General features: G+C 72.8%; 52 protein-coding genes, 2 tRNA genes and 3 pseudogenes (1 of these 57 only partly in view). 9 read left to right on the forward strand and 48 right to left on the reverse strand.

Translation table 11 applies throughout. The features are described 5' to 3' along the window. The 5 genes from NBM05_RS03095 to dapB all read right to left on the reverse strand — a co-directional run. On the reverse strand, window positions 1-1179 hold a 1179-nt coding region (locus NBM05_RS03095; protein WP_254165044.1), incomplete at its 3' end, for a DNA translocase FtsK 4TM domain-containing protein. 94 nt (window positions 1180-1273) lie between these two features. Beyond that, on the reverse strand, window positions 1274-2980 hold the full coding sequence (locus NBM05_RS03100; RefSeq protein WP_254165046.1) for a ribonuclease J: 1707 nt from the start codon (window positions 2978-2980) through the stop codon (window positions 1274-1276). Between the two features lie 60 nt (window positions 2981-3040). Next, window positions 3041-3970, reverse strand: a complete 930-nt coding sequence (gene dapA, locus NBM05_RS03105; protein ID WP_254165048.1) for a 4-hydroxy-tetrahydrodipicolinate synthase — start codon at window positions 3968-3970, stop codon at window positions 3041-3043. Window positions 3971-3994: 24 nt separating this feature from the next. Then, window positions 3995-4609 (reverse strand): hypothetical protein, encoded by a 615-nt coding sequence (locus tag NBM05_RS03110; RefSeq protein WP_254165050.1) that lies wholly within the window; start codon window positions 4607-4609, stop codon window positions 3995-3997. A 3-nt stretch (window positions 4610-4612) separates the two neighbouring features. After that, on the reverse strand, window positions 4613-5368 hold the full coding sequence (dapB, locus tag NBM05_RS03115; RefSeq protein WP_254165052.1) for a 4-hydroxy-tetrahydrodipicolinate reductase: 756 nt from the start codon (window positions 5366-5368) through the stop codon (window positions 4613-4615). Window positions 5369-5573: 205 nt separating this feature from the next. Here dapB and NBM05_RS03120 point away from each other — a divergent pair, with 205 nt between their 5' ends. Then, complete coding sequence (locus tag NBM05_RS03120) at window positions 5574-6878, forward strand: acyltransferase family protein (RefSeq protein WP_254165054.1); 1305 nt, start codon at window positions 5574-5576, stop codon at window positions 6876-6878. A 127-nt stretch (window positions 6879-7005) separates the two neighbouring features. Next, complete coding sequence (locus tag NBM05_RS03125; protein WP_254165056.1) at window positions 7006-7572, forward strand: SGNH/GDSL hydrolase family protein; 567 nt, start codon at window positions 7006-7008, stop codon at window positions 7570-7572. 45 nt (window positions 7573-7617) lie between these two features. On the opposite strand, the gene NBM05_RS03130 is transcribed toward NBM05_RS03125, so the two are convergent. From NBM05_RS03130 to rpsO, 3 genes are all read right to left on the reverse strand, one after another. Next, window positions 7618-8952 (reverse strand): M16 family metallopeptidase, encoded by a 1335-nt coding sequence (locus NBM05_RS03130; protein ID WP_254165058.1) that lies wholly within the window; start codon window positions 8950-8952, stop codon window positions 7618-7620. A gap of 202 nt (window positions 8953-9154) precedes the next feature. After that, window positions 9155-11395 carry a polyribonucleotide nucleotidyltransferase gene (locus NBM05_RS03135; protein ID WP_254165059.1) on the reverse strand — a complete coding sequence of 747 codons (2241 nt, stop codon included), beginning with the start codon at window positions 11393-11395 and terminating at the stop codon, window positions 9155-9157. 246 nt (window positions 11396-11641) lie between these two features. Further along, window positions 11642-11911 (reverse strand): 30S ribosomal protein S15, encoded by a 270-nt coding sequence (gene rpsO / locus NBM05_RS03140; protein WP_254165060.1) that lies wholly within the window; start codon window positions 11909-11911, stop codon window positions 11642-11644. Between the two features lie 247 nt (window positions 11912-12158). On the opposite strand from rpsO, the gene NBM05_RS03145 reads away from it, so the two are divergent. After that, window positions 12159-12749: a DNA-3-methyladenine glycosylase gene (locus NBM05_RS03145; protein ID WP_254165061.1), complete on the forward strand. Its 591-nt coding sequence runs from the start codon at window positions 12159-12161 to the stop codon at window positions 12747-12749. A 64-nt stretch (window positions 12750-12813) separates the two neighbouring features. Here the strand turns inward: NBM05_RS03145 and NBM05_RS15335 are convergent, their stop codons facing one another. Together NBM05_RS15335 and NBM05_RS03155 are read right to left on the reverse strand one after the other, a co-directional pair. Then, on the reverse strand, window positions 12814-13632 hold the full coding sequence (locus tag NBM05_RS15335; RefSeq protein WP_309248106.1) for a methyltransferase domain-containing protein: 819 nt from the start codon (window positions 13630-13632) through the stop codon (window positions 12814-12816). 27 nt (window positions 13633-13659) lie between these two features. Continuing rightward, window positions 13660-13965 carry a hypothetical protein gene (locus tag NBM05_RS03155; RefSeq protein ID WP_254165062.1) on the reverse strand — a complete coding sequence of 102 codons (306 nt, stop codon included), beginning with the start codon at window positions 13963-13965 and terminating at the stop codon, window positions 13660-13662. Between the two features lie 135 nt (window positions 13966-14100). Here NBM05_RS03155 and NBM05_RS03160 point away from each other — a divergent pair, with 135 nt between their 5' ends. From NBM05_RS03160 to NBM05_RS03170, 3 genes are all read left to right on the forward strand, one after another. Then, entirely contained in the window at window positions 14101-14559 is a 459-nt protein-coding gene (locus tag NBM05_RS03160; RefSeq protein WP_254165063.1) for an S-ribosylhomocysteine lyase, read from the forward strand. After that, window positions 14556-15302: a 5'-methylthioadenosine/S-adenosylhomocysteine nucleosidase gene (gene mtnN, locus NBM05_RS03165; protein ID WP_254165064.1), complete on the forward strand. Its 747-nt coding sequence runs from the start codon at window positions 14556-14558 to the stop codon at window positions 15300-15302. Before NBM05_RS03160 ends, mtnN begins: the two co-directional genes overlap by 4 nt. A gap of 97 nt (window positions 15303-15399) precedes the next feature. Then, a complete protein-coding gene (locus NBM05_RS03170; RefSeq protein ID WP_254165066.1) occupies window positions 15400-16227 on the forward strand; it encodes an aldo/keto reductase in 828 nt (275 codons plus the stop codon). A gap of 59 nt (window positions 16228-16286) precedes the next feature. Here the strand turns inward: NBM05_RS03170 and NBM05_RS03175 are convergent, their stop codons facing one another. The 4 genes from NBM05_RS03175 to NBM05_RS03190 all read right to left on the reverse strand — a co-directional run bounded on the left by NBM05_RS03175 (window position 16287) and on the right by NBM05_RS03190 (window position 19136). Continuing rightward, window positions 16287-17297 carry a bifunctional riboflavin kinase/FAD synthetase gene (locus NBM05_RS03175; RefSeq protein ID WP_254165068.1) on the reverse strand — a complete coding sequence of 337 codons (1011 nt, stop codon included), beginning with the start codon at window positions 17295-17297 and terminating at the stop codon, window positions 16287-16289. Window positions 17298-17377: 80 nt separating this feature from the next. After that, window positions 17378-18172, reverse strand: a complete 795-nt coding sequence (locus NBM05_RS03180) for a DUF4345 domain-containing protein (RefSeq protein ID WP_254165070.1) — start codon at window positions 18170-18172, stop codon at window positions 17378-17380. 75 nt (window positions 18173-18247) lie between these two features. Next, complete coding sequence (locus NBM05_RS03185) at window positions 18248-18712, reverse strand: hypothetical protein (protein WP_254165072.1); 465 nt, start codon at window positions 18710-18712, stop codon at window positions 18248-18250. A gap of 52 nt (window positions 18713-18764) precedes the next feature. Beyond that, complete coding sequence (locus tag NBM05_RS03190; protein ID WP_254165163.1) at window positions 18765-19136, reverse strand: hypothetical protein; 372 nt, start codon at window positions 19134-19136, stop codon at window positions 18765-18767. 47 nt (window positions 19137-19183) lie between these two features. On the opposite strand from NBM05_RS03190, the gene NBM05_RS03195 reads away from it, so the two are divergent. After that, window positions 19184-19417 (forward strand): hypothetical protein, encoded by a 234-nt coding sequence (locus NBM05_RS03195; RefSeq protein ID WP_254165171.1) that lies wholly within the window; start codon window positions 19184-19186, stop codon window positions 19415-19417. Between the two features lie 11 nt (window positions 19418-19428). On the opposite strand, the gene truB is transcribed toward NBM05_RS03195, so the two are convergent. The 6 genes and pseudogenes from truB to rimP all read right to left on the reverse strand — a co-directional run bounded on the left by truB (window position 19429) and on the right by rimP (window position 26315). Continuing rightward, window positions 19429-20286, reverse strand: a complete 858-nt coding sequence (truB, locus tag NBM05_RS03200) for a tRNA pseudouridine(55) synthase TruB (protein ID WP_373689268.1) — start codon at window positions 20284-20286, stop codon at window positions 19429-19431. 102 nt (window positions 20287-20388) lie between these two features. Continuing rightward, window positions 20389-20910, reverse strand: a pseudogene (rbfA, locus tag NBM05_RS03205) (30S ribosome-binding factor RbfA); the annotation flags it as partial. Between the two features lie 146 nt (window positions 20911-21056). After that, window positions 21057-23955: pseudogene (gene infB / locus NBM05_RS03210) on the reverse strand (translation initiation factor IF-2). Window positions 23956-24117: 162 nt separating this feature from the next. After that, window positions 24118-24516 carry a YlxR family protein gene (locus NBM05_RS03215; RefSeq protein ID WP_309248102.1) on the reverse strand — a complete coding sequence of 133 codons (399 nt, stop codon included), beginning with the start codon at window positions 24514-24516 and terminating at the stop codon, window positions 24118-24120. A 72-nt stretch (window positions 24517-24588) separates the two neighbouring features. Then, complete coding sequence (nusA, locus tag NBM05_RS03220) at window positions 24589-25575, reverse strand: transcription termination factor NusA (protein WP_254165076.1); 987 nt, start codon at window positions 25573-25575, stop codon at window positions 24589-24591. A 128-nt stretch (window positions 25576-25703) separates the two neighbouring features. Further along, the gene (gene rimP, locus NBM05_RS03225; protein ID WP_254165078.1) at window positions 25704-26315 is read right to left on the reverse strand and encodes a ribosome maturation factor RimP; all 612 of its coding nucleotides are present in this window, start codon (window positions 26313-26315) and stop codon (window positions 25704-25706) included. A 121-nt stretch (window positions 26316-26436) separates the two neighbouring features. Between rimP and NBM05_RS03230 the strand changes: the two genes are divergently transcribed. Next, the gene (locus NBM05_RS03230; protein WP_254165080.1) at window positions 26437-27423 is read left to right on the forward strand and encodes a hypothetical protein; all 987 of its coding nucleotides are present in this window, start codon (window positions 26437-26439) and stop codon (window positions 27421-27423) included. 125 nt (window positions 27424-27548) lie between these two features. Here the strand turns inward: NBM05_RS03230 and NBM05_RS03235 are convergent, their stop codons facing one another. From NBM05_RS03235 to rpsB, 15 genes are all read right to left on the reverse strand, one after another. Then, the gene (locus NBM05_RS03235) at window positions 27549-28343 is read right to left on the reverse strand and encodes a TSUP family transporter (RefSeq protein WP_254165082.1); all 795 of its coding nucleotides are present in this window, start codon (window positions 28341-28343) and stop codon (window positions 27549-27551) included. 30 nt (window positions 28344-28373) lie between these two features. Further along, window positions 28374-30176, reverse strand: coding sequence for a proline--tRNA ligase (locus tag NBM05_RS03240; protein ID WP_254165083.1), 1803 nt, complete (start codon window positions 30174-30176; stop codon window positions 28374-28376). Window positions 30177-30256: 80 nt separating this feature from the next. Then, window positions 30257-31189, reverse strand: a complete 933-nt coding sequence (locus NBM05_RS03245) for a GNAT family N-acetyltransferase (protein ID WP_254165084.1) — start codon at window positions 31187-31189, stop codon at window positions 30257-30259. An 11-nt stretch (window positions 31190-31200) separates the two neighbouring features. Then, on the reverse strand, window positions 31201-32361 hold the full coding sequence (ispG, locus tag NBM05_RS03250) for a flavodoxin-dependent (E)-4-hydroxy-3-methylbut-2-enyl-diphosphate synthase (RefSeq protein WP_254165085.1): 1161 nt from the start codon (window positions 32359-32361) through the stop codon (window positions 31201-31203). A 142-nt stretch (window positions 32362-32503) separates the two neighbouring features. Continuing rightward, window positions 32504-33862: a M50 family metallopeptidase gene (locus NBM05_RS03255; RefSeq protein ID WP_254165086.1), complete on the reverse strand. Its 1359-nt coding sequence runs from the start codon at window positions 33860-33862 to the stop codon at window positions 32504-32506. Beyond that, on the reverse strand, window positions 33862-35169 hold the full coding sequence (gene dxr, locus NBM05_RS03260) for a 1-deoxy-D-xylulose-5-phosphate reductoisomerase (protein WP_254165087.1): 1308 nt from the start codon (window positions 35167-35169) through the stop codon (window positions 33862-33864). The genes NBM05_RS03255 and dxr overlap by 1 nt, the downstream gene beginning before the upstream one ends. A 194-nt stretch (window positions 35170-35363) precedes the next feature. Next, window positions 35364-35630 (reverse strand): GlsB/YeaQ/YmgE family stress response membrane protein, encoded by a 267-nt coding sequence (locus NBM05_RS03265; RefSeq protein ID WP_254165088.1) that lies wholly within the window; start codon window positions 35628-35630, stop codon window positions 35364-35366. Window positions 35631-35851: 221 nt separating this feature from the next. Next, on the reverse strand, window positions 35852-37486 hold the full coding sequence (locus NBM05_RS03270) for a monocarboxylic acid transporter (RefSeq protein ID WP_254165090.1): 1635 nt from the start codon (window positions 37484-37486) through the stop codon (window positions 35852-35854). Next, window positions 37483-37887 carry a DUF485 domain-containing protein gene (locus NBM05_RS03275; protein ID WP_254165092.1) on the reverse strand — a complete coding sequence of 135 codons (405 nt, stop codon included), beginning with the start codon at window positions 37885-37887 and terminating at the stop codon, window positions 37483-37485. Before NBM05_RS03275 ends, NBM05_RS03270 begins: the two co-directional genes overlap by 4 nt. A gap of 85 nt (window positions 37888-37972) precedes the next feature. Further along, window positions 37973-38329, reverse strand: coding sequence for a hypothetical protein (locus tag NBM05_RS03280; protein ID WP_254165094.1), 357 nt, complete (start codon window positions 38327-38329; stop codon window positions 37973-37975). A 390-nt stretch (window positions 38330-38719) separates the two neighbouring features. Then, window positions 38720-39577 carry a phosphatidate cytidylyltransferase gene (locus NBM05_RS03285; protein ID WP_254165096.1) on the reverse strand — a complete coding sequence of 286 codons (858 nt, stop codon included), beginning with the start codon at window positions 39575-39577 and terminating at the stop codon, window positions 38720-38722. Window positions 39578-39580: 3 nt separating this feature from the next. Next, on the reverse strand, window positions 39581-40138 hold the full coding sequence (gene frr, locus NBM05_RS03290; protein ID WP_254165097.1) for a ribosome recycling factor: 558 nt from the start codon (window positions 40136-40138) through the stop codon (window positions 39581-39583). Window positions 40139-40306: 168 nt separating this feature from the next. Further along, entirely contained in the window at window positions 40307-41044 is a 738-nt protein-coding gene (pyrH, locus tag NBM05_RS03295; protein WP_254165098.1) for a UMP kinase, read from the reverse strand. Window positions 41045-41192: 148 nt separating this feature from the next. Further along, entirely contained in the window at window positions 41193-42023 is an 831-nt protein-coding gene (tsf, locus tag NBM05_RS03300; protein ID WP_254165099.1) for a translation elongation factor Ts, read from the reverse strand. A gap of 111 nt (window positions 42024-42134) precedes the next feature. Further along, window positions 42135-43055, reverse strand: a complete 921-nt coding sequence (rpsB, locus tag NBM05_RS03305; protein ID WP_254165100.1) for a 30S ribosomal protein S2 — start codon at window positions 43053-43055, stop codon at window positions 42135-42137. Between the two features lie 614 nt (window positions 43056-43669). Here rpsB and NBM05_RS03310 point away from each other — a divergent pair. After that, window positions 43670-44047 (forward strand): annotated as a pseudogene (locus tag NBM05_RS03310) (M23 family metallopeptidase); the annotation flags it as partial. A gap of 113 nt (window positions 44048-44160) precedes the next feature. Here NBM05_RS03310 and NBM05_RS03315 read toward each other — a convergent pair. The 13 genes from NBM05_RS03315 to NBM05_RS03375 form a co-directional block, all read right to left on the reverse strand. Next, the gene (locus NBM05_RS03315) at window positions 44161-44754 is read right to left on the reverse strand and encodes a TetR/AcrR family transcriptional regulator (RefSeq protein WP_254165101.1); all 594 of its coding nucleotides are present in this window, start codon (window positions 44752-44754) and stop codon (window positions 44161-44163) included. Between the two features lie 407 nt (window positions 44755-45161). Continuing rightward, window positions 45162-45235 (reverse strand) — tRNA-Met (locus NBM05_RS03320). A gap of 113 nt (window positions 45236-45348) precedes the next feature. Next, entirely contained in the window at window positions 45349-46548 is a 1200-nt protein-coding gene (locus tag NBM05_RS03325) for a glycosyltransferase (RefSeq protein ID WP_373689269.1), read from the reverse strand. Between the two features lie 147 nt (window positions 46549-46695). Then, window positions 46696-47568, reverse strand: coding sequence for a phage holin family protein (locus NBM05_RS03330; RefSeq protein ID WP_254165104.1), 873 nt, complete (start codon window positions 47566-47568; stop codon window positions 46696-46698). A 345-nt stretch (window positions 47569-47913) separates the two neighbouring features. Beyond that, window positions 47914-47989: transfer RNA gene (locus NBM05_RS03335), tRNA-Asn, on the reverse strand. A 119-nt stretch (window positions 47990-48108) separates the two neighbouring features. Then, on the reverse strand, window positions 48109-49983 hold the full coding sequence (gene dnaG, locus NBM05_RS03340; RefSeq protein WP_254165106.1) for a DNA primase: 1875 nt from the start codon (window positions 49981-49983) through the stop codon (window positions 48109-48111). 40 nt (window positions 49984-50023) lie between these two features. After that, window positions 50024-51328: a deoxyguanosinetriphosphate triphosphohydrolase gene (locus NBM05_RS03345; protein WP_254165108.1), complete on the reverse strand. Its 1305-nt coding sequence runs from the start codon at window positions 51326-51328 to the stop codon at window positions 50024-50026. A gap of 133 nt (window positions 51329-51461) precedes the next feature. Further along, complete coding sequence (gene dusB, locus NBM05_RS03350; RefSeq protein WP_254165110.1) at window positions 51462-52634, reverse strand: tRNA dihydrouridine synthase DusB; 1173 nt, start codon at window positions 52632-52634, stop codon at window positions 51462-51464. 73 nt (window positions 52635-52707) lie between these two features. Continuing rightward, window positions 52708-53136: an MGMT family protein gene (locus tag NBM05_RS03355; RefSeq protein WP_302183655.1), complete on the reverse strand. Its 429-nt coding sequence runs from the start codon at window positions 53134-53136 to the stop codon at window positions 52708-52710. A gap of 29 nt (window positions 53137-53165) precedes the next feature. Further along, complete coding sequence (locus NBM05_RS03360) at window positions 53166-54230, reverse strand: zinc-binding dehydrogenase (protein ID WP_373689270.1); 1065 nt, start codon at window positions 54228-54230, stop codon at window positions 53166-53168. Further along, on the reverse strand, window positions 54220-54984 hold the full coding sequence (locus tag NBM05_RS03365; RefSeq protein ID WP_254165114.1) for a glucose 1-dehydrogenase: 765 nt from the start codon (window positions 54982-54984) through the stop codon (window positions 54220-54222). The genes NBM05_RS03360 and NBM05_RS03365 overlap by 11 nt, the downstream gene beginning before the upstream one ends. A 19-nt stretch (window positions 54985-55003) precedes the next feature. Beyond that, a complete protein-coding gene (locus NBM05_RS03370; protein ID WP_254165116.1) occupies window positions 55004-56410 on the reverse strand; it encodes an MFS transporter in 1407 nt (468 codons plus the stop codon). Window positions 56411-56554: 144 nt separating this feature from the next. Beyond that, window positions 56555-56586, reverse strand: partial view of an IclR family transcriptional regulator gene (locus NBM05_RS03375; protein ID WP_254165118.1) — the 3' end only. The gene runs 724 nt beyond the window's last position; the window shows 32 of its 756 coding nt (coding positions 725-756); the start codon falls outside the window, past its right edge; its stop codon occupies window positions 56555-56557.

A 56586-nucleotide genomic window follows, 5' to 3' on the forward strand; every position in this document is an offset into this window, starting at 1 on the left:
CCCGCCGGAGTGGGCGGCGCCCTCGTGGGCGGCGCCGGCCCCGCCGGGCTGCTCGCGCGCGGCGTCGTCGGCGCCCTTGACGCCACGGGCCCGGTTGAACTTGCCGAGGTCGAACAGCTCGGACTTCCGGCGCTTCTGCCGGGGCTCCTCCGGGCCGGAGGTCTGGTCGAAGAGCCGGGTGCGGGCATCGGCGTCGTCGCCGGCCGGGCGGCGGCCCGCGGCGGGCGCATCGATCGGCCCGGTCTCGGCGTCGAGCAGGGCCTGGGTGAACGCCTCGTCGCCGCTGTAGCCGTCGAGGGACCGGTCCTGCCTGTCGCGCTTGCGGCGCCCGAACAGGCCGCGTTTGCGGGAGGCCTGGGGCGCGGCGTCGGAGGAGAAGGACTCCTGGAGGTAGCTGCGGTCGTGACCGCGCTCCTCGCCGGGCCGGGCCGGCGGCTTCTCCCCCATGAGCCGGGCGAGGCCGCCGCGGATCCGCGGGACGATCTGCCGCACGGGCGTGGCCGTGACGATCAGGACGGAGACCAGCAGGAGGAGGACGTGCAGGGCCATGGCGCCCGGGCCGGAGATCAGCTTGGCCAGCGTCCCCCCGGCGAGCAGGCCGACGATGCCGCCGCCCCCGCGGATGGCCTCGAGGCCCTCCCCGATGCCCGGGGAGCCGGCGGCCAGGTCGAACAGCGAGGACCCGGCGATGGTCATGAGCAGCAGCCCGATGGCGATCCGGTTGTTGGCCCCCATCTCGGTGGGGTGCCGGAAGGCGCGCACGGCGAAGCCGCCCAGCAGCACGGGGGCCGCGAGCGCCATGAGCCCGAAGGTCCCGGCGGCCACGGCGTGCCACGCGAGCGCGGGCCAGGCGGCGGCCTGGGCGCCGATCGCGGCGAAGTTCCACCACTCGACGGCGGCGGTGATCAGCGCGAGGACCAGCATGAGCAGCGCCCCGCCGTCGCGCCGCTCCTCGGGGCCGACCTCGGTGCGCAGCGTGCCCATGCGGCGGATCGCGCCGCCGACCACGTGGGCGACGCTCAGCCAGGCGCCGACGACGACCCGCACCAGCCAGGGAGGCTGCTCGGGTGAACGCGCGGGCGCCTTGGCGGGCCGCCGGGTGGACTTCGTGGATCCTCCCGACTTCCGGCCCTTCGAGGAGGCGCCCTTCTGGGGGGTGGGGGAAGTTCGAGTCGCCATATCACTCAAGGGTACTGGATACGACGACGGGCCCGGGAGACGGCGACGGTGAAGTGCGCCATCCCCCGGGCCCGCTGCGCGAGCGGCCGGCGGCCTACTTCTCGCGCTTGGACTCCACGACCACGGGGATGATCAGCGGCTTCCGGCGCAGCTTGCGCCCGACCCACTGGCCCACGGTGCGGCGCACGACCTGCTGCAGCTGGTGCGTGCTGGGCTTCTTGCCCGACGAGTCCGCCAGGGCCTCCTCCACCGCGGAGGAGATCTTGGGGATGATCGAGGAGAAGACCGAGTCAGACTCGGCGACGCCGCGGGTGTGGATGTCCGGCCCGGCGATCACGCGCTTGGACTGGCGGTCGATGACCGTGACGATCGAGACGAAGCCCTCCTCGCCCAGGGTGCGGCGGTCGCGCAGGTCGGTGTCGGTGATCTCGCCGACCGACTTGCCGTCCACGTAGATGTAGCCGCACTCGATCGCGCCGACGATCTTGGCCTCGTGGTCCTTCATGTCCACCACGATGCCGCTCTCGCCCAGCAGCACGTTCTCCTCGGGCACGCCCGTCTCGATCGCGAGCTTGCCGTTGGCGAGCAGGTGCCGGACCTCGCCGTGCACCGGCATGACGTAGCCGGGCTCGAGGATGTTGTAGCAGTACAGCAGCTCGCCCGCGGCCGCGTGGCCGGAGACGTGCACCTTGGCGTTGCCCTTGTGGACCACGTTGGCACCGAGCTTGAGCAGCCCGTTGATGATGCGGAAGACGCTGTTCTCGTTGCCGGGGATCAGGGACGAGGCGAGGATGATCGTGTCGTCCTGCTCGATCTGAATCTGGTGGTCGCCGGTGGACATCCGGGACAGGGCGGCCATCGGCTCGCCCTGCGAGCCGGTGCACATCAGCACGACCTGGTCGTCGCGGTAGTCGCCGACCTTCTTGAGGTCGATCAGGATGTCATTGGGTACGTGCAGGTAGCCCAGCTTCTCCGCGATGGACATGTTGCGGACCATCGAGCGGCCCACCAGGGCGACCTTGCGGCCGTGCTCCGCGGCGGCGTCGATGACCTGCTGCACGCGGTGCACGTGCGAGGAGAACGAGGCCACGATGATCCGCTTGGGCGAGTCGCGCATGACGCTGGAGAGCACCCCGCCGATGTTCTTCTCGGTGGGGGTGAAGCCGGGGACCTCCGCGTTGGTGGAGTCGGGCAGGAACAGGTCCACGCCCTCCTCGCCCAGGCGGGAGAAGTGCCGCAGGTCGGTCAGGCGGCCGTCCAGCGGCAGCTGGTCCATCTTGAAGTCGCCGGTGTGCAGCACGGTGCCGGCCTGGGTGCGGATGAACACGGCCAGCGCGTCGGGGATCGAGTGGTTCACGGCGATGAACTCGCACTCGAAGGGCTTGAGGTCCTCGACGTCGCCCTCGACCACGGCGAGGCTGCGGCTGCGGATCTTGTGCTCCTGCAGCTTGGCCTCGACCAGGGCGAGCGTGAGCTGCGAGCCGATGAGGGGGATGTCGGGGCGCCGCTTGAGCAGGTAGGGCACCGCGCCGATGTGGTCCTCGTGGCCGTGGGTCAGCACCATGCCCACGACGTCGTCCAGGCGGTCCAGGACGTAGTTGAGGTCCGGAAGGATCAGGTCCACGCCGGGCTGGGTCTCCTCGGGGAAGAGCACCCCGCAGTCGACGATCAGCAGCTTGCCGTTGAGCTCGTAGACCGTCATGTTGCGGCCCACCTCGCCCAGCCCGCCGAGCGGGATGACCCGGAGGGTGTTGCGCCCGAGCTTGGGAGGCTTGGGCAGGTCGTACTGGATATGGGTCACGGGACCCCTTTCTGTGTGAGGGCCCGGCCGCCTCACTGGCGGCCGGGCCCGGATGTCTCTCTAGCTGATGGTCGAGGCGACCACGGAGCCCTCCAGATCGGAGCGGATCAGCGCCAGCTCCTGATCCGTGGGGCTCACGTGGGGCAGGCGCACCGCGTCGGATGCGAGCCTTCCCTGCCACTTGAGGATCGTCTTGGCGGCCACGGCGCCGGGGGCGCGGGTCATGGTCGCCTTGGCCACCGGGTGCAGCTCGCGGTGGATGCGGCGGGCCTCCTCGAGGTCCCCGGCCACGGCGGCGTCGATCATCTTCCGGAAGCGCTCCGGGTCCACGTGGGTGGTCACGCCGACCAGCCCGACCGCGCCGACCGAGAGCCAGGGCAGCGTGAGCCCGTCGTCGCCGGAGTAGTACTGCAGGTCCGTCCGGGACATGACGTCGGTGCCGGCCGCGAGGTCCGCCTTGGCGTCCTTCACGGCCACGATGTTGGGGTGCTCCGCGAGCTCCACGATGGTCTCGGGGTCGATCGCGATGCCGGCGCGGCCCGGGATGTCGTAGAGCATCACGGGGGTGTCCGCGGCGTCGGCGACCGTGCGGAAGTGGGCCAGCAGGCCCGCCTGAGTGGGCTTGTTGTAGTACGGCGTGACGACCAGCAGGCCGTCCACCTTGGCCTTCTCGGCCAGCTCGGTCAGGTGCAGCGTGTGCGCCGTGTCGTTGGAGCCGACGCCGGCCACGATCTTGGCGCGGTCGCCCACGGCGTCCTTGACCACCTGGAAGACCCGGGCGTTCTCCTCGTCGGTCATGGTCGAGTACTCGCCCGTGGTGCCGCAGACGACGAGGCCGTCGTTCCCGCGGTCCACGAGCTCGGCCGCGAGGCTCGCGGTCGCCTCCTCGTCCACCGACCCGTCCGCTGCGAACGGGGTGACCATGGCCGTCAGCAGACGACCGAAGAGGGGCTCTGTGGCGGGCTGGTTTCCGAACGTAGTCTCAGACATAGTGCCCAGGGTACCGCACATCCGTCACTTCTCCCCGTCATAGAGGGCGTGCGGAGGACGGCCCCGCCAGATGCCGACGGCGTCGCGCATCGAGCGGCGGGCGCGCTTGCGGTCACCGGAGGCGTCGTAGGCCAGGGAGAGCCGGAACCAGCGCCGCCAGTCCCCCGGGTCCTCCTCGACCGCGCCCCGGTAGGCCGCGAACTCGGCGTCGGCCGCGTCCCGGTCCACGCGGCCCGAGTCGGTCCGCGGGAGCGTGTCCTCCGGCAGCCCGCCCTCCTCGGCCAGGCGCCCGGCGAGCTGCTGCACGCGCACGCCGAAGAGCACCTCGCGGACCAGCGCCCACGCGCCGACCACCGGGAGGATGACCATGCCGAGGCCCAGCAGCGTCGGGGCCCAGCCGCCCGCGAGCAGCAGCAGGACGCCGCGCTGCGCCGTCGCGCCCAGGTAGAGGGCCAGCAGGGCGATCGTGATGGCGGCGAAGGTCTTGCCCTTGCGCGTCGAGTCGACGAAGACGAAGACGGCGCTGAAGGCGAGGACGACGAGGATGAACAGGCGCGTGCCCGGGGGCAGGGGCAGCAGCCAGACGGTGGCCGCCGCCAGCACGGCGGCGCCGGCCACGAAGTAGCGCAGCGATCCCACGCCCTAGTCCAGCTCCAGGTATCCGTCGAGGCCGTGGGTCAGCCCGGGGGCCGAGCCGACCCGCCGCACGCCCAGCAGCACGCCGGGCATGAAGGAGACGCGGTCGAAGGAGTCGTGGCGGATGGACAGCTGCTGGCCCGTGTCCCCGAGCAGGATCTCCTCGTGGGCCACGAGGCCGCGCAGGCGCACCGCGTGCACGTGCACGTCCTCGATCACGGCCCCGCGGGAGCCCTCGGGATCCGACTCGGTGGCGTCCGGGCTGGGGGCGACGCCGGCCTCGCGCCGGGCCTCGGCGATCAGCTGCGCGGTGTGCCGCGCGGTGCCCGAGGGCGCGTCCAGCTTGTTGGGGTGGTGCAGCTCGATGACCTCGACCGACTCGAAGTACCGCGACGCCGCGGCCGCGAACTTCCCCGCCAGCACGGCGCCGATCGCGAAGTTCGGCGCGATGAGCACGCCGGTCTCCGGGTGCTCGTCCAGCAGGTCCCGCAGGCGCTGCAGCTTCTCCTCGTCCCAGCCGGTGGTGCCCACCACGGCGTGCATCCCGTGCTCGACGGCGTAGCGGACGTTCGCCTCGCTGACGGAGGGGACGGTGAGGTCGACGACGATGTCGGCCCCGGTCCCCTCCAGCGACTCGAGGGGGTCCCCCGACCCCAGGGCCGCGACGAGCTCCAGGTCCGCGGCGGAGTTGATGGCTTTGACGGCCTCCGAGCCCATGCGGCCGGCGGCGCCCAGGACGGCTACCTTGATCACGTCAGTCATCCCTCCACCTTAGCGGGTGCCCGCGACACAACCGGCCGGCACGGGGTCATCGAGACGCTCGCCACGCTCCCGCTCGCTACGATGGAGTCCGGCGCGCGGCCCGGCCTCCCGAGCCGCCACGCCCTGTCGCCACGCTTTGTCGCCGCGCCCGGTGCACTCCGCGCGCGACGCCGCCCGCCCCGCCTCCCGAGGAACCAGCCCGCCCATGCCCACCGCGCCCGCCGCCACGCCCTTCGGCACGGCCGTCTCGCCCCGCGACGGCGACCGGCGGTTCGTGCTGCGCGGCCTGGACGGGCTGCGCGCCCTGGCGGTGGCCGGCGTCGTCGTCTTCCACCTCTGGCCGGGGCTGCTGCCCGGCGGGCTGATCGGCGTCGACGTCTTCTTCGTGATCTCCGGGTACCTCATCACCGCGCTGCTGCTGCGCGAGGCCGCCTACACCGACCGGATGCGGCTGCCGCAGTTCTGGATGCGGCGGCTGCGGCGGCTCGTGCCGGCGATGCTCGTGTGCGTCGCGACCTGCGCGGGCCTGGCCGCGCTGATCGGCGGCGATGTGCTGGCGGGCATGCCCCGCCAGCTCCTCTCCGCGCTGACCTACACGACCAACTGGGCGGGCATCGCCGCCGAGCACGACTACTTCCAGCAGACCTCCCCGGAGCTGTTCACCAACTTCTGGTCGATCGCGGTGGAGGAGCAGTTCTACCTCCTGTGGCCCGTGCTCCTGGTGCTCGCCTGCATGCTGCTGGCCACCTGGCGCGCGCGGCGCCGGGTCCCGCTGGCCCTGGGCGGGCTCTCGGTCCTCGCGATGGCCGGGGTCCTCTGGGCCACGGGGGACGCGACCCGCGTCTACTACGGGCTGGACACCCACGCGTTCGGGCTCATGGCGGGCGCCGCGCTCGCCCTGGCCGTCCCCTGGAGCATGTACCCGCGGCGCGACGCGGGCGGCGAGCGGTCCCCGGGCGTCCCGCGGCGCTCCGGGGCGCTGAACGCCGCGCGGATCGTGCTGGGCTGGGTCAGCCTCGCGATGCTGCTGCCCACGGCCCTGCTGCTCACGGAGGCCCAGCCCCGGGTGCTGTTCCCGGGGGGCCTGCTCGCGGCGTCGCTGCTGGCCCTCGGCGTCGTCCAGTGCCTGCTGCCCGACGTGCGCGGGACCGGGGCCGAGGGGCTGCGGCGGCTGCTGTCCCTCCGCCCGCTCGCCTGGGTCGGGGCGCGCTCCTACGGCATCTACCTGTGGCACTGGCCCCTGTGGGTCCTCGCCCACTACGCCGCACCGGGCGCGGACGCGGGCGTGCGCGGCGGCGTCGTGCTGGCGCTGACCGTGGGGGTCGCGGCGGCCTCGTACCGGTGGGTCGAGAACCCCGTGCGCCGGCTGGGGTTCGGCGGGGCGGTGGGGGCCCTGCTGGGCGGGCTGTTCCGGCCGGGGCGGCCCGCGCGGCCGCGGCCGCCGCCCTGGCCGCCGCGGTGGCCGGGGTCCTCGGCGTCGGCGCCGCGTGGGTCGGCGCGCCGGAGATGACCGAGGCACAGCGGGTGGTCGCGGAGGGGGCGGAGTCCGTGGCGAGCGAGCCCGCTCCCCGCCGCCCGCGCCGGAGGAGCCCGCCGCGAGCGAGGGCCCGGAGGAGCCGCGGCCCGCGGGCGAGGGCGTGACGGTGATCGGGGACTCGGTGACGCTCGCGGCGGCGCCGGCGCTGAGCGAGGCGCTGCCCGGGCTGACGGTCGACGCCGCGGTCTCCCGCGACGTCGAGGACGGGATCGCCGCGCTCCGGGAGCGGCTCGACGCCGGCACCCTCGGCGGGATCGTGGTCGTCTCGCTGTCGACCAACTCCGAGATGACCCGGGAGAAGATCGACCGGGTCGTGGAGATCGCGCGGACCGGGGAGCCGCGGAGGGTCGTGCTCGTCACCGGGCAGGCTCCCCCGGAGCTGACCTGGGTCGAGGCCTCGAACGCGGCGGTGCGGGAGGCCTCCGGCCCCGGTGGGCCCGCCGTGCTGGCCGACTGGGCGGCCGCCAGCGCGGGCCGCCCGGAGCTGCTGGTCTCCGACGGCGTCCACCCGCAGCCCGAGGGCCAGCGGCTCTACGCGCGCACGATCGCCGACGCCGTCGACCGGGCCCGCGCGGAGCCCGCGCCCGGCGGGCCGGGCCCGGTGCGTGAGACCCGACGCGCGAGTCGAAGGCGCCTGCACCGGCGGCGCGCGCTCCCGGCCGCCTGAACCGGCGGCGCCCGGGACCCGCCGCGCGAGGCCCGGGCGCCCGGCTCAGGCCCCGACGACCGTCAGGACCGTCTCGCGGGAGGCCAGCTCGGCCGCCAGCTCCCGCACCTCCGCCGCGGTCACGGCGCGCAGGGAGGCGAGCAGCTCGTCGAGGTCGGTGAAGTGCCCGGTGTCCAGCTCGGAGCGGCCCAGGCGGGACATGCGGGAGCCGACGTCCTCGCTGCCCATCACGGTGGACCCGCCCAGCTGCCCGGTCACCTTGGCGAGCTCGGTGGGGAGCATCTCCTCCGCGGCCATGCGGTCCAGCTCGGCCCGCATCAGGTCGGTCACCAGGGCGACCTTCTCCGGGGTGCAGCCGGCGTACATGCCGAAGTACCCGGCGTCGGAGTACGAGCCCGCGAAGGAGAAGGTGTTGTAGGCCAGGCCGCGGCGCTCGCGGATCTCCTGGAACAGCCGGGAGGACATCCCGCCGCCCAGGGCCGCGTTGAGCACCGACATCGCGAAGCGGCGCTCGTGGCCCGCGATCAGCCCGGTGGTGCCGAGGATGACGTTGGCCTGCTCGAAGGTGCGGTCCACCCGGTGCTCGCCGAACTCGGGGGCGAGCGGGGACGGACGGCGCACGCGGCGGGGGCGCGGCGTGACGCCCTCGGTGAGGTCCCAGCCCGCGCGCTCCAGCGCCTCCAGGACCAGCTCGACCAGCTCGTGGTGCTCCAGGCCGCCCGCGGCCGAGATGACCAGCCGGTCCGGGGTGTAGTGGCGGCGGTAGTGCTCCCACACGGCGTCGCGCTCCACGGCGGTGATCTCCGCGGGGGTCCCGCCGATCGGGCGGCCCAGGGGGTGGCGGCCCATGATCTGGGCGGTGAACTCCTCGAAGGCGACGTCGGTCGGGTCGTCGAGGTCCATCGCGATCTCCTCGAGGATCACCCCGCGCTCCTGCTCGAGCTCGGCGGGCTCCAGGACCGCGGAGGTCACCATGTCCGCGATGACGCTCACCGCCATCGGCACGTCCTCGGAGAGCACGCGCGCGTAGTAGCAGGTGTGCTCCTTGGCGGTCAGGGCGTTGGACTCGCCGCCGACGGCGTCGAAGGCCTCGGCGATGTCCAGCGCGGTCCGGTTCGCCGTGCCCTTGAACAGCAGGTGCTCGAGGAAGTGCGTGGAGCCGAGCATCCCGGGCTCCTCGTCGCGCGAGCCGACGCCGACCCAGAAGCCGAGCGCGACGCTGCGCTGGCTGGGCATCCGCTCGGTGACCACGCGGACGCCGCCGGGCAGCACCGAGCGGCGGACGTCGTTGCCGCCCTCGCCGGAGTAGACCAGGCGGCCGGTGCGGTAGTCGAGCTCCTCGGTCAGGCGCTGCGGGTCGAGGGAGAGGTCGTAGGGCATGAGGGGTGTGTCAGCTTTCGGTGGGTCGGGGTGGGGCGAGGGGTCGGGGAGGGCCCCGGACGAGGGGGCCGGGAGGAAGGCCCGAACGAGGGGGCCGGGGAAGGGCCCGGACGCCGACGACGCCGCCCGTCCCGGTCCCCGGGGCACCCGGGGGTGCTGCGGGAACGGGCCGGACGGCGTCGTCGTGCGTGGGCGGGGACGCTTAGGCCTCCGCGTCCTCCAGGGCCTCGGACTCCTCGGAGTCCTCGGTCACGGGGGCCAGGGACAGCTTGCCGCGGTCGTCGATCTTGGTGATCTCGACCTGGACCTTCTGCCCCACGCCGAGGACGTCCTCGACGTCGTTGACGCGCTTGCCCTCGTTGAGCTTGCGCAGCTCCGAGATGTGCAGCAGGCCGTCCTTGCCCGGGGTCAGCGAGACGAACGCGCCGAACGTGGTGGTCTTGACGACCGTGCCCAGGTAGCGCTCCCCCACCTCGGGGACCTGCGGGTTGGCGATCGCGTTGATCGCCGAGCGCGCGGCCTCGGCCGAGGGGCCGTCCACGGCGCCGATGAACACGGTGCCGTCGTCCTCGATCGAGATGTCGGCGCCGGTGTCCTCCTGGATCTGGTTGATCATCTTGCCCTTGGGCCCGATGACCTCGCCGATCTTGGAGACCGGGACGTTGACGGTGATGATCCGCGGGGCGAACTCGCTCATCTCGTCCGGGGCGTCGATCGCGGAGGTCAGCACCTCGAGGATGTGCAGGCGGGCCTCGCGGGCCTGCTTCAGCGCGGCGCCCAGCACCGAGGCGGGGATGCCGTCGAGCTTGGTGTCGAGCTGGATCGCGGTCACGAACTCGGAGGTGCCAGCGACCTTGAAGTCCATGTCGCCCAGCGCGTCCTCCGCGCCCAGGATGTCGGTCAGCGCGGCGTAGCGGGTCTCGCCGTCGACCTCGTCGGAGACCAGGCCCATCGCGATGCCGGCGACCGGGGCCCGCAGGGGCACGCCGGCGTTGAGCAGCGAGAGGGTCGAGGCGCAGACGGAGCCCATCGACGTCGAGCCGTTGGAGCCCAGCGCCTCGGAGACCTGGCGGATCGCGTAGGGGAACTCCTCGCGCGAGGGCAGGACCGGGGTGATCGCGCGCTCGGCGAGCGCGCCGTGGCCGATCTCGCGGCGCTTGGGCGAGCCCACGCGGCCGGTCTCGCCGGTGGAGTAGGGCGGGAAGTTGTAGTGGTGGATGTACCGCTTGGACTTCACCGGGGACAGCGAGTCGATCTGCTGCTCGAGCTTGAGCATGTTCAGCGTGGTGACGCCCATGATCTGGGTCTCGCCGCGCTCGAAGATCGCGGAGCCGTGCACGCGGGGCAGGACCTCGACCTCGGCGGTCAGCTGGCGGATGTCGGTGAGCCCGCGGCCGTCGATCCGGACCTGGTCGGTCAGGATGCGCTGGCGCACGGTCTGCTTGCTGATCGCGTTGAACGCGCCGTTGACCTCGTCCGCGCGGTCGGCGAACTCGGCGCCCTCGCCGGCCAGGGCCTCGAAGACCTCCTGCTGGAGCTCGGCCGAGGCGGTCTCGCGCTCCTGCTTGCCGGCGATCGAGTAGACGTCCTTGACCTTCTGGCCGAAGCGGGACTCCACGGCCTGGGCGACGTCGTCGCCGTAGCCGCCGAAGCGGGGCAGCTCCATCTGGGGCTTGCCGGCGCGCGCGGCCAGGTCGGCCTGCGCCTGGCACAGGGCCTTGAGGAACGGCTTCGCGGCCTCGAGGCCCTCGGCGACGACGTCCTCGGTGGGCGCCTGGGCGCCGCCCTGGATGAGGTTCCAGGACTGGTCGGTGGCCTCGGCCTCGACCATCATGATCGCGACGTCCTCGGTGCCGTCCGCCTTGGTCACGATGCGGCCCGCGACGGCCATGTCGAACACGGCGTTCTCGAGCTGCGAGTGCTTGGGGAAGGCGACCCACTGGCCGTCGATCAGGGCGATGCGCACGCCGCCGACCGGGCCCTGGAAGGGCAGACCGGACAGGACGGTGGACATCGACGCGGCGTTGATCGCCACGGTGTTGTAGATCTCGTCCGGGTCGATGGTCAGGACGGTCACGACGACCTGGACCTCGTTGCGGATGCCCTTGGTGAAGGCGGGGCGCAGCGGGCGGTCGATGAGCCGGCAGGCCAGGATCGCGTCGGTGGACGGGCGGCCCTCGCGGCGGAAGAACGAGCCGGGGATGCGGCCCGCGGCGTACATGCGCTCCTCGACGTCGACCGTCAGCGGGAAGAAGTCGAAGCCCTCGCGGGGGTTCTTGCCCACGGCCGTGGCCGAGAGCATGCTGGTGTCCTCGTCGATGGAGACGAGGGTGGCGCCGGCGGCCTGCTGGGCGAGGCGGCCGGTCTCGAAGCGCACGGTGCGCTTGCCGAATGCGCCGTTGTCGATGACGGCTTCTGCGTACTGAATCTCGGGACCCTCCACGGGTCACCTCCGTTTCTCGTTGGTGCGCGGCGCCGCGCGTTACGAGACTCGGTCTTCGATCGAGGCCCACGGAATCCGCTGGGGACTCCGGAGGCCACTACCGAGGACCGCACGTCGCGCGGGCCGCGCCGGTATGGTCTGCGCGCCGACCGGCTCCTGCCGGGCGGGCGCCCCCGTCATGCGATGCGGGCGGCGCCCTCCGATCAACCGATGGATCGGGAGGCGCCGCCCCCTCGCTGCGACGTCCTAGCGGCGGATGCCGAGGCGCTGGATCAGCGCACGGTACCGCTCGATGTCGACGCGGCGCAGGTAACCGAGCAGGTTACGGCGGCGGCCGACGAGGATCATCAGACCACGACGGGAGTGGTGGTCGTGCTTGTGGAACTTGAGGTGCTCCGTCAGATCGGAGATCCGGCGGGTCAGGACCGCGGCCTGGACCTCGGGCGAACCGGTGTCGCCCTCGACGGTCGCGTACTCCTTGATGATTTCCTGCTTGACAGCGGGATCGAGTGCCACTGAGTTAACTCCTAGAGTCAGTGCCGTGAACGGCCCCGGTGCGACGTCTGCCGCCGGGGACCCGCCCGGGTCCGCTTCCCGGCGCCGGCGCGCGGGCCGGCCGCCGGATGCGGGGTGGGAGGGGCGCCCGGCAACCACGGACTGCAGCCAGACGCGTCCCCGAGTCTATCGGATCGCGGGGGCGGGTGAAAGGCATGTGACCGGGGCGTCACCCGCGCGCCGCCCCGGCTCGTGCCAGGATGGACGGATGATCGACTTCACCGACACGGCCGACGTCGTGGCCCCGCAGCTGCTCGGCGCGGTGATCCACCGGGGCGACGTCGCGATCCGGCTCACCGAGGTGGAGGCCTACCTCGGCACCGGCGACCCCGCGTCCCACTCCTACAAGGGCCCGACGCCGCGCTGCGCCACGATGTTCGGCCCGCCCTCGCGCCTGTACGTCTACGCCTCCTACGGCATCCACCGCGCGGGCAACCTGGTCTGCTCGCCGGAGGGCATCGGCTCGGGGGTGCTGCTGCGCGCCGGGGAGGTGCTGTCCGGCTGGGACGAGGTCCGCTCGCGCCGCGGCGAGCGCGCGGAGGACGCCGGCCTGGCCCGCGGGCCGGGCAACCTCGGCTCGGCGCTGGGCTTGAGCCTCGAGGACGACGGCGCCCCGCTCGGCCAGTTCGGCCCCGGCCGCAGCGCTGAGTTCTTCCTGGAGCCGCCGCTCCGCCGGGTCGAGTCGGTGCGCGGCCGGCGCATCGGCATCTCGCGCAACGTCGACGCGCCCCTGCGGTTCTGGATCCCCGGGGACCCGACGGTCTCGAGCCCGCGGACGCGGCGGACCGCGCCGGCCTGAGGGCGCGCCCCGCACGCCGGCCGCCGCGGCCCGGGCCGTGCCCCCTCGGCTCCGTCGCGTCGCCTCAGTCGCGCGTGGCCACCGCGAACACGCGCCGGAACGGCAGCACCGTCCCCGCCTCCCCCGCCGGGTAGGCCCGGCGCAGCGCCGGGTAGGCCCGGCGCAGCGCCGCCCGGTACTCCCGGGCGAAGCGCTCGCGCTCGGCGTCGGGCAGGGACTCCAGGACCGGGCGCGCCCCCGTCCCCGAGATCCACTCGAAGACGGGGTCCGGGCCCTGCAGGACGTGCAGGTAGGTGGTCTCCCACGCGTCGACCCGCCAGCCCGGGCGGGCGAGCGCGCGCAGGTACTCCTCGGCGCGCACCGAGGTGTCCCGCAGGCGCGCCGTGACGTGGCGGGCGTACTCCGGGCGGGCCGCCAGCTCGCGCAGCAGCACGTGGGAGGGCGCGTCGAAGTTGGCCGGGACCTGCAGCGCGAGGCTGCCGCCCGGAGCCACCAGGTCGGCCAGCTCCGGGATCATCCCCAGGTGGTCCTCGACCCACTGGAACATCGCGTTGGAGACGATCGCGCGCGGCGCCTCCCCCGGCGCGTCCCGGCGCGCGGCCAGCCAGGCGCGGACGTCGGCCAGGACGTACTCGACGTCGTCCCCGGGCGCGGCGGCCCGGGCGGCGTCGACCATCTCGGGGCTGGCGTCCACCGCCTCGAGGCGGGCGCCGGGGAAGAAGGGGCGCAGGATCGGGGTGTCGGTGCCGGGCCCGCAGCCGAGGTCGACGACGAGCGGGCGGGCCGGGCCCCGTCCCCGGGCGCGGGAGGCACCCGGGCGAGGAGGTCCGCGAAGGGGCGGCTCCGCTCGTCGCCGAAGCGCAGGTAGCGGGCCGGGTCCCAGCGGGGTCCCTCGGCCACGGCCGCGCCCCTACTTCTTCCGGGGGCCGCCGAGGGCCAGCGAGGCCAGCCCGGTCGCGGCGGTCACGGCCGCGACGCTGGGCCACGCGCCCATCTTCTTGGCCAGCGGGTGGGAGGCGCCGAAGGCCGCGAGGTAGACCGCGGTCAGCACGGTCGCGCGGCCGGCCCCGGCGTTCTTCTTCCACCCCGCGAACGCCGCGGCGCCGCCGGCCGCGAGCGCCGCCCCGCCGAGCGGGCGGATCCCGGTGGCGCGGGCGACCTTGTACCCGCCGAGCAGGCCGGCGGTCGAGAAGGCGGTGGGGAGCAGAGCTGACATGGGTGGGTCCTTTCCACGGACGGTCGGATTCATCGGTCTCACCCTCCGGTATATCGGACGAAGCTGGGGGAAGTCAGCACGCCGTGCCGGGCCCGCCGCCTGACATCCGTGCCGCGCGTGCGAAAGAATGGGGGCATGCAGAAGATGAACGTCGAATCCTTCAACCTCGACCACACCAAGGTGGCGGCCCCCTACGTGCGCATCGCGGACCGGAAGGAGCTGCCCGGCGGGGACACCCTGATCAAGTACGACGTGCGGTTCGCCCAGCCCAACCGCGGCCACCTCGAGATGCCCACGGTGCACTCGATCGAGCACCTGACCGCGGAGCACATGCGCAACCACACCGAGGCGCTGATCGACTTCTCGCCGATGGGCTGCCAGACCGGCTTCTACGCCCTGACCCTGGGGCTGGAGCCCGAGGCCTTCCTCCCCGTGCTGGAGGCGACCTTCCGGGACATCCTGGAGGCCGGCGAGGTCCCGGCCGCCAACGAGACCCAGTGCGGCTGGGGGGCCAACCACACCCTGGAGGGCGCGCAGGCCGCCGTCCGCGAGTTCCTCGACGCCCGCGAGGCGTGGGAGGTCGTGTACGCGTGAGCATCCCCTACGCCCCGGTGCTCCCGGCCGCGACGCGGGAGCGCCTCCTGGGCGGCGTCGTGGTCCAGTGCGCCATGGACGAGGAGGTCGCGCCGTTCCTCGAGCGCACCGAGGCCCTCGGCGAGCCCTTCGACTTCGGCCGGGCCCGCTTCCACCCCCGCGTCCACGAGGGGCGCGCCCTGCTGGTGGTGCGCAGCGGGATCGGGCTGGTCAACGCGGCCGGGGCGGCGACGTCGGCCCTCGCCGCCGCGGAGCCGCGGGCGCTGATCTCGGCGGGCTCGGCCGGCGGGCTGCGGGCCGACGTCGAGGTGGGCGACCTCGCGATCGGCGAGTCCTACACCTACACCGACGCCGACGCCACGGCCTTCGGCTACGAGCGCGGCCAGGTCCCCGGCATGCCCGAGCGGTACCGCGCCGCCCCGGCCCTGCTCGAGGCCGCCCGCGCGCTGGAGCCGGAGGGCGGCCGGCACCTGGTGGGCCAGATGCTCGCGGGCGGCTCCTTCGTCACGGCCGCCAACGTCAAGGACACCCGCGAGGCCTTCCCCGACGCCGTGTCCACCGACATGGAGACCACCGCGATCGCGCAGGTCGCGGACAGCACCGGCGTCGACTTCCTCTCGCTGCGCGGGATCTCCGACCTGTGCGGGCCGCGGGCGGACCAGGACTTCCACATGGCGGTCGAGGTGGTCGCGGCACGCTCCGCGGCGGCCGCGCTGGCCGTGATCGCCGCCTCCCGCGCGTAAGATCGACAGCAATCCGTCCGACGCCGGGCCGCCCGGTCCGGCGTCGGACCCCGGCCCGCACGCGCCGGGACCGACGCCGACCACCGAGGAGACCCCGATGCACGAGCACACGATGAGGGACGGCCACCGGATCCCGGCCCTGGGCTTCGGCACCTACCCCATGTCCGACGCCGAGGCGGAGGTCAACGTCGCCGAGGCGATCATGCGCGGCTACCGGCTGATCGACACCGCGGCGCAGTACGGCAACGAGCGGGGCGTGGGGCGCGGGCTGGCCAACGGCGGCGTCGACCGCGAAGAGCTGTTCCTCACCACCAAGCTCGCCGGCAAGGACCACGGCTACGAGGCGACCATCGCGGCCGCCGAGGCCTCGCTGCGGCGCCTCGGGACCGACTACCTCGACCTCTACCTCATCCACTGGCCCAATCCGGGCGTCAACCTGTACGTGGAGTCGTGGCGGGCGCTGATCGCGCTCAAGGAGCGCGGGCTGGTGCGCTCGATCGGCACCTCGAACTTCCTCCCGGCGCACCTCGACCGGCTCCGGGAGGAGACCGGCGAGGTGCCGGCCGTGAACCAGATCGAGGTCCAGGTCCAGGCCCAGCAGGAGGCCGCCCGGGCCTACCACGAGGAGAACCGGATCATCACCGAGAGCTGGTCGCCGCTCGGCCGGATGAGCACCCTGGAGGACATCCCCCAGATCGGCAACATCGCCGAGGAGCTGGACGTGACGCCCGCGCAGGTGGCCCTGCGGTGGCACGTGCAGAGCAAGCTGGTGCCGATCCCCAAGACCTCGGACGTGGGCCGCATGGAGCAGAACCTCAACATCTTCGACTGGGAGCTCAGCCCCGAGCAGATGGAGGAGATCGAGCTGCTGAACACGGGGATCACCCGCAGCGGCTACGACCCCCGCACCCACGAGGAGTTCTAGGCGGCGGGGGCGCCACGCCGTCCTCGGGAGGGGCCCGGGCCGCGGCGCGAGGAGGGCCCCTAGGACGCCTCGCGCGGGGCGTAGGCCTCGGCCCGGGCCAGCGCCTCCTGGGCGTCCTCGACGTCGCGGGCCATCTGCTCGATGAGCGCCTCCAGGCCGCGGTAGGCCACCATGGGGCGCAGGTGTGCGACGAACTCCAGCAGGACCTGCTGGCCGTAGAGGTCGAAGTCCTCGACCTGCTCCTGCGGGCGCCCCATCACGTGCGCCTCGACCTGGCGGGAGACGCCCTCGAAGGTGGGGTTGGAGCCCACGGAGATCGCGACCGGCCAGCGCGTCCCCGCCCGGTCGTGGAGCCAGCCGGCGTAGACGCCGTCGGCCGGGATCAGGCCGTCAGAGTCGGCGGCCATGTTGGCGGTGGGGAAGCCGAGCTCGCGCCCGCGGGCCGCGCCGTGCACGACCTCGCCGCGCATCCGGTGGTGCCGGCCGAGCAGCAGGCCGGCCGCCTCGACGTCGCCCTGGGCCAGCAGCTCCCGGATCCAGGTCGAGGAGCAGCGGCGGTGGGGGTTCTCCGCGCCGAGGTCCCCGAGCTCGTCGTCGACCCCGAGGTCCTCGACCACGACGACGTCGAACCCGTATCTCTCCCCCAGCTCCTGCATGGTCGACAGGTCCCCGGCGTTGCCCTGGCCGAAGCGGACGTCGGCCCCGATCACCACGCGCTGGGCGCCCAGGCCCTCGACGAAGGTCTCGCGGATGAACTCCTCGGGCGACTTCCGCGCGAACTCCAGCGAGTACGGGAGCAGCGCGAGGGCGTCGAGCCCCAGCCCGGCCAGCAGCTGCGAGCTGTCCCGCTGGCCCATGATCGGGAAGTGGGGCTCGTCGGGCCGGTGGACGAGGGCGGGGTGCGGGTCGAAGCTGATCGCCACCGACCGCAGACCGCTCCGGCGGGCCTCCTCCACGAGGGTGCTGATCACGCGGGCGTGGCCGCGGTGCACGCCGTCGAAGTTCCCGATGGTCACCGCCGTGGGGCCGTACCCGGCGGGGACCTGCTCGAGGCTGGTGAAGCAGTCCACGTCTCTCCTTCGTGCGCACGTGGGCCCGCCGGGCGGCGGGCCGAGACCAGTGTAGTCGCTGCGGCCGGGGCCGGACCGGCTCAGGCGCGCCCGGCGCCCGACGCCGGGGTGCGGCCGGTGGCCATCTCCCGCCGGATGGAGTTGGCCTTGCGGATCCAGCCGTACCAGACCAGCAGGCAGGGCGGGATGACCAGGTCCAGCACCATCAGCACGATCATGCTCCAGTGCGGCAGGCCGAAGAAGGCCCAGGCCAGGATGCGGCCGATGCCGCCCAGGAAGATCGTGAAGCACACGAAGCTCAGCATGTTGGCCCACTTGAACTTCACGGCGATGGCGATCAGCGCCGCGCCGACCCCGCAGAGCACCGCGGCCAGGCCCGCGTAGGAGGAGGCCACCGTGGCTCCGCTGGCCGCGGCGTCGCCGGGCAGCGAGCCGGTCCCGGCGAAGACCTGCCAGACGCCGTAGGCGACGATGAGCGCGCCGTAGAGGGCGATGACGACCCGGAATAGCGTCCAGTCGTGGGGCGTGCCGTCCTCGGCGCCGCGCCGCTTCCGCCCGTCCTTCGCCGCCGGCCGCTTGCCGGCGGTGGTCTTCGCACCGGAGGCCTTCGCGGCGGCCGAGCCCTTGCGGCCGGCGTCCGCTGGCCGCCCGGCGTCCGACGCCCGGCCGGGGTCCGACGCCCGGCCGGGGTCCGACGCCGGCCGGGCGGGATTCGTCTCGGGGAACGCGGCGGTCTCGGGCACCGCGGCGCGGTCGGGACCCGGGGCTCCGGCGCCCGAGGATCCCGGTGCTCCGGCGCGAGCGGCGTCGGGAGCCTGACCGCGTCGCGGATCGGACGGGGTGCCGCCGGGTTCGGGAGTGGGACGAGTGCTCATCTGGATCACCTTCCGGGCTGTCGAGCGAGGTTCGCTGATTCCAGATTACGTGCATCCGCCCTCGCCGCGGACGGTTCAGCGCGCAGCGATCCGTCCGGGTCGGTTCCGGTACAGCCAGAGCAGCCCGACCACGGGCAGCACGAGCGGGACGTACCCGTACCCGGAGCCGAAGTGGGACCAGACCGAGGCCAGCGGGAACAGCTCGGGCCGCAGGAACGAGAAGGTCCCCACCCCCAGCACGCCGAGGAGCTCGACGCCGATCGTGGCCACCGCCGCCCAGTAGGCCCGCATCCCGCGCGTCGCCAGCGCGACCGTGGCCGCGACGTAGACGACCGCCGCGATCGCGGAGAGCACGAAGGACAGGGGGGCCTCGTCGAACTTGGTCGCGATCTGGTACGCGGCACGGGCGCCGGCCGAGAGGGAGAACAGGCCGTAGACGGCCACGATGATCATCCCGGGCCCCCGGGACTTCTGCTGGGGGCCGCCGTGCGCCGACGCCGCGTCCCGGTCTCCGGCGCCCGCCGAACGGGTCGAGCTCATCCGTGCCTCGCTCTCTGCGGAGGCCGCCGCGGCGGCCTCGCTGGTGTGGACTCTAGTAGTAGTACCAGAGCATGTTCATGCGCTGGATCATGACCACGATGATCGGCCCGGCCACCGCCAGCATCAGCGTGGACCATCGCGTGCGCTCGGTGAGCGACCACACGAAGGTCCCGGCCGGGATGATCATCGCGGTCAGCAGGTAGCCGTAGTACTCCCAGGCGTCCCCGGCCGGGCCGTCGGTCGCGAACTGCATGACGATCGAGCCGACCAGGTAGACCACCAGGAAGGCCTCGAGCAGCAGCACCGAGCCCTGCGAGAGGTCGTCCGGCGCCTTGCCGCGCAGGAACTGGACCAGGCAGACGATCGCGGAGGCCCCGCCCAGCAGGAGCGAGATCCAGAACCACAGGTCGTATCCCGCGATCACGACGCCGCCCCCTCCCGGTCGAAGCGCTGCCCCGACTCGAAGACCAGGTGCGGCACCGCGACGTCGCGGCCCCGGCGATGCTGGTCCTGCGCGAGGGCGACGAGGCGGCCATCGGGGGCGAAGCACGCCGTCAGCAGGCGGGCGGGGACGACGGCGTCGCTCCGGCCCGGTGCCTCCGGCGCGGGGGCGTCTCCGGGCCGTGTGGCCGCGACGTCTCCGCCCGGCTCCGCGCCGCCGCCGGCCGGCAGCGCCGTCGCCCGCCGGGGCGGCGTCGGCCGTGACGGCGCCAGCCTCAGGTTCCGCCGGTGCCGAGGGGGCGATCCAGCGGCCGTTGGAGAGGTCCGATGGCCTCCTCGGCCGTGAGCTCCCGGACCGCGAACAGGCGGCGGGCCGCCTCCTCGAGCGGCAGCAGCGGCAGGCCGCGGCCGGACTCGGCGGCGGCCGCCAGCTCCTCGAGGGTCGCGGCGTCGTCGAGCACGACGTCGCCCACCCGCGTCCGCCGCAGCGCGGTCAGGTGGCCGCCCACGCCGAGCGCGCGCCCAAGATCCCGGGCCAGCGCCCGGATGTAGGTCCCGGAGGTGCAGGAGACGACGACGTCGAGGTCGATCGCCCCGGCGGGCGCCTCCCCCGCGCCGTCGGCCGCCGCGTCCCGACGGACCGTGGTCAGCTCGAACTCGTGGATCGTCACCGGGCGGGCGGCGAGCTCGACGTCCTGCCCCGAGCGCACCCGGGCGTAGGAGCGGACCCCGTCCACCTTGATCGCGGACACCGAGGACGGCACCTGCCGGATCTCGCCCGTGAGCTCGCGGATGCCGGCGCGGATGGACTCCTCGGTCACGGCCGCCAGCGCCTCCGGGGAGGCGGTCTCGAGCGGGTCGCCCTCGGCGTCGTCCGTGACCGTGGAGACGCCCAGGCGGATGGTCGCCGCGTACGTCTTCGACGCGCCGCTGACCCAGGTCAGCAGCTTGGTGGCCTTGTTGACCCCGATCACGAGCACGCCGGTGGCCATGGGGTCCAGCGTGCCGCCGTGGCCGACCCGGCGGGTCCCCGCGACGCGGCGCATGCGGGCCACGACGTCATGGCTCGTGAAGCCGGCCGGCTTGTCCAGGACGATCAGCCCGGACGGCCCGCTCCCCTGCTTCCGGGCCACCTACTCGGCGTCTCCGGTCCGGCGGGCGGAGCCCTCGGCGTCGCGCTCCTCGGCGGACGACGCAGTGTCCTCCCCCTCCTCGACCTCCTCGGCCGTGACGGGCGAGCCGGAGTCCGGGTCGGCGGGCTCCTGGTCGGCGTCGCCGGACAGGTCCTCCTCGACGGGGTCGTAGGCGGTCATGAGGTCTTCCTCTCCCTCGGTCTCCTCGTCCTCCCGCTTGTACGGGTCGGACTCGCCCGCGTAGGCCGCACCCTCGGCGGCCTCGGCGAGCTCGGCGTCCCGGGCGCGGGCCTGGCGCAGGATGTCCTCGATGTGGCTCGCGTTCTCGGGCACCTCGTCGGGCACGAACGTCAGCGTCGGGGTCAGCCGGGCTGTGATGTTCTTGCCGACCTCCGAGCGCAGCACGCCCTTGGCCGACTCGAGGGCGGCGCGGGTCCCGGCCGTCTCCTCCTCGGTGCCGTACACGGTGTAGTACACGGTCGCGTGCTGCAGGTCGTTGGTCACGCGGGCGTCGGTCACGGTCACGAACCCGAGCCGCGGGTCCTTGATCCGCCGCTCCAGGGCGCGGGCCACGATGACCTTGATGCGATCGGCCATTCGGGCCGCGCGGGCTGCATCAGCCATGCTCTCTCCTTGCTCTCGCGGCCCCGGCACGGGGCGCGCTCTCGGTCAGCCGCGACGGGCCGGCCCCCGGGGTCTCCCCCGGTGAGCCGGCCCGTCGTGCGCGCCGCCCCGGCAGGGGGCGGCGCTCCTCATCGGTGCGGCGCGTGCTAGACGCGGGGCTTCTCCCGAAGCTCCCAGGTCTCGATGATGTCGCCTTCCTTGATGTCGTTGAAGGAGCCGAGCCCGATGCCGCACTCGTATCCCTCGCGCACCTCGGTGGCGTCGTCCTTGAACCGGCGCAGCGACTCGATGGTGAGGTTGTCCCCCACCACGTTGCCGTCGCGGACCAGGCGGGCCTTGGCGTTGCGGCGCATGATGCCGCCGCGCACGATCGAGCCGGCGATGTTGCCCCACTTGGAGGAGCGGAAGACCTCGCGGACCTCCGCCGAGCCGAGCTCGACCTCCTCGTACTCCGGCTTGAGCATGCCCTTGAGGGCCTGCTCGACCTCGTCGATGGCCTGGTAGATGACGGTGTAGAACTTCATCTCCACGCCCTCGCGCTCGGCGAGGTCCGTGACGCGCTCGGCCGGGCGGACGTTGAACCCGATGATGATGGCGTTGTCCACCGTCGCCAGGTTGACGTCGTTCTGGGTGATCGCGCCGACGCCGCGGTGGATGACCCGCAGCTGCACCTCGTCGCCGTTGCCGACCTCGATCTTGTAGAGCGAGTCCTCCAGCGCCTCGACGGCACCGGAGACGTCGCCCTTGATGATGAGGTTGAGCGTGTCCATCTTGCCCTCGGCCACGGCCTCGTCGAAGGACTCCAGCGTGACGCGCTTGCGGCGCTTGGCCAGCTGGGCGTTGCGGTCCGCCGCCTCGCGCTTCTCGGCGATCTGGCGGGCGGTGCGCTCCTCCTGCGTGGACAGGAAGGTGTCGCCCGCTCGCGGCACCGTGTTCAGGCCGAGGACCTGGACCGGACGCGAGGGCTCGGCCTCGGTCACGGCCTGGCCGTTCTCGTCGAACATCGCGCGCACGCGGCCGTGGGCCACGCCCGCCACGATGCTGTTGCCGACGCGCAGCGTGCCGGACTGGACCAGGACGGTCGAGACCGCGCCGCGGCCCTTGTCGAGGTTGGCCTCGATCGCGACGCCGCGGGCGTCCTTGTCCGGGTTGGCCAGCAGCTCCAGCGCACCGTCCGCGGTGAGGCACACGGCCTCGAGCAGCGAGTCGATGTGCTGGTTCTGGCGCGCGGAGACGTCGACGAACATGGTGTCGCCGCCGTACTCCTCGGGGACCAGGCCGTACTCGGAGAGCTGGCCGCGGATCTTGTCCGGGTTGGCGCCCTCCTTGTCGATCTTGTTCACCGCGACCACGATCGGCACGCCGGCCGCCTGGGCGTGGTTCAGCGCCTCGACGGTCTGCGGCATGACGCCGTCGTCGGCGGCCACCACGAGCACCGCGATGTCGGTGACCTTGGCACCGCGGGCACGCATGGCGGTGAACGCCTCGTGGCCCGGGGTGTCGATGAAGGTCAGCTTGCGGTCCTGGCCGTCGACCTCGGTGGTGATCTGGTACGCGCCGATGTGCTGGGTGATGCCGCCGGCCTCGCCCTCGATCACGTTGGTGTTGCGGATCGCGTCGAGCAGACGCGTCTTGCCGTGGTCGACGTGGCCCATGACCGTGACGACCGGGGGACGCGCCTCCAGCTGCTCCTCGGTCTCGGCCTCGCGCTCGCCCTCCAGGTCGATGTCGAAGGACTCGAAGAGCTCGCGCTCCTCGTCCTCCGGTGAGACGATCTGGACCTGGTAGCCCAGCTCCTCACCCAGCAGGGCGAAGGTCTCCTCGTCCAGGGACTGGGTCTGCGTGGCCATCTCACCGAGGTGGATGAGCACCGTCACCAGCGCGGCGGGGTTCGCGTTGATCTTCTCGGCGAAGTCCATGAGCGAGGCGCCGCGGCGCATGCGGATCACGGTCTCGCCGTTGCCGCGGGGGACGACGACGCCGCCCACCGCGGGAGCCTGCATCTGCTCCAGCTCGTGCCGCTTCGCCTGCTTCGACTTGCGCTGCTTGCGCTTGGAGCCGCCGCGGCCGAACGCGCCCTGCGCGTTGCCGCGACCGCGGCCGGGACCGCCGCCGCGGGCGGGGCCGCCGCCACCGGGGCCGCCGCGGCGCGGGCCGCTGCCGGCACCCGCGCCGGCACCCGGGCGTCCTCCGACGCCGGGGCCCATCTGGCGGGCATCATGTTCGGGCTGGGCGCGCGCCGCCGCTGGCCGCGGGCGCGGGGCGCCGGGACGACCCGCACCGGCCGCCTGGCCGGGACGCGGGCGCCCTGGCCCTGGGCGGGACGCGGGGCACCGGGGCGGGGACCGCCGCGGCGCTCGCCGCCCTGACCCTGTCCCTGGCCGGCCTGGCCGGGACGCGGCGCGCCGGGGCGCGGGCCGCCGCGGCGCTCGCCGCCGCCCTGGCCGCGGCCGCGCATGCCCTGCTGAGAGGCGAAGGGGTTGTTGCCCGGACGCGGCGCGCCCGGCTTGGGGCGTTCGGGCGCGCGGCCGAGGGCCGCGGACCGGGGTCGGCGCGTCGGAGGGGCGTCGCTCGCGCGCATGCCCTGCTGCGAGGCGAAGGGGTTGTTGCCGGGACGGTGCCCGGCTTCGGCGCGGGCTTGGCGGCCTGCGGGGCCTCCTGGGCGGGGCGCTCCTCGCGGGCCGGGGCGGCCTGCTCCGGGGCGGGCTTGGCCTGCGGGCCCGGCTTGGGCGCGGAGGACTGCGGACCGGGCGTGGGCGCGGTCCGGCCGGCGGTGGCGGGGGTCGCGCCCGAGGGCTTCGGGGCGGCGCCGGGCTTGGCGGCGTCGTTCCCGGGCTTGGGCGCGGAGGTCTGCGCGGACTGCTGGCCGGGCCGCGGGGACTTCCCCCGGCCGGCGAAGGCGGTGCGCAGCTTCTTCTCCACGGGGGGCTCCACCGTGGAGGATGCACCTCGGACGTACTCGCCGAGCTCTTGCAGCTTGGCGACGGCTTCCTTCGAGGTGACGTTGAGCTCCTTGGCGAGCTCGTGAACGCGGGGCTTAGCCACATTTCTCCTGTCTCGGTCTGCGCCGAAACAGGCCCAGACCGTTTAGTTCCGGATAAGGTCCCCGGCGACCGGATCGGTCGCGGGAACGCCGTTGGCAGAGCACGGTGAGGTACTCATTGCGCGGCACTCATCGGGTTTCCATCGGTTTTCTGGCTCGCTTTCTCAGGACACGTCGGTGCCCGTTGACTTAGGTTGGCGTGACCCCCGGTCGGATCCGGGTCCTGCCGGACCCTCCGCCCACCGGCGGAGGAGCTCCTCCGTGGCGACGGCCCGGCGGAAGGACCTCGCGAAGGACTTCGCGCGGACCGCCCGCTCGAGGCACGTGCGGTCGGGATGCAGCCAGGCGCCGCGGCCGTGGGCGGATCGCTCGGGATCCGGCACGACGACGTCGGGAGACTGCCCCTCCGAGGGCCTCAGGGTCACACGTACTAGTGCGGTCTGGTCATCGATCGCGCGGCACCCGATGCAGGTACGTCGCCCGGGAGGAGAAGACATGAGGTGCCCTCGCTCTCGGATGACGGGCGCCACGGGACGCCGCACGGTCTGATCACCGGAGACCATTCTAGACCCTGTGCGCGCAATCCCCCAATGCCTGAGGCCCAGCCCACACCGCCGGGCGGCGCGGGGGCCTTCTCAGAGGCCCTCCTGCCCCCTGGCCTTGGACTCGGCGATGATGTCGATGCGCCAGTTGGTCAGCTTGGCGGCCAGGCGGGCGTTCTGCCCCTCCTTGCCGATGGCCAGGGACAGCTGGTCGTCCGGCACGATGGCGCGGGCCTGGTAGCGCCCGGTCGTGTCGACCTCGACCCGGGCGACCCGCGCGGGGCTCAGGGCCCCCGCGATGAAGGCGGCGGGGTCCTCGGAGTAGCTGACGATGTCGATCTTCTCGTTGTTCAGCTCGGAAGTCACGGCGCGCACGCGCGAGCCCATCTCGCCGATGCAGGAGCCCTTCGCGTTGATCCCCGGACGGGTGGCGCGGACCGCGATCTTGGTGCGGTGGCCGGCCTCGCGGGCCACGGCCATGATCTCGACCGAGCCGTCCTGGATCTCCGGGACCTCGTGCTCGAAGAGCCGGCGGACCAGGTCGGGGTGCGAGCGGGAGAGCGTGATGGAGGGCCCCTTGAACCCGCGCCGGGCCTCGACCACGTAGGTGCGGATGCGCCCGCCGTGCTCGTAGCGCTCGCCGGGCACCTGCTCGTGCGGGGGCAGGACGCCCTCGACCGTGCCCAGGTCGATCTGGACCATGTTGTTCCGGCCGCCCTGCTGGATCTGGCCGGAGACCAGCTGGCCCTCTCGACCGCGGAAGTCGCCCAGGATCTGGTCGTCCTCGGCCTCGCGGAGGCGCTGGAAGATCACCTGCCGGGCGGTCGAGGCGGCGATGCGGCCGAAGTTGCGCGGGGTGTCGTCGAACTCCCCCACCACGGTCCCGTCCTCGTCCACCTCGGGGGCGATGATGCTCACCCGGCCGGTGGTCCGGTCCACCACGGCGCGCGCGTCGTGGATGGCGCCCGGGTTCTTCTGGTACGCGAGCAACAGGGCCGACTCGATCATGGAGATGAGCGCCTCCACCGGGATGTCGCGCTCCTTCTCCAGCAGCCGGAGGTTGCTCATGTCGATGTCCATTGCTGAACCTTTCTCGCGTGCGCTACCGAAACGCCGGAACGCGGGTGCGTTCCGGCGCCGGTCGCGCGGCTCCCCGCGGGGAGCCGCGCCAATCGATTAGTCTCGCGTCCAGTCTAGCGAGCCGGGGCTCACTGGTTGAACTCGACCTCCACGTGGGCCTTCTGGACGTCGCCGAGGTCCAGTCGCTCGGACTCCTCGTACTTCTCCGGGACCCCCTTGGGGGTGTCCCTCTTCCGCCGGATCGTGGCGGTCGAGCCGTCGGTCTCCTCCAGCCGGGCCAGGAAGTTCGCCCGGGCCGTGACGATCCGCACGAGGCGGCCGCGGGAGCGCTTCCAGTGCCGGGGCTCGGTGAGCTTGCGCGTCGCGCCGGGCGAGGAGACCTCCAGCAGGTACTCGCTTTCCGGCTCGTCGTCGGCCTCGTCCAGGGCGGCCGAGAGCGCGCGGGAGACCTCCGCGATCGTGTCCAGCGCCACGGAGCCCTCCTTGTCCTCGGCGAGGTCCACGACCACCGAGAGGGTCTGGCCGTTCCCCGCGCCCCGGGCGGTGATGTCCTCCAGGACGAGGTCGAACTGCTCGACCACGGGCTCCAGGCGGCCCCGGATGCGCTCGAGGTCGACGCTGTCCGCGAGCGCGCTGCGCGGGTGGGCCCGGTCGGAGTAGCCGGCATTGGCCTTCTCCCGCGCGACCTTCCGGCGCGACCTCGACGTCGACGACGTCTTCTTCTGCTGACCGTTCGACATGGTTCCTCCTCGTGGAGTCGTGGATCGTTGCTTCGCCCCAGCCTAGCGCCGCCGGCGGGGAGCCCCGTGCCATGATGGGACCGAAGGACCCCGTTCGGCTGCCCGCGGAAAGGACACGACCATGAGGATCCCCCTGCCCCAGCGCATCTCCGCCCTCGTCCTGTCGATCCTGCTGGTGCTGCTCCTGGCGCTCGCGGGGGTCCTGTGGTGGAGGGTCTCCGCCGCCTCCCCCGCGCTCGAGGCGCAGACCCGGGCCGCCGAGGAGCTGCTGGGCGTGCGGGCCGCGGTGGCGGACGGCGTCGTGGAGGATCCCGACGGCGTCCTGGAGCGGCGGATCGACGAGCAGCTGGCCGTGCTCGCCCCCGCCGCCCGGGAGAAGGCCGGCGAGCCCGCCGCCCCCGAGCCCGGGGAATCCCCGGCGCGGATCTTCGACGACTCCGCGCAGCGGCTGTACGAGCTCTCCGGGAGCCAGGACCTCGAGCCCCGCCAGGCGGCGCTGCTGGGCTCCATCGCCGTCAGCCACTGGCTCACCGCCCGCGGCCTCGAGGGCACCCTCCAGGAGGTCCCCTCGCTCGAGGGGCGGACCGCGGACTCGCTCGACGCCCTGCTGGGCGCCTCGCCCGCCGACGCCGCCCTGTCCGCCGGCCTGTGCCCCGACGGCGCGGCCGACGACGCCCGCAGCCGCGCGGTGGGCGAGGCCCTCTCGGAGCTCTACGCCACGACCTGGTCCGACGACGTCCTGGTCGCCCGCACCGAGGCCGACGCCCGGGAGCCGGTGACCGAGCAGAGCATCCGCGACGTCGCCCGGGTCCATGCGGGCCAGCTCGGCGAGCTGCGCCGCTCGGTCCCGCCGGGGTGCCAGGGCATCCCCCAGCCCGCCGCGGCCTACGCGATGCCCGACGCCGACCCGGCCCAGCTCCGCGCGCAGCAGTCAACGGCCCTGTCCGAGCGCACCTTCGCGATCCTCGCGGCCGAGGGCGGGCGCTCCTCCGCCGAGACGTGGCGGTCCTGGTCCCTCCGGTGGCTCGCGGTCAACACCGCGCTGGGCTCCTCGCCGGCCTCGGTCCCGGCCCTGCCCGGCACGCCCGCGGGGGCCGGCACGGACTGACCGGCCGGTGGCGGGCCGGCACGGATTGACCGGCCGGTGGCGGCCGGCACGGATTGACCGGCCGGTGGCGTGCGGCGCTCGGCGGCCCGGCGGCCCGTTCGGCCCACCCGCGCCGGACGACCCCGTCAGGCGAGCAGCTCCCGGTAGACGTCCCACGCCATCTTCGCGATCAGCACCAGCACGACGGCGAGGAAGACGACCCGGATGAACCGGTTGCCGCGAGCGACGGCGCTGCGGGCGCCCACGTAGCCGCCCAGCATGTTCGCCGCCCCCAGCACGAGCCCCAGCAGCGGCACGAGCGAGCCGTTGAGCGAGAAGAACAGCAGCGCGCCCAGGTTGGTCGCGAGGTTGACCACCTTGGCCTGCGCGCTGGCCCGCAGGAAGCTGAAGCCCAGGAGCGTGATCATGCCGATGATCAGGAAGGACCCGGTGCCCGGCCCCAGGATCCCGTCGTAGAACCCGATGCCGACGCCGAGCGCCGTCCCGATCAGCGCCTGCTCCCGCCGGGCGCGCTGCGGCCGCTCCAGCTGCCCCGCCTGCGGCCGGGCGACCGTGAAGGACGCGACGCCGATCAGCGCGGCCAGGATCACCGGCTTGAAGACCTCCGCGGGCAGCAGCGAGGCGACCGAGGCCCCGCCGAAGCTCCCGCAGAACGCCACCGCGGCCATCGGCAGGGCCGGTCGCAGCGGGGCCGTGGTGCGGCGGTAGAAGGTGACGGCGCTGGTCGCGGTGCCGAAGACCGAGCCCATCTTGTTGGTGGCCAGCGCCTGGACGGGCGACATGCCCGGGATCAGCAGGACCACGGGCAGCTGGATGAGCCCTCCCCCGCCGACGACGGCGTCGACCCACCCCGCCGCGAACCCCGCGACCACGATGAGCGTCAGGATCCCCGGGTCCAGCGACTCCAGGACGGCGGTCACCCGCGGCCCCCCGAGCCGTGCCGCGGCGCCTCAGCCGGCACGGACCTCGGCGATCGCCTCGGCGACGGCGTTGTCCAGCGGGATCTCCCGCGACTCGCCCGAGCGGCGGTCCTTGAGCTCGACCGTCCCGTCCTTGAACCCCCGGCCCACGACCAGCACGGTCGGCACGCCGAGCAGCTCGGCGTCGCCGAACTTCACCCCGGGCGAGACCTTGGGCCGGTCGTCGAAGAGCACCTCGAGGCCGGCGGCCTCCAGGTCGGCGACGAGTGCCTCGGCGCCCTCCATGATCTCCGGGCCCTTGCCGGTGGCGACGACGTGGAGGTCGGCCGGCGTGAGGTGCCGGGGCCAGATGAGGCCCTTCTCGTCGTGATTGGCCTCGGCCACGGCCGCGAGCGCGCGGGTGACGCCGACGCCGTAGGACCCCATGGTCACGGTCGTGAGCTTGCCGTTGGCGTCGAGCACGCGCAGCCCCAGGGCCTCGGCGTACTTGCGGCCCAGGGCGAAGATGTGGCCCATCTCGATCCCCCGGGCGGTGGACAGCGGCCCGGAGCCGTCCGGGGCCGGGTCGCCCTCGCGGACCTCGCAGGCCTCGACGACGCCGTCGGCCGCGAAGTCGCGCCCCATCACGAGGTCGAAGACGTGCCGGTCCCGCAGGTTGGCGCCGGTGATCCAGGCGGAGCCCTCGACGACGCGCGGATCCACGAAGTACGGGATGCCCGTCGGGGAGTCCTCGCCCAGCAGGGGCGCGTCCAGGCTCAGGCCCGGGCCGATGTAGCCCTTGACCAGCATGGGGAACGAGCGGAGGTCCGAGTCCTGGGCCTGCTCGACCTCGACCTCGCCGCCCGCGCCCAGCGCGACGCCGAGGCTCACCTCGAGCCGCTTGAGGTCCACGGCGCGGTCGCCCGGCACGCCCACGCCCACGACCCGGCGCTCGCCGGTCGGCAGGCTCACCGCCACCAGGACGTTCTTGAGCGTGTCCGCGGCGGTCCACTCCCCCTCCTCGCGGGGGTGCAGCTCGTTCGAGCGGTCCACGAGGGTCTCGATCGTCGGGGAGTCGGGGGTGTGCTCGACGTGCGCGGCCGGCGTCGCGGAGGCGTCGACCGGCTCGGGGGCCACGGTCGTGACGGCCTCGACGTTGGCGGCGTACCCGCCCTCCGAGCGCACGAAGGTGTCCTCGCCGATCGGCGTCGCGTAGAGGAACTCCTCGGAGCGGGAGCCGCCCATCGCGCCGGACTGCGCCCTGACGATGACCATCTCGAGCCCCAGCCGCTCGAAGATGCGCTGGTAGGCGCCGCGGTGGGCGAGGTAGGCCTCGTCGAGCCCGGCGTCGTCGGCGCTGAAGGAGTAGGAGTCCTTCATGACGAACTCGCGCCCGCGGAGCAGGCCCGCGCGGGGCCGGGCCTCGTCGCGGTACTTGGTCTGGATCTGGTACAGCGTGACGGGGAGGTCCTTGTACGAGGAGTACAGGTCCTTGACCAGCAGGGTGAACATCTCCTCGTGGGTCGGCGCGAGGAGGTAGTCGGAGCCCTTGCGGTCCTGGAGGCGGAAGAGGTTCTCGCCGTACTCGGTCCAGCGGTTGGTGGCCTCGTAGGGCTCGCGGGGCAGCAGCGCCGGGAAGTGGACCTCCTGACCGCCGATCGCGTTCATCTCCTCGCGGACGACGCGCTCGACCTTACCGAGCACCGTGAGGCCCAGCGGCAGCCAGCTGTAGATCCCCGGGGCGGCCCTCCTGATGTACCCGGCCCGCACCAGCAGCTTGTGACTGTCCACCTCGGCGTCGACGGGGTCTTCGCGCAGCGTGCGCAGGAACAGGGTGGAGAGGCGAAGGGCCAAGGAGGTGTCCGTTTCTCGTCGTCGGGTGCTGCCGGGTGTCCCAGCAAGTCTAGAACAGCTGAAAAGCGCGCCGCCAGCCGTCAGAACAGCACGGTCGCGAAGGTGTCCACCTGGTCGAACCCGACTCTACGGTAGAGGGCCCGGGCCCGCAGGTTGTACCCGTTGACGTAGAGGCTGATCGTGGGGTGCTGTGGCCTGATCAGCCGGCAGGCCTGCGCGAGCAGCCCCTCAGAGAGCCCCTGGCCGCGCAGCCGGGGCGCGAGCCAGACGCCCTGCAGCTGGCAGATCCCCTCGGCGGCGAGGCCGACGTCGGTCTTGAAGACGACGTCCCCCGCGGCGTCGTGGGCCAGCACCGTGCGGCCGGCGGCGACGCCCTCGGCGATGCGGCGGGCGTAGCCGGCGGGGTCGCGGGCGAGCGGCGAGTAGCCGACCTCCTCGGTGAACATCGCGATGGCGGCCGGCAGGAGGGCGTCGACGTCGCGGGAGGAGGCCCAGCGCACCGGGGTCACCCCGGCGCGGCGGGCGTGGTCGGCGTCGGCGGCCTCGAGGGCGGCGTCGGCGCGCAGCACGAGCAGGGGCTGCTCCGGGCGCACGTCGAAGGGCTGGTAGCCGGCTTGCTCGAGGCCCTCCCCGAGGACCGTGACCTCCCGGGCGGGGCCGAAGATCGAGGAGATCTCGCGCTCGGTGGCGCTCACGTAGGCCACGACCCGGGACAGGTGCGCCGGCGCCAGGTGCACGGGCACCAGGTTGGCGCCGAACCACACCGCGCCCGCGAGCCGCGGGGCCCCGCCCGGGCCGCCGGGCTCGAAGACCCCGAGGAAGGGCGAGGCCGTCCGGGCCCGCGTCAGGAACGACGGGCCCGGCAGGCCGATCCGCTGGAAGTGCTCGAGCGCGAAGAGATTGGCCACGGGGCGCGAGCGGATCATGTCCTGCAGCGGCTCGGCGTCCTCCTGGGTCAGGGGACGCACCGTGGGCCCGGTGACCCGGTCCAGCCGCTGCCGCAGGAATCGCATCGGACGCGCGATCAGCTCACGGAGACCGAGGGCTCGCCCTCGGGGAGCTCGCCGTTGGCCTCCATCTCCTCGGCGATGCGGTTGGCCTCCTCGATCAGGGTCTCCACGATCTGGTCCTCGGGCACGGTGCGGATGACCTCGCCCTTGACGAAGATCTGGCCCTTGCCGTTGCCGGAGGCCACGCCGAGGTCGGCCTCGCGGGCCTCGCCTGGGCCGTTGACGACGCAGCCCATGACGGCCACGCGCAGCGGCACCTTCATGCCCTCCAGCCCCTCCGTGACGGAGTTCGCGAGCTCGTAGACGTCCACCTGGGCCCGCCCGCACGAGGGGCAGGAGACGATCTCGAGCTTGCGGGGGCGCAGGTTCAGCGACTCCAGGATCTGGTTGCCGACCTTGACCTCCTCCACGGGAGGGGCGGACAGCGAGACGCGGATGGTGTCGCCGATGCCCTTCGAGAGCAGGGCCCCGAAGGCGGTCGCCGACTTGATGGTGCCCTGGAAGGCCGGGCCGGCCTCGGTCACGCCGAGGTGCAGGGGCCAGTCCCCGGCCTCGGCGAGCAGCTCGTAGGCGCGGACCATGACCACGGGGTCGTTGTGCTTGACCGAGATCTTGAAGTCGTGGAAGCCGTACTCCTCGAACAGCGAGGCCTCCCACACGGCCGACTCCACGAGAGCCTCGGGGGTGGCCTTGCCGTACTTCTGGAGCAGGCGGCGGTCCAGCGAGCCGGCGTTGACGCCGATCCGGATCGAGGTGCCGTGGTCCTTCGCGGCCTGGGCGATCTCCTTGATCTGGTCGTCGAACTTCCGGATGTTGCCCGGGTTCACGCGGACCGCGCCGCAGCCGGCCTCGATCGCGGCGAAGACGTACTTGGGCTGGAAGTGGATGTCCGCGATCACGGGGATGTTGGACTGCTTGGCGATGATGGGCAGCGCCTCGGCGTCCTTGTCCGTGGGGCAGGCCACGCGCACGATGTCGCAGCCCGACGCCGTGAGCTCGGCGATCTGCTGCAGGGTCGCGCCGATGTCGTGCGTCTTGGTGGTGGTCATCGACTGCACGCTGACCGGAGAGTCGGAGCCCACGCCCACGGCGCCCACCTGGATCTGCCGGGTCTTCCGACGCGGCGCGAGTACGGGCGGGGGCGGGGCGGGCATGCCAAGGTTGACCGAGGTCAAATCGTTCCTCCGAAAGAGATGGCTGGTATAGGGACGGCGTACCGCACTGGGCACAACGCATCCAACGTTCCCATTGTGCCCCACAACCGGGGTGAGGCCGACGACAGGGGGGTGTGATTTCACGCTGGGCGCGAGCGCCGGCTCAGAACACCCGCACGGGGTCGAAGATGTCCGCCGCGATCAGCAGGACCGTCATGCCGATGAACGCCGCCGCGACCCCGTAGGTCAGGGGCAGCATCCGCACCGGGTCGAACGGGCCCGGGTCCGCGCGCCGCCGGAGCCGCGCCCAGGCCCGGCGCAGCCCCTCCCACAGCGCCCCGGCGACGTGCCCGCCGTCGAGCGGCAGCAGCGGGAGCAAGTTGAACATGAACAGGCTGAAGTTCAGGGTGCCCAGGACCGAGATGAGCGAGGCCACCTTGGCGTCGGTGGGGATCCGGTCGGTCGCGGTGAGCTCGCCGGCGACCCGCCCGACGCCGACCACCGACATCGGCGAGTCGGCCGGTCGCTCCTGGTCGGTGAACAGCGCCGCGCCGACCTCCCAGAGGCGCACGGGCAGCTTGACGATCACCCCGACGATCTGCCCGAAGGTCTGGCCCACGACGGCGGGGACCTCCGTGATGCTCCCCGGCACCAGCTCCTGGGTGGGCCCGACCCCGATGAAGCCGACCGGCACGGTCTCGTACTGGCCGGCGTCGTCCAGCACGGGCAGCCCCGAGGCGTCGAGGACGGGGCGTTCGGTCACGATCGGCTCGATGCTGAGGGCGACCTCGGCGCCGTCGCGCTCCACGACGACCGGCACCCGCCGGTCCCCGCCGTCCCGGATCAGCCCGTTCAGCTGCTCCCAGGACCCCACCGCCTGCCCGTCGAAGGACACGATGCGGTCCCCCGGCTCCAGGCCGGCGGCGAGCGCCGGGGACTGCGGGTCGCCGGGCCCGCACTGCTGCGCCGCGTCCTCCTGGCCCGCCTGGACCTTCTGGACGCACTGGCTCACCGAGGCGACCGTGGTGCTGGGCTGGGCCGTGCCGAACCCGGTCACGACGACGCTGAGGCACACGATCCCGATCAGCAGGTTCATGAGCGGCCCGCCGAGCATGATGACGATCCGCCGGTGGATCGGCAGCCGGTAGAACTGCCGGTCCTCGTCCCCGGGGAGCAGCCGCCCCTCCTCGACGCTGCGGGTCTCGGCGGCGAGCTGCTGGAACAGCCCCGTGGAGTCGGCGGTAGCGGTGCCGCCCTTCGACGGCGGGTACATCCCGATCATCGAGATGTAGCCGCCCAGCGGGATCGCCTTGATCCCGTACTCGGTCTCGCCCCGGCGCCGGGAGAAGACCGTGCGGCCGAAGCCGACCATGTACTGGGTGACCCGCACGCCGAAGAGCTTGGCGGGGATCAGGTGCCCGACCTCGTGCAGCGCGATGGACAGCGCGATGCCCACGGCCATGACAAGGATGCCGAGGAGGAACAGCGGCCAGGAGCCGGTGAACAGCTGCAGGAGGTCCATCAGGCCCGGACCCCCAGCAGCTCGTCGGTGCGCTCGCGGGCCCAGCGCTCGGCGCGCAGCACAGCCTCGACGCTGAGGTCCTCGTCGGGGGTGTGGGCCCCGGAGCCCGGGTGCTCGGCCAGGACCGCGCCCACGGTCTCGACGATCTCGGTGAAGCGGATCGTCCCCGCGTGGAAGGCGGCGACGGCCTGCTCGTTGGCGGCGTTGAAGACCGCGGGCCCCGTGCCGCCGGCGCGCGCGGCCTCCTTGAGCATCCGCACCGCGGGGAAGGCCTCCTCGTCCAGGGGCTCGAAGGTCCAGTCCTGCGGGGCGTCCCACGCGCAGCCCGAGGCGATCCCCGCGACGCGGTGCGGCCACGTCAGGCCGAGGGCGATGGGCAGCCGCATGTCCGGCGGGGAGACCTGGGCGATCGTGGAGCCGTCGACGAACTCCACCAGCGAGTGGACCATCGACTGGGGATGGACGGCGACGACGATGCGGTCGAGGTCCACGCCGAAGAGCAGGTGGGCCTCGAGGACCTCCAGGGCCTTGTTGACCATCGTCGCGGAGTTGGTGGTGACCACCAGTCCCATGTCCCAGGTGGGGTGGGCCAGGGCCTCCCGCGGGGTCACGTCCCGCAGCTCCTCCCGCCCGCGGCCGCGGAAGGGGCCGCCGGAGGCCGTGACGACCAGGCGGGAGACCTCGCGGTCGGCCCCGCTGGCCAGGGCCTGCGCGAGCGCAGAGTGCTCGGAGTCGACGGGGATCAGCGGCTGCTCGAGCGGGCTCGCGGCGACCGCCTCCTGGACCAGGCGGCCCCCGGCGATCAGCGACTCCTTGTTGGCCAGCGCCAGGCGCTTGCCGGCGTTCAGGGCGGCCAGCGTGGGGGCCAGGCCGATCGAGCCGGTGATGCCGTTGAGCACCGTGTCCCCCGGGGCCTCGGCGGCCACGGCGGCGGCCGCCTCGGGGCCGTGGAGGATGACCGGGGCGTAGGCGGCGCCGGTGCCGGCCCCGACCTCGGCCGCGATCAGGGTCCGGAGGCGCTCGGCGTCGTCGGCCGTCCCGCTGGTGGCCACCACCCCCGGGCGGTGCCGGGCCGCCTGGGCGGCGAGCAGCGGGAGGTTCCCCGCGCCGGCCGCGAGCGCGGTGACGGTCAGCTCGGGGGTGGCGTCGGGACCGTCCTCGGCCCGCAGCGCCGCGCAGTGCTCCACGACGTCGAGCGCCTGGGTCCCGATGGAGCCGGTGGACCCGAGGATCGCGACGGCCCGCGCGGGGGGCGCCTCGACAGATGCGGCGGACGGCGAGGCGGCGGGGACGGAACCGAATTTCATGACCTCCAGTCTAGGCCCGCACCCTGAGCGCGCGCCCCGAGGTCGCCCACCCCGCGCACCGCGCCTCTGCCGGGGCCCGAGGCGGGGTCCGCACACGAGAAGACCCGGTGCGCGGGAGGATTCGCATCCATCCCGCGCACCGGGTCAACTCGTCAGGCGGCGGCTCCGGGGCCGCGCGCCTCAGGCTCGGGCGATTAGGCGCGGCGCTTGCGCCCGGTCACCAGGCCCCAGATCAGCAGCACGATGATCGAGCCGACGATCGCGAGGATCCAGGTCTGCAGCGACCAGAAGTTCTCGAGCGACGCCCCGAAGATCGCGGACCCGAGGAAGCCCCCGATGACCGCGCCGACGATGCCGAGGATCATCGTGATGATGATGCCCCCGCCCTGACGACCGGGCAGGATCGCCTTAGCGATCGCGCCGGCGATGATTCCCAATACGATCCAACCGATGATTCCCATGACATGTCCTCTCTAGGCCCCCGTGCCGGTGAGCTCATGGCGTCCGACCCCAGGGTTGCGATGTGACTTTACGAAGGCTTCAACTGTGTCAGACGTGCGCCTGACGTGGGCTCATTCTCCGGTCAGCAGAACTACCCCACCTCACCGGCTTCGGGCCGGATCCGCCGTGGTATGCGCGGGCGTGTGCCACGGTGGCCGTGCCGCCGGGCGGAGGCGAGGACTCAGTGCTCGACCGCCTTCTCCGCTCCGATGCCTGTCAGCGAACGCACCTCCATCTCTGCCTGCTTGCGACGATCCTCGCGGGTGCGGGAGGTGACCGACCCGATCCAGCCGAGGAGGAAAGCGGCGGGGATCGAGACGATCCCCGGGTTGCTCAGGGGGAACAGCGCGAAGTCGGCGGTCGGGATCATCGAGGTCTCCCTCCCGGACATGACCGGGGAGAACACGATCAGCACGACCGAGAGGATCAGCCCGCCGTACATCGAGAAGACCGCCCCGCGCGTGGTGAAGCCCCGCCAGAACAGCGAGTACACGATCGTCGGGAGGTTGGCCGAGGCCGCGACGGCGAAGGCGAGCGCGACGAGGAAGGCCACGTTCTGCCCCTGCGCGCCGATCCCGCCGCCGATCGCCAGCAGCCCGATGACGACCACGGTCGCCTTGGCCACCCGGATCTCCTTGCGGGGATCGCTCTTACCCCGGCAGATGACGTTGGTGTAGACGTCGTGGGCGAAGGAGGCCGACGCCGTGATGGCCAGCCCCGCGACGACGGCCAGGATCGTGGCGAACGCGACCGCCGCGATGACCCCCATCAGCAGCGAGCCGCCGAGCTCGAAGGCCAGCAGCGGCGCCGCGGAGTTGACCCCGCCCGGCGCCTCCGCGATCCGCTCGCTGCCGATCATCGCCGCCGCCCCGTACCCCAGGACCAGGGTGAACAGGTAGAACAGCCCGATCAGCACGATCGCCCAGACCACCGACTTCCGCGCCTCCTTGGCGGTGGGCACGGTGTAGAACCGCATCAGCACGTGGGGCAACCCCGCCGCGCCGAAGACCAGCGCCAGGCCGAGCGAGATGAAGTCGAGCTTGGTCAGGTTGCTCGCCCCGTACTGCTGCCCGGGCTCGAGGATCGCCTCGGTGCCCGAGGTCTCCACGGCGGCTCCCAGCAGCTCCGAGAGGTTGAAGCCGTTGAGCGCCAGGATCCAGACAGTCATGACGGCCACGCCGGTCAGCAGCAGCACGGCCTTGATGATCTGCACCCAGGTGGTGCCCTTCATCCCGCCGATCAGCACGTACACGATCATCAGCGCGCCGACGACCACGATGACCAGCGACTGCCCCGCCCGGGAGCTGATCCCCATCAGCAGCGAGACCAGCGCCCCCGCGCCGGCCATCTGCGCGAGCAGGTAGAAGAAGGTCACGGCCAGCGTCGCGATGCACGCCGCGACCCGCACCGGCCGCTGCCGCAGCCGGAAGGAGAGCACGTCGGCCATGGTGAACTTGCCCGTGTTCCGCAGCAGCTCGGCGACCAGCAGGAGGGCCACCAGCCAGGCGACCAGGAAGCCGATCGAGTAGAGGAACCCGTCGTACCCCTGCACCGCGATCGCCCCCACGATCCCCAGGAACGACGCCGCCGAGAGGTAGTCGCCCGCGATGGCCAGCCCGTTCTGGGTGCCGTTGAAGGACCGCCCGCCGGCGTAGTAGTCGGCCGCGGTCTTGTTGTTGCGCGAGGCGCGCAGCACCACCACGAGGGTGACGGCCACGAACGCCCCGAAGATGGACATGTTGACCCAGGGCGTGCCCACGGTCTCGGTCTCGGCCGCGCTCAGCAGGACCGGCCTCGTCTCCTCCAGGACTCTCATCGGGCGGCACCTCCCGCCCGGCCGGCGTCGGCGTCGTCGAACTCCCCGGCCTCCAGCTCCTCGCGCAGCCGCACGGCGCGCGGGTCCAGCCGGCGGTTGGCGAACAGGACGTACCAGGCGGTGATGCCGAAGGTCGAGGCGAACTGCAGCAGGCCCCAGACGATGCCCACGTTCACGTTCCCCACGACTTTGTGGGACATGAAGCCGGGCGCGTACATCGCGGTCACCGCGTAGGCCAGGTACCACACCAGGAACGCGACCGTCAGCGGGAAGACGAAGCTGCGGTGGGTGCGCCGGAGCTCCTGGAAGCTAGGGTCGGCCTGGGCCCTGACGAAGTCGATGGGTCCGTGCTCCTCGGCATCAGCCCGGGGGGCCGCGTCGGGGGGTCCGTGGGATGTCATAGGTGCCTCCTCAAAGCTGTGATGCAAGCAACACTACCTGGTGTTGGACATCACAACTAGGAGGCGGACGGCGTGGCCGGCGGGTCTAGCGACCTTCCGCCGAATACGCGTCTGACCAGCGCAAAGTCTGGATCAGCTCGCCCACTCGGGACATGAAGGCGTCCACCTGGGCCTCGTCGTAGGCGGCGCGGCCGTTGGCCACGCGGAAGGCCGCGTCGCGCAGCGGGCGCGGGTGCACCCGCTCGGCGGTGCGGAAGTGGACCAGCAGCTCCTCGCACAGCCGGTCCACGTCCCCGGCGAGGTACCCCAGGGTCCGATGCCGCGCCGGGCGGCGGAAGCGCTCCCCCGGCTCCCGGCGCAGGCGGCCGGTGACCAGCTCGGCCAGGTCCTCGGCCCGGGCGCGCAGCGCGGGCGCCCGTGCTCGGCCGCGAAGCGGGCGCACTCGGCGCGCGCGAGGCGGTCCTCGTAGGAGTCGAGCACCGAGTCGACGTCGGCGGCGTCGTACCCGCCGTCCTCCGGGGCGAACGACGCCGCCCGCACCCCGGCCGAGGAGATCCCCGGCTCCCGCCCGGCCTCGGCCGCCCGCAGGCCCTCCTCGCACTCGCGCACGAAGGACTCCACCTGCGCCGCCGCGTAGCCGCGCGTCCGGGCGGGGACGCGGCGGATGCTGTCGAGCTCCTGGGTCGCGGTGATGCTCGGCTCGGGCCCGGCGGTCCGCCCGGGCTCCGCAGTCCGCTCGAGCGGCTCGGACGGCTCGGGCCGCTCGGCGCGGCCGCCGCGGGGATCGTCGGTGCTGGGCATGGGGCCTCCTAGGGACGGGGTGCGGCCGGGGTCAGCCGAGGGCCACGAAGACGACGTAGCCCGCGGCGATCGCGAAGACGATGGAGTCGAGCCGGTCCATGACCCCGCCGTGGCCGGGCAGGATGTTGCTCATGTCCTTGATCCCGATCTCGCGCTTGATCATGGACTCGGACAGGTCCCCGGCCGTCGAGGCGATCACGAGCAGCACCGCGAGCACGACGCCGACCCACCAGGCCTCGCCCAGGAGCAGGACCGCGCACAGCACGCCGACCACGATCGAGCCGATCAGCGACCCGGCCATGCCCTCCCAGGTCTTCTTGGGACTGATGCGGGGAGCCATGGGGTGCTTGCCCCACAGGACGCCGGCGATGTAGCCCCAGGTGTCGTTGCCGATCGCCATGAGCACGATCGTGAACACCCGGGCCGCGCCGTCGTCCTGGCGGAAGAGCAGGACCGCCAGCGCGAGCATGAAGGGGACCCACAGCATCGTGAAGATGGATCCCATGATGGACAGCAGCATGCCGTCCCGGCGGCCCAGGGCGCGCCAGAGGATCACCACGATGATCGAGCCCAGCACCGCGTAGACGAGCGACTCGCTGCCGCCGTAGAACGCGGCGAACGGGAACATCGCGCCGGTGGCCACGGCGGGGATCAGCGGGACCCGCATCTTCCGCTTCTTGTTGAGCGACTGCCCGATCTCCCAGGTCCCGACGCCGGCGGCCACCGCGGCCAGCGCCACGACCACCAGGGGCACGAAGAAGAGCCCGACGACCAGCAGGCCGACGAGCACGGCCCCGACGCCGATCGCCGCGGGCAGATCCCGCCCCGCCCGCGGGGTCCGCTTGCGGGATCCCTCGGACGGGGCGGGGCGCTCTGATGATTCAGTCATGGACTAGACCTCGAGCAGCTCGGCTTCCTTGCGCTTGAGCAGCTCGTCGATCTGGTCGATGTGCTTCTTGGTCGTGGCGTCGAGCTCCTTCTCGCCGCGGGTGCCCTCGTCCTCGCCGGCGTCGCCGTCCTTGACGGCCTTCTCGATCTCGCCCTTGGCGGTGCGGCGGATGTTGCGCACCGAGACGCGGGCGTCCTCGGCCTTGCCGGAGACGAGGCGCACGTACTCGCGGCGGCGCTCCTCGGTCAGCTCGGGCATGACGATGCGGATGACGTTGCCGTCGTTGGCCGGGTTGGCCCCGAGGTCGGAGTTGCGCAGCGCCTTCTCGATGTCGCCCAGCGAGGACTTGTCGTAGGGCGTGATGAGGAGCGTGCGCGCCTCGGGGTTCTGGAACGAGGCCAGCTGCTGCAGCGGCGTCGGGGTCCCGTAGTACTCCACGAGCACGTTCGAGAACAGGGAGGGGTTGGCCCGGCCCGTGCGGACGGCCGCGAAGTCGTTCTTGGCCGTCTCGACGGCCTTGCCCATCTTGGTGCGGGCTTCGGACAGGGAATCTTCGATCACTGCGATCTCCTCGATGGTGGTGCGCCGCCGCCTCGGCGGCGCGGGGAGGCCTCGACGCCGGGGTCCGGGGCCCGCGCGGGGCAGGCTCCGGCGACGTCGAGGCCGTGCTTCTCTCGTGAAAGTCTACCGACCGCCGCGGGGACGCGACGACACGGCGGCCACCGCGCCTCAGGCGGTGACCCGGGTCCCGATCTCCTCGCCGAGGATGGCCCGGGTGACGTTGCCCTCGCCCTGCATGCCGAACACGCGCATGGTCACGTTGTTGTCCTTGCAGAGGCTGAACGCGGTCTGGTCCATCACGCGGATGTCCCGGCGCAGCGCCTCGTCGTAGGTCAGGTGGTGCAGGCGCTCGGCGGTGGGGTCCAGCTTGGGGTCCGCGGTGTAGACGCCGTCGACGCCGTTCTTGGCCACGAGGACCTCCTCGGCGTGGACCTCGAGCGCGCGCTGGGCCGCGACGGTGTCGGTCGAGAAGTAGGGCAGGCCGGCGCCGGCGCCGAAGATGACCACGCGGTCCTTCTCCATGTGCCGGATGGCGCGGCGGGGGATGTAGTTCTCGGCGACCTGGGCCATCTCGATGGCCGACTGGACGCGGGTGTCCACGCCCTCCTGCTCGAGGATGTCCTGCAGCGCGAGCGAGTTCATCACCGTGCCCAGCATGCCCATGTAGTCGGCCCGCGAGCGGTCCAGACCCGCGCCGGAGAGCTCCGCCCCGCGGAAGAAGTTGCCGCCGCCGACGACGACGGCGGTCTCGGCCTGGCCCACGGTCGAGGCGATCTGCACGGCGATCTGGCGCACCACGGAGGTGTCGATGCCGACCTTGCCGCCGCCGAAGACCTCGCCGGAGAGCTTCAGCAGGACGCGGCGCCGCCGCGGATGAGGACTGGGGATCGCGGAATTCTCAGACATGTTTCCTCCCGGGCCGCTTCCGGCCCTGTACTTGCTCTTGCGGAGTGTGCGCTGCTCGGGACGGCGTCGTGCGCCTCCCCCGGGTCAGCATACGCAGAGAGGGGGCGCCCACACGCGGTGGGCGCCCCCTCGGAGCGCGGACGCTCGATCAGCTGCCGACGCGGAAGCGCACGAACTCGGTGGCCTGGGCCCCCGACTCCTCGAGGACCTGGCCCACGGACTTCTTGGAGTCCTTGGCGAAGTCCTGGTCCAGCAGGGTGTTCTCCTTGAAGAAGCCCTTGAGGCGACCCTCGACGATCTGCGGGATGATCTTCTCGGGCTTGCCCTCGGACCGGGCGGTCTCCTCGGCGATGCGGCGCTCGGACTCGACCTGGTCGGCCGGGATCGAGCTGTCGTCGAGGAACTTCGGGGACATCGCGGCGATGTGCACGGCGACGTCGTGGGCGACCTCGTCGGTGCCCTCGCCGTCGACGGCCAGCAGGACGCCGACCTGGGCCGGGAGGTCCTTGGAGGTCTTGTGCAGGTAGACGGCCACGTTCTGGCCCTCGACGCGGGCCACGCGGCGCACGACGACCTTCTCGCCCAGCAGGGCGCCGGCCTCGGTGACCTGCTCCTCGACGGTCTTGCCGTTGGAGGTGGCCTTGAGGAGGTCCTCCAGGGTGCCGGCCTCGCCGGCGACGGCGGCCTCGAGCACGGAGTTGCCGAACTCGATGAAGGGGGCGGACTTGGCGACGAAGTCGGTCTCCGAGTTGACCTCGACCAGGTAGCCGACGCCGTTCTCCACGCGAGCGGCGACGAGGCCCTCGGCGGTGGCGCGGCCCTCGCGCTTGGTGACGCCCTTCAGGCCCTTGACGCGGATGATCTCCATGGCCTTCTGCTGGTCGCCGTCGGCCTCGTCGAGGGCCTTCTTGACGTCGAGCATGCCGGCGCCGGTGCGCTCGCGCAGGGCCTTGATGTCGGCTGCGGTGTAGTTCGCCATATGAACTCCTTTGCGGTTACGTGATGATCACGGTGTGAAAAACGGGGCCGGGCCGGTGCGGCCCGGCCCCGTCACAGGCTGTCGCGGATCCGCGGGATCCGCTGCTCAGTCCTAGTTGGAGGTCCCGCCCTGCTGGACGGTCTCACCCTGCTCGACGGTCTCCACCGGCTCGGGCTCGACGGTCTCGGCCTGGGCGGTCTCGGACTCGGCGGCCGCGGCCTCGGGAGCCGGGTTCACGGTCTCCGACGCGGCGGACTGCTGGGCCTGGTGCTGCTCGAGCAGCTCCTTCTCCCACTCGGCCATGGGCTCCTCGGCGGAGTTACCCTGGCCCGACTGCTTGCTGTTGCGCTCCATGAGGCCGGCGGCCACGGCGTCGGCGACGACGCGGGTCAGCAGGTTGACGGAGCGGATCGCATCGTCGTTGCCCGGGATCGGGAAGTTGACCTCGTCCGGGTCGCAGTTGGTGTCGAGGATGGCCACGACCGGGATGCCCAGCTTCTTGGCCTCGTCGACCGCCAGGTGCTCCTTGTTGGTGTCCACGACCCACACCAGGGACGGCGCCTTGGTGAGGTTGCGGATGCCGCCGAGGGTCTTCTCCAGCTTCTCGTACTCGCGGCGCAGCAGCAGCAGTTCCTTCTTGGTGTACTGCGAGGCGGCGACGTCGTCGAAGTCGACCTGCTCGAGCTCCTTCATGCGGTCGATCCGCTTGGAGACGGTGGCGAAGTTGGTGAGCATGCCGCCGAGCCAACGGTGGTTGACGTAGGGCATGTTGACGCGGGTCGCCTGCTCGGCGATGGTCTCCTGGGCCTGCTTCTTGGTGCCTACGAACAGGATGGTGCCGCCGTGGGCGACGGTGGCCTTGACGGCCTCGAAGGCGCGGTCGATGAACTGCAGCGACTGCTGCAGGTCCACGATGTAGATGCCGTTGCGCTCGGTGAAGATGTAACGCTTCATCTTCGGGTTCCAGCGGCGGGTCTGGTGACCGAAGTGGACACCCGAGTCGAGCAGCTGGCGCATAGTTACGACGGGCAAAGTCGTCTCCTTAGGTGCGGCACGCCCCATGTTCCTTAGGGTCACGCACCGCTCTCGTAGTTATCGGTTGTTCTCCCCGACGCTCACGGGATGCTCGCGTCGGGCCTGGCGGCGCACGGAAGAGGGGCGGAACCCGGCTCCTGGACGACCGTCACCGTCCCGCGCGAGTCGGAACGGACCGGTGGTCATCCCCGCGGCGACGCGCCCCTGCGATGCAGGACCTCGTCCCCGCGCGCGAACCACGCGAAGTCAGTGGGCACACGGCGACCACTGCCGCGTCAACTATACAGCACCGCCCCGCCGTCCACCGCCCCGCCCGAGGGTCGCCTTCGACACGGCTCCTCCACAGGGCCCCGGCACGGGGAGCCGGCGCGGGGGCGACGCCGGGCGGGGTCGTGTCTGATGGGGGCATGACCCTCCTCGCGCTCCTCTGCACCGCGCTGCTGGCCTGCGGCCCGGCGCTCGCCCAGCTCGGCCCGCCGGCCTCCGCACCGATGAGCCTCGGCCCGCAGGTTTCCACCCCGGCGAGCCCCGGCCCTCCGACCTCCGTGCCCGCGGGTGCCGGCTCTCCGCCCCCCGTGCCGGCGGGTTTTGACTCCCCGGCCCCCGTGCCGATGAGCCCCGCGGCCCGACGGGACGCCGCACCGTGGTCCTGGCCACTGGACCCGAGGCCGGCCGTGGTGGGCGCCTACGACCCGCCGATCCGGAACTGGCTGCCCGGGCACCGCGGGGTCGACCTCGCGGCGTCGCCCGGTCAGGCGGTCCTCTCGCCCGCCGAGGGGACCGTGACCTTCTCGGGGCGGGTCGTGGACCGCGGGATCGTCACGGTGACCACGCGCGGGGGCCTGCGCATCAGCTTCGAGCCGGTCGTGGAGCAGCTGCCGCGGGGGCGGCCGGTCGCGCGCGGCGAGCAGATCGCGCGCCGGGATCCCGACCTCCCCCACCGGCCGTGCGGCACCTGCCTGCACTGGGGCGTGCGCGAGGGCGACCGCTACGTCAACCCGCTGACCTTCGTGAGGGGGCTGCCCCCGTCCGTGCTCATGACGCCGCCGCGGGCGGGACGCGAACGCCCCGCCCGCGGCGGAATGGGTCGGGAAGGCGCGGGTCAGGCCGCCGAGCGCAGCCCGCCCCACATGGTCTCGAAGAGCACCTTCTGCAGGTTGTCGCGCTTCAGGGGGACGGACTCGACGCCGATCCGCTTGGACAGCGGGATGACCGCGGCGAGCATCATCTCGGCCCGCAGCGCGAACTCCTCCGCGGCCTCGGGCGCCAGGTCCTCGTCCGCGCCCACCGTCAGCGACTGCAGCAGGGTGTCACGCAGCTCGTGCAGGCGGTCGGCGACGTCGGGGATGTGCCCCATGTCGGACTCGAAGACGATGGCGTAGGTGTGAGGGTGGTCCACCGCGAGCCCGATGAACAGGGCGATCATCCGGGAGACCCGCTCCTCCAGCGTCAGGCCGGTGAACAGCGCGGGCGAGAACAGCGACTCGACGAACTCCGAGCACTCCTCGACCACGACGATGCACAGCTCGTCCTTGCTGTCGAAGTGGCGATAGAGCGCCGGCTTGGAGAGACCGCTCACGACGGCGACGTCGTCCATGGTGGCGCCGTAGCAGCCCTGCGTGACGAAGAGCTCGCGCGAGCTGTCGAGGATCTTGCGGCGCAGCTGCTCCCGGTGATGCCGAGTCATTCTGTTCATGACGTTCCCTTCCACTGCAGGCGGCCCGGGACATCCACCTCGTTGGAGATGCCTCTCACGATGGGCCGTGTGAATTTAAATCCACAGCTTAGTTCAAAACTAAAGAATGAGGAAGCCTGCAACTTTTGGGGGATGACTCCGTGAAATGTCCTGTCATGTATCCACTACGCACCAGTACACTTCTGAGTTTCACAACGGTGCGCTAACTTGTCAGTATTTCCAATACCCCGTGGAAAGCAAATGACGTTTTTCCTAATGAAATGGCATTTGTGGGAGAACTGCACGGTAATTGAGCGAACGGAACTAAAAGTTACCCGGAAGTCGAGTGAACGACTTACTAATGTACGACTTTCGGATGAGAAGAGCCCCCGCGCCGCGCCGTGAGGCTGCGGCCCGGGGGCCTGGGGTAGGGGGTGCGGGGCTTGAACCCGCGACCCAAGGATTATGAGTCCTCTGCTCTGACCAGCTGAGCTAACCCCCCACGGTCGGCCGGACCGACCGGCATCCCACCTTACCGCACCGGCACGGGCAGCACTCCACCGGTCGCCCACCGGCGCGGGACGCGTCCCACTCGTCGCAGAGCCGGTGCGGCCCCTAGGCCCGGCCGGGCCCGACGGGGTACTCGCCCCGGTACATCGCCTCGAAGGTGTCCCAGGTCTTCGCCGCCGAGTGGTGGCTCACGATCTCCCGGCTCGCCCGGCCCATCCGCCGCCGCTCCTCGCAGGACCGGCCCAGCACGGAGGCGAGCTTCTCGGCGAGGTCCGCGTCGTCGCCCGGCCGGAACAGGTGGCCGTTCACGCCCTCGTGCACCAGGTGGGGCAGCGCGAGGGCGTCGGCCAGGACCACCGGCTTGGAGGCGGACATCGCTTCGAGGGTGACCAGCGACTGCAGCTCCGCCGTGCCCGGCTGGCAGAAGACGTCCGCCGCGAGGTACTCCCGGCGCAGCTGCTCGTCGCTGACGTAGCCGAGGAAGTGCACCCGGTCCTCCACCCCGGCCTCGCGGGCCGCCGACCGCAGGGCCGGCTCGATCTCGCCGGAGCCGGCCACCCGCAGCCGCACGCCGTGGGACTCGGGGAGCCTGGCCACCGCGCGGATCAGGACGTCGATGTTCTTCTCGACCGCCAGCCGGCCCGTGAAGAGCACCACCGGGTGATCGGCGCGCTCGGGCCGCTCCCCCGGCCTCGGCTCGTAGGCGGCGGAGTCGATGCCATTGGAGACCGGCTCGACGTGGCGGCCGAAACCGTGCTCGTGCATCGCGCGCGCGCCGATGGGCGTCGGCGTCGTGATGTACTGCGCGCGGCCGAGGATCCGCTCCATGTCCTTCCATGACAGCTTGGCGAAGCCGCGCAGGAACCACTCCGGGAAGGGCAGGAACGGGTCGAGGTTCTCCGGCATGAAGTGGTTGGTCGCCACGAGCCGGATGCCGCGCCTGCGGCAGGAGCGGGCCAGCATGCGACCCACGATGTAGTGGCACTGGATGTGCACGGCGTCGGGCTTCACCCGGTCGAGGATCGCGTCGACCCGGCGCTGCACCTCCCACGGGAAGCAGAGCCGGAAGTAGGGGTGCGTCGGCGGGTGGTGGGACCGCAGGCGGTGCTCCCTGATCCCGTCGATCTCCACCTCGTAGGAGGGGCCCGAGCCCGTGCGGGCGGCGACCACGTGCACCTCGTGCCCCCGGTCCCGCATGCCCACGGCCAGGCGGTGCCCGAACTGGGCGGCTCCGTTGATGTCCGGCGGGTAGGTGTCCGCACCGATGAGGATTCTCAGGGGCTTCTTCTGCATTCTCGCTGTCATTCGTCGGGAACGGTCCGTGCGGAGGCCGCGGGCCTCGCGCGTCATTCTACCGGGCCGCCCCGCCCGTCCCACCCCCGGACACGACGACGCCCGGCCGGCTCGCGCGGGGCGAGGCGACCGGGCGTCGTCGTGCGGGGACGGGCTCCCTCAGCGGCGCTTGAGCAGCCGCGCGAGGAAGACCGCCGCGGTGCCCAGCGACACCGCGAGCACCGCGAGCGGCTTCCAGCGCAGGCGCAGGGCCTCGGGGTCCTGGGCGTTGGAGGCGAAGCCGCTGGCGGCCGAGCGGGCGCGGTCCGGGGCGGAGCGCGCGTCGTGCTTGGTCTTGCCGACCAGGCCCGTGGCGGTCGAGCGGATGGTCCGGGCCTGCTGGCCCAGGTCGTCGCGCAGGGACTTGAGGTGGTCGCGGCGGGCCTTGGTGCGCTGCTCGAGCTGGTCCTGGCTCGGCTGGGGCACCTCGGGGGCCTCCCCGGCCCGGCGGCGCCGGCTCTCCTCGTCCTTCTCCCGCTGCTTCGCCTCCTGCTTCTCGCGCATCTCGCGACGCACGCGGGTGGCCGTGTAGTCCGAGCCCTCCTTGGCGACGCCGACGTCGTAGAGCAGGCCGAAGATCGCGGACTCGGGCTTGAGCGGCAGCTGGGCCTTGATCTTCAGGAGCCCGATCAGCGCGAGCACCGCCAGGATGACCAGGAACAGGACGGCGATCAGCAGTGCCGCGAGCCAGGCCTCCATGACCTTGGACAGCCCGGCGACGGCGGCCACCACCAGGGCGATGACGGCGAGCAGGAGGAAGACCAGGCCGGCCACCACGAACGCGGCGCCGATGCCGAGCTTGACCCCCTTGTCCTTCATCTCCAGCTTGGCGATCTGGAGCTCGTCCTTGATCTGCTTGGGGCCCAGGCGGGTGGCGACCTTGGAGATTCCCAGCAGCTGGGTCGCCCCGTTCTTGAGGGTGCCGATTCCGCTGCGGTATGAGCGGGGCCGGGAGGTGGTTCCGGGTTCCGCCGGTCCGGGTGCGTGAGACATCGCGCCTCCTCGTGAAGATGGTGTTATTCCTCCACAACCTATCATCGTGCCCGGCCGGGAGGCCGTGTCCCGCGCCGGTTCCGCCGGGCTTTCGCCGGGCCGTCCGTCGGGATAGGCTGGCGGAGTCGGTGAGGGTCCGACATGCCCATGGCAGATCGGCCCCCCATTGACGTCTGCCGTGGGTCAGAAACAACCTTCCGTCGCCCCGCAGCGCCCCTGGTGCTGCGGGGCGTTGTCATTCCCGGGAGCGACGGCGAGCGGTTCCGTCCGTCGGGCCCGGTGGGGAGGGGCGCCGGGAGGATGCGAAAAGGGCCCGGTCAGCATTGCTGAACGGGCCCTCGTGAGTGGCTCCCCCGACTGGACTCGAACCAGTAACCCTTCGATTAACAGTCGAATGCTCTGCCAATTGAGCTACGGGGGATCGCTGCCGCGAACGGCTCCCCGTTCGCAACATCATGAGACTCTACCCGGTCCCGCCGGACGGCGCAAAACCATCCGCGCGTGACCCTCGCCACCCGGGCCGCCCGGCGGTCCCTCGGCTCACTGAGCCTCGAAGAGCTCCCGGCGGCGCATCTCCAGGCGCATCAGCTCCTGCTGGACCGACTGCCACGCGTCCCGGTCGGTCGCCGGGTCCAGCCGGTTGAGCTCGGCCATCTTGTCCGCCTTCTGCGCCACCAGCTCCTGCCCCAGGAGCCGGTTCAGGATGGCGGCGGCGTACCGGCCGAGCTGCTCGGGGCTCGACGCCGGCAGCGGCGCCACTGTGAGCTGGGCCAGCAGCCCGTGGGTCGCCTCGTGGGCGTGGGCCCGGATGGTGTTGACCCACTCCCCGCCCGGCCGGGCCTCGACCCGGGCGTGCGCGGCGAGCACGCCGTTCAGCAGCTCGCGGTGCATGCGGTAGCGCGTCCTGGCCGAGGCCAGGACCGTCCACTGCGAGTCGTCGATCAGCTGCGGGGTCTGCACCAGGACCTCGAGCGCCTCCCGCTCCATCCGGGCCGCCGGGTCCCGGGGGTCCGGGGCCTCGATCTCCGGGCGGGGGGCGTCGTCGCGCTCCGGCCGCCGGGCCTCCGGGCGCTCCCGCGGCTCCGGGGGCGGCGCGGACCCAGCCACCGCCACCGCGCGCTCGACCTCCAGCGGGTCCATCCCCAGCCACCCCGCCACGCGCCGGGCGTAGGCGGGCCGCAGGGCGCGGTCCCGGATCGAGGCGATCATGGGGGCCACGGCCCGCATGCCCCGCACCCGGCCCTCGAGCGAGTGCAGGTCGTAGTCCTTGAGCGTCACCTGGATCGCGAACTCGAAGAGCGGGCGCTTGGCCTGCAGGAGGTCGCGCACCGCCTTGTCGCCCCGGCGGAGCCGCAGGTCGCACGGGTCCATGTTATCCGGCGCCACGCACACGTAGGTCTGGGCGGTGAAGCGCTGGTCCTCCTGGAAGGCGTGCAGCGCGGCCTTCTGACCCGCCTCGTCGCCGTCGAAGGTGAAGATGACCTCGCCGCCCGAGCCGTCGTCGCCCAGCAGGCGGCGCACGATCTTGATGTGCTCCGCGCCGAAGGCGGTGCCGCACGTGGCCACCGCCGTCTCGATGCCCGCCAGGTGCGCCGCCATGACGTCGGTGTACCCCTCGACGACGACCAGCTGCTTGCCCTGCGCGATCTTCCGCTTGGCGAGGTCGATGCCGTAGAGCACCTGGGACTTCCGGTAGAGCTGCGTCTCGGGGGTGTTGAGGTACTTGGGGCCCTGGTCGTCCTCGAAGAGCTTGCGCGCGCCGAAGCCGATGGTCTCCCCCGTGATGTTCCGGATGGGCCACATGAGGCGGCCGCGGAACCTGTCGTAGAGGCCGCGCCTGCCCTCGGAGAACATGCCCGTGGCCTGGAGCTCCTCCTCGGTGAACCCCCGGTCCCGCAGGTGCTTGAGCAGGTTCGACCAGCCCTGCGGGGCGAAGCCGACGCCGAAGCGCTGGGCCGCCTGGCCGTCGAAGCCGCGCCCGCCGAGGAACTTCTGCGCCTCGGCGGCGCCGCGGGTGTAGAGGTTGCGCTCGAAGAACTCCTGAGCGATCTTGTGGGCGTCGATGAGCCGCTGCCGGCGGCCCTTCTCCTCGCGGCTGGGCCCGGAGCCCTGCTCGTAGCGCAGCTCGTAGCCCACCCGGGCGGCGAGCCGCTCCACCGTCTCGCTGAAGCCGGTGTGGTCCATTGCCATGACGAACGCGATGGCGTCGCCCGACTCCCCGCAGCCGAAGCAGTGGTAGGTGCCCATCTGCGGGCGGATGTGGAAGGAGGGCGTGCGCTCGTCGTGGAAGGGGCACAGGCCCTTGTAGGAGCCGATGCCGGCGGACTTCAGCGTCACGTAGCCCTCGACGATCTCCCGGATGTCGGTGCGTGAGCGCACCTCGTCGATGTCTTCGCGTCGTATCAGTCCTGCCACCCCTCCATGGTATCCGGCCGGGCAAGCGGCCGGGGGCCGATCACCACAGGGGCTTGTCGCCCGTCCTCCAGTTCAGGCCGGTGATGCGGTCGTGCAGCCGCACCGCCGAGCTGTCGGTCAGCGAGGCGACCTGGTCGATCACGAGCCGCAGGCGGGCGGCGTCGTCGTTCCGGTCGATCAGGCTCCAGTCCTCGGCGAAGACCGGGTCGAGGAACTGCCCGTCGGTCTCCAGCAGGGCCTCGACCAGGACCGTGAGCATCTCCCGCTGGTTGGCGTGCAGCGGCTCCTGGTCCCGCACGGCCATCACGAAGGCCGTGGCGATGCCCTTCATCACGGCGATCTCGGTCTCGGTCTCACGCGGGATCCGCAGCCGGGCCGCGTAGCGGGTCAGCGGGCCCTCCCCGTAGCGGGCGCGCGTGGCCTCGAGCGCGGCACCGGAGAAGCGGCCGATCAGCTGGCTCGTCAGCGCCTTGAGCGCCGCCATCGAGGCCCGGGTCCCGGTCATCTCCGGCAGCCACTCCGCGAGGCGCTCGAGGCGGGTCAGGGCGGCGTCGAGCTCGTCCGGCGAGGTCTCGGGCATGTACCAGCGGCGGGCCCACTGGATCACGCGGTCCCGGGCCCGGGCGTCGGCGACCCAGCCGAGCTGCACGTGGCCGCCGAACACCGCGTCCTCGACGTCGTGGACCGAGTAGGAGATGTCGTCCGCCAGGTCCATGACCTGCGCCTCGAGGCACTTCTGCCCGTCCGGGGCACCCTCGCGGAACCAGTCGAAGACCGGGAGGTCGTCGGCGTAGACGCCGAACTTGCGGGTCCTGACGCCCTCGCGCTCGGGGGCGTCCTCGCGCGACCACGGGTACTTGCACGCGGCGTCCAGCGCGGCGCGGGTCAAGTTGAGGCCCGCCGAGCCGCCGTCGGGCAGGATCAGCTTGGGCTCGAGCCGGCTGAGCAGGCGCAGGGTCTGGGCGTTGCCCTCGAAGCCCCCGGCCGGGGACCCGATGGCGTCGAGCGCGCTCTCCCCGTTGTGGCCGAAGGGCGGGTGGCCGAGGTCGTGCGAGAGGCAGGCGGCGTCGACCAGATCCGGGTCGCAGCCCAGCATGCGGCCGACCTCGCGGCCCACCTGGGCCACCTCGAGCGAGTGGGTCAGGCGGGTGCGGGTGAAGTCGTCCGACGTCGGGGAGACCACCTGGGTCTTGAAGCCGAGCCGGCGCAGGGCCGAGGAGTGGAGCACGCGGGCGCGGTCCCGCTCGAAGTGGCTGCGGTAGAGGTTCTTGTGGTGCTCGGGCAGGCGGCGCTCGGTGTCCTCCGCGGAGTAACCGGGGAGGCTCAGCGCGGAGGGGAAGGCCATGGGGCGAAGGTACCTCACGTGAGACGTCGGTGGACTGAGCCTCACAGTATCGCGGATCCCGCGGGATGCCGCGCTTCTCGCCCGCCTGTGGACGGCGGAGGACGACGACGCGGGGCGCGGGGCCGCCCCCGGCTCAGCCCCCGGAGATGTCCAGCTCGGCGTCGACGAGGCCGAGGCGCTCGGCGTCGTCGATGGTCCGGGAGTCCAGCCAGCCCTGCGGGAGGTGCGGGCGCTTGGGCGAGCCGGCGCGGCCGCGCGGGCCCTCCACCGCGGCCCCGGGGTACGGCAGGCTGAGGTCCAGCTCGCCGAGCAGCTCGCGGAAGGTGGCCAGGTCCGGGACCTGGGCCATGCGGGCGCGCAGCTCGCCGCCCACGGGGTAGCCCTTGAAGTACCAGGCGATGTGCTTGCGGATCTCGCGGACGCCGCGGTGCTCGTCGCCGAAGGTCTCCACGAGCATCTCCGCGTGCCGGTAGATGATCTCGGCCACGCGGGCGACGCCGGGGCGGAAGCGGTCCGCGCGCCCCTCGAACGCGGCCTGCAGGTCCCCGAACAGCCACGGCCGGCCCTGGCAGCCGCGGCCGATCACGACGCCGTCGACCCCGGTCTGCTCGACCATCCGGGCCGCGTCCTCCGCGGACCAGATGTCGCCGTTGCCGAGGACCGGCACGTCCGGGATCGCCTCGCGCAGCTCGGCGATCGCGTCCCAGTCGGCCTGACCGGAGTAGTGCTGGGCCGCGGTGCGCCCGTGCAGGGCGATCGCGGCCACCCCGTGGTCCCGCGCGGTCTTGGCCGCGTCGAGGAAGGTGATGTGCTCGTCGTCGATGCCCTTGCGCATCTTGACCGTGACCGGGATGTCCGCGCGCGCGGCCTCCCGCACGGCGGTGCCCACGATGGCCTCGAACAGGTCCGTCTTCCACGGCAGGGCCGAGCCGCCGCCGTTCTTGGTGACCTTGGGGACGGGGCAGCCGAAGTTCAGGTCGATGTGGTCCGCGCGGCCCTCCTCCGCGACCATCCGCACGGCCTTGCCGACGTTGACGGCGTCGACGCCGTAGATCTGGATCGAGCGGATCCGCTCGTCCGGGTCGTGGTCGATGATGCGCAGCGACTCCGGGCGGCGCTCGACCAGCGCGCGGGCGGTGACCATCTCGGTCACGTACAGTCCCCCGCCGTACTCGCGGCACAGCCGGCGGAAGGCCTTGTTGGTCACGCCCGCCATGGGGGCGAGGACCACCGGCACGTCGACGGTGAGGGGGCCGAGGCGCAGGGGCGGCAGGGACAGCTGGGCGGGGGTGGTCGAGGTCGTCACCGGGCGATTGTCTCACACGCCCGGGCGGGCGGCGCGGGGTCCGTGGGCGATCTCACCGGGGCCGGGCGGGCCCTCAGTCGGCGAGGTCCGCGACCGCCGCCTCCCAGCGCCGGCGCAGCTCCGCCTCGTCCGCGGCGACCCGGCGCAGCTCCACCACGGGCCCGGTGCCCGCCCGGCCCGTGCGGGCGGAACCGGACGCCCGGCCCGATCCGGAGGCCCCGCCCGGCCCGGCAACGCCACTCGGCCCGGCGGCGTCGGGCCCGGCCGCGAGCAGCCCCTCCCGCCGCCAGTGCGGCTCCGCCTCCGCCGCGTGCCCGGGGATCGCTCCCCCGGCGTTGACCACGCGCCACCAGGCGACGTTGGAGCCCCACAGGGAGAGCACGCGGCCGACGGTGCGCGGGCTCTCCCCGCAGATCCGCCCCAGCGTCCCGTAGGTCGCCGCGCGGCCCTCCGGGATGCACTCCACCGCGCGCAGCACCCTCTCGATCCGCACGTCCTCCATGCCGTGTGGCCCCCTCCCCGCTCGAGTCGTCAGAAGCGTAGCAGGACCTTGCAGGAGTCCTCGGCGCGGCGGGCCGTCTCGAAGGCCTCCCGGGCGTCGTCGAGGTCCATCACGTGGGAGACGATCGGCCCGGTGCGCAGCGAGCCGTCCGCGAGCGCGGCCAGCGCCTCGTCGATCTCGTCGTTGAACCGGAAGCAGCCGAGCAGCTCCAGCTCGCGCGCGATCGCGATCGAGAGGTCCACCGGCTGCTGGCCCGGGGGCAGCAGGCCCACCATGAGCACGCGCCCGCCCCGCGCGGCGCCCCGCAGCGCGGAGTCGGTCCCCTGCCAGCTCCCGCTGGACTCGAAGACCACGTCCGCCTGGACCTCGGCGATCTCCGCGGCGTCGGGCCGGTGCAGCGTGCCCTCCGCGCCGAGCTCCCGGGCCCGCTCCAGCGCGCTCTCGTGCAGGTCGACGGCGGTGATGCGGGCCGCGCCCGCCCGGGCGGCCGCGGCGATGATGAGCGACCCGATGGGTCCGCACCCAATCACCAGCACCTCCCGGCCCCGCAGGTCCCCCGCCCGGGAGACCGCGTGCAGCGCGACGCCGGCGGGCTCGGCCAGCGCCGCCTCGCGCAGGCCGAGTCCCTCGGGCAGCGGGCGCAGCATCCGCGTCTCCAGCACCGCCAGGCGGCTGAAGGCCCCCTCGGTGTGCGGGTCGTGGGCGGCGGAGCCGAGGTAGGTGCAGCGCGGCGAGAGGTTGGGCCGCTCCGCCGGGTAGCGGGTCCTGCCGTCGTCCCCGGGGGTCGCGGGGTGGACCGCGACGGGCGTGCCCGCGGCCGGCCCGGAGCCGTCGGCGGCGGCCTCCTCCACGGTCCCCACGACCTCGTGCCCCAGGGTCATCGGGTGGCGCAGGATCGAGGCGCCGGCCGCCCCGTGCAGCCAGTAGTGCAGGTCGGTCCCGCAGACCCCGCCGTAGGCGACCCGGATCAGGGCCTGGTCGGGCCGGCGCGGCGGGAGCTCGATCTCGGCGAGCTCGAGCCGCTGCCCGCCGCCCTCCTCCGGGACGGCCCGCAGGGCCCGGGTGGTCAGGTTCTCTCGGTTCTCAGACGACACTGGTCATCCCTCCGTCCACGTACAGGGTCTGCCCGGTGATGAAGTCGCTCGCGGAGCTGGCCAGGAACACGACGGCCCCGGACAGGTCCTCGAGCTGCCCCCAGCGGCCGGCCGGCGTGCGGGAGGTCACCCACGCGCTGAACTCCTCGTCCTCCACGAGCGGCCGGGTCAGCTCGGTCGCGAAGTACCCGGGGGCGATCGCGTTGACCTGGACGCCGTGCGGGCTGAGGTCCGCGCACAGGCCCTGGGACAGCATGACGACGCCGCCCTTGGTCGCGCAGTACGGCGCGATGCCCGGCCGGGCCAGCCGCGACTGCACCGAGCCGATGCTGATGATCTTCCCCGACCCGCGCGCCGTCATCCCCGGTGCCACGGCCCGGGAGATCAGGAAGGCGCTGGTCAGGTTGGTGGCCAGCAGCTGCTCCCAGTCGGCCACGCTGAACTCGTGGATGGGGGCGCGCTTCTGCATGCCGGCGTTGTTGACGAGGATGTCCGGGGTGCCCCAGCGCTCCTCGAGCTCGGCGATGCCCGCGCCCACCTGGCCCTCGTCGGTGACGTCGAAGGCCAGGCCGAGCGTCGTCGCGCCCGTGGCCTCGGCGATCTCCCGGGCCGTGGAGCGGGCGGTCTCGGGCGTGCGGCCGTGGACGACGACGCGCGCGCCCGCCTCGGCCAGCGCCGTGGCGAGCCCGCGGCCGATGCCCCGGCTCGATCCGGTGACCAGCGCCGTCCGGCCGGTCAGGTCGAAGATGGTCATGGACGGTCTCCTGTGTTCTCTAGGGTGTGTCGGTGGGCTGGGTGCGGGGCGCGGCCTCGGCGGTCGGGGCGCTCGCGGCGCGGGCGTCGTCGAGCACCGTCAGGTCCCGGCCCCGGGTCTCGGGGACGCGGAACGTCGTGGCGAGCGTGATCAGCGCGAGCAGCAGCGTGTAGGCGGCCAGGGGGATCCACGAGCCGTCGAAGGCCTTGATCAGGCTCGCGCCCACGACGCCGGCCAGCCCGCCGGCCAGCACCGCGGAGACCTCCCGGGACATCGCGACGCCCAGGTAGCGGCTGCGGTTGCCGAACAGCCTCGGCAGCAGCGCGCACTGCGGCCCGAGCATCGTGTTGACCGCGACGCCGATCCCCAGCGCGATGACCGCGATGGTCACGGCCGGGATCCCGAGCGAGAGCAGCCACCAGGCCGGGACCGCCCCGGCGGCCAGGATCAGCGCCCCGGCCCGGTAGACCGGAACGCGGCCCACGCGGTCGGACAGTGCGCCCGTCAGCGGCACCGAGACCAGCCCGATCAGCGAGCCCACGGCCACGGCGAGCGAGCCCACCCACGGGTCCTGGGCCACGGTCCCCGTCGCGTAGGCGACCGCGAGGCCCTGGAAGAGGTAGGAGCCCCCGTTCTCCGCCATCCGCAGACCCACGCCCTGCAGCACCAGCCGGCCCGAGCGCGTGAACAGCTCGCGCAGCGGCTGGCGCGCCACCTCGTCCCGCGCAGCGAGCTCCGCGAAGGCCGGGGTCTCCCGCAGCCGGGCGCGGATGTACACCGCCACCACGATGAGCACGACGCTGGAGAGGAACGGCACCCGCCACGCCCACCCCAGCAGCGTCTCCTCCGGCAGGGCGCCCAGCCCGGCGAAGACCACCGCGGCGAGCAGCGTCCCGCCCTGGATGCCGATGAAGGGCAGCGCGGCGAAGAAGCCGCGGCGCCGGGCCGGGGCCACCTCGCTCATGAGCACCGTGGCCCCCGCCTGCTCGGCACCGGCCCCGAACCCCTGCGCCAGGCGCATCAGCACCAGCAGGCACGGGGCGAGCAGTCCCGCCTGCTCGTAGGTGGGCAGGGCCCCGATCAGGGTCGAGGACCCGCCCATCAGCAGGATCGTGACCACCAGGACCGCCTTGCGGCCGATCCTGTCCCCCATGACGCCGAAGAACAGCCCGCCCAGGGGCCGCGCCAGGAACCCGACGCCGTAGACCGCGAAGCTCGAGATCAGCCCGGTGGCCGGGTCCAGCGAGGGGAAGAAGAGCCGGGAGAAGATCAGCGCCGAGGCCAGGCCGTAGAGGGCGAAGTCGTAGTACTCCAGGGCGCTGCCGACGCTCGAGGCCAGGGTGGCCCGGCGCAGCTGCCCGGTGCGCTCCCGCCCCGGGGGGCGCTCCTCCGGCCGGTCCCGTTCGGTGCTGCTGACGGCGTTCATCGCGCGCCCCTCTCCTCGATGGCGGTGTGGACCGCACGAACTCGAAGTGATAGGCGTCACGTGCGGGTGAGCACAACGTAACAAGAAGGGGAACGCCGTTCAACAGAGTGAACGTAGGGCGGCACGAATGCGGCACGAGCGGGATCATCGGCCCTCGTCACGGGGGCTGCGCAGGG

It is taken from the genome of Rothia santali, assembly GCF_024199905.1.
In the GTDB taxonomy this organism is placed as follows: Bacteria; Actinomycetota; Actinomycetes; order Actinomycetales; family Micrococcaceae; genus Rothia; species Rothia santali.

Excerpts from the sequence above, each read along its gene's own strand:
- dapA (WP_254165048.1), bottom strand. The coding sequence starts at position 3,970 with ATGTCTGAGACTACGTTCGGAAACCAGCCCGCCACAGAGCCCCTCTTC.
- dapB (WP_254165052.1), bottom strand. The coding sequence starts at position 5,368 with ATGACTGACGTGATCAAGGTAGCCGTCCTGGGCGCCGCCGGCCGCATG.
- NBM05_RS03120 (WP_254165054.1), top strand. The coding sequence starts at position 5,574 with ATGCCCACCGCGCCCGCCGCCACGCCCTTCGGCACGGCCGTCTCGCCC.
- NBM05_RS03130 (WP_254165058.1), bottom strand. The coding sequence starts at position 8,952 with ATGCCCTACGACCTCTCCCTCGACCCGCAGCGCCTGACCGAGGAGCTC.
- NBM05_RS03145 (WP_254165061.1), top strand. The coding sequence starts at position 12,159 with ATGATCGACTTCACCGACACGGCCGACGTCGTGGCCCCGCAGCTGCTC.
- NBM05_RS03155 (WP_254165062.1), bottom strand. The coding sequence starts at position 13,965 with ATGTCAGCTCTGCTCCCCACCGCCTTCTCGACCGCCGGCCTGCTCGGC.
- NBM05_RS03160 (WP_254165063.1), top strand. The coding sequence starts at position 14,101 with ATGCAGAAGATGAACGTCGAATCCTTCAACCTCGACCACACCAAGGTG.
- NBM05_RS03170 (WP_254165066.1), top strand. The coding sequence starts at position 15,400 with ATGCACGAGCACACGATGAGGGACGGCCACCGGATCCCGGCCCTGGGC.
- NBM05_RS03180 (WP_254165070.1), bottom strand. The coding sequence starts at position 18,172 with ATGAGCACTCGTCCCACTCCCGAACCCGGCGGCACCCCGTCCGATCCG.
- NBM05_RS03185 (WP_254165072.1), bottom strand. The coding sequence starts at position 18,712 with ATGAGCTCGACCCGTTCGGCGGGCGCCGGAGACCGGGACGCGGCGTCG.
- NBM05_RS03215 (WP_309248102.1), bottom strand. The coding sequence starts at position 24,516 with ATGGTCTCCGGTGATCAGACCGTGCGGCGTCCCGTGGCGCCCGTCATC.
- nusA (WP_254165076.1), bottom strand. The coding sequence starts at position 25,575 with ATGGACATCGACATGAGCAACCTCCGGCTGCTGGAGAAGGAGCGCGAC.
- rimP (WP_254165078.1), bottom strand. The coding sequence starts at position 26,315 with ATGTCGAACGGTCAGCAGAAGAAGACGTCGTCGACGTCGAGGTCGCGC.
- NBM05_RS03230 (WP_254165080.1), top strand. The coding sequence starts at position 26,437 with ATGAGGATCCCCCTGCCCCAGCGCATCTCCGCCCTCGTCCTGTCGATC.
- NBM05_RS03245 (WP_254165084.1), bottom strand. The coding sequence starts at position 31,189 with ATGCGATTCCTGCGGCAGCGGCTGGACCGGGTCACCGGGCCCACGGTG.
- NBM05_RS03255 (WP_254165086.1), bottom strand. The coding sequence starts at position 33,862 with ATGGACCTCCTGCAGCTGTTCACCGGCTCCTGGCCGCTGTTCCTCCTC.
- dxr (WP_254165087.1), bottom strand. The coding sequence starts at position 35,169 with ATGAAATTCGGTTCCGTCCCCGCCGCCTCGCCGTCCGCCGCATCTGTC.
- NBM05_RS03265 (WP_254165088.1), bottom strand. The coding sequence starts at position 35,630 with ATGGGAATCATCGGTTGGATCGTATTGGGAATCATCGCCGGCGCGATC.
- NBM05_RS03270 (WP_254165090.1), bottom strand. The coding sequence starts at position 37,486 with ATGAGAGTCCTGGAGGAGACGAGGCCGGTCCTGCTGAGCGCGGCCGAG.
- NBM05_RS03275 (WP_254165092.1), bottom strand. The coding sequence starts at position 37,887 with ATGACATCCCACGGACCCCCCGACGCGGCCCCCCGGGCTGATGCCGAG.
- NBM05_RS03285 (WP_254165096.1), bottom strand. The coding sequence starts at position 39,577 with ATGACTGAATCATCAGAGCGCCCCGCCCCGTCCGAGGGATCCCGCAAG.
- pyrH (WP_254165098.1), bottom strand. The coding sequence starts at position 41,044 with ATGTCTGAGAATTCCGCGATCCCCAGTCCTCATCCGCGGCGGCGCCGC.
- tsf (WP_254165099.1), bottom strand. The coding sequence starts at position 42,023 with ATGGCGAACTACACCGCAGCCGACATCAAGGCCCTGCGCGAGCGCACC.
- NBM05_RS03315 (WP_254165101.1), bottom strand. The coding sequence starts at position 44,754 with ATGAACAGAATGACTCGGCATCACCGGGAGCAGCTGCGCCGCAAGATC.
- NBM05_RS03325 (WP_373689269.1), bottom strand. The coding sequence starts at position 46,548 with ATGACAGCGAGAATGCAGAAGAAGCCCCTGAGAATCCTCATCGGTGCG.
- NBM05_RS03330 (WP_254165104.1), bottom strand. The coding sequence starts at position 47,568 with ATGTCTCACGCACCCGGACCGGCGGAACCCGGAACCACCTCCCGGCCC.
- NBM05_RS03345 (WP_254165108.1), bottom strand. The coding sequence starts at position 51,328 with ATGGCCTTCCCCTCCGCGCTGAGCCTCCCCGGTTACTCCGCGGAGGAC.
- NBM05_RS03355 (WP_302183655.1), bottom strand. The coding sequence starts at position 53,136 with ATGGAGGACGTGCGGATCGAGAGGGTGCTGCGCGCGGTGGAGTGCATC.
- NBM05_RS03365 (WP_254165114.1), bottom strand. The coding sequence starts at position 54,984 with ATGACCATCTTCGACCTGACCGGCCGGACGGCGCTGGTCACCGGATCG.
- NBM05_RS03370 (WP_254165116.1), bottom strand. The coding sequence starts at position 56,410 with ATGAACGCCGTCAGCAGCACCGAACGGGACCGGCCGGAGGAGCGCCCC.